At 59.8% G+C, this 57,671-nt stretch carries 52 protein-coding genes, 2 tRNA genes and 1 pseudogene (2 of these 55 cut by a window edge); 26 read left to right on the forward strand and 29 right to left on the reverse strand.

All coding sequences use genetic code 11. From position 1 onward, the window contains the following. The 3 genes in view from glnA to TR36_RS15470 are tightly spaced (at most 36 nt apart) and all read right to left on the reverse strand, a layout consistent with a single transcriptional unit that may run on beyond the window. Positions 1-346, reverse strand: the 5' portion of a protein-coding gene (glnA, locus tag TR36_RS06100) for a type I glutamate--ammonia ligase (protein ID WP_045389132.1). The gene continues 1,061 nt to the left of window position 1, outside the view; the window shows 346 of its 1,407 coding nt (coding positions 1-346); its start codon is at positions 344-346; its stop codon lies beyond the left edge, outside the window. A 36-nt stretch (positions 347-382) separates the two neighbouring features. Beyond that, entirely contained in the window at positions 383-721 is a 339-nt protein-coding gene (locus TR36_RS06105) for a P-II family nitrogen regulator (protein WP_045389129.1), read from the reverse strand. 31 nt (positions 722-752) lie between these two features. Beyond that, on the reverse strand, positions 753-998 hold the full coding sequence (locus TR36_RS15470) for a hypothetical protein (RefSeq protein WP_153010505.1): 246 nt from the start codon (positions 996-998) through the stop codon (positions 753-755). Positions 999-1,290: 292 nt separating this feature from the next. Here TR36_RS15470 and TR36_RS06110 point away from each other — a divergent pair, with 292 nt between their 5' ends. After that, the gene (locus TR36_RS06110) at positions 1,291-2,226 is read left to right on the forward strand and encodes a hypothetical protein (protein WP_153010506.1); all 936 of its coding nucleotides are present in this window, start codon (positions 1,291-1,293) and stop codon (positions 2,224-2,226) included. 100 nt (positions 2,227-2,326) lie between these two features. Here TR36_RS06110 and TR36_RS06115 read toward each other — a convergent pair. Then, positions 2,327-2,410 (reverse strand) — tRNA-Leu (locus TR36_RS06115). 258 nt (positions 2,411-2,668) lie between these two features. On the opposite strand from TR36_RS06115, the gene tig reads away from it, so the two are divergent. Next, positions 2,669-4,003: a trigger factor gene (gene tig / locus TR36_RS06120; RefSeq protein ID WP_045389123.1), complete on the forward strand. Its 1,335-nt coding sequence runs from the start codon at positions 2,669-2,671 to the stop codon at positions 4,001-4,003. Between the two features lie 59 nt (positions 4,004-4,062). Here the strand turns inward: tig and TR36_RS06125 are convergent, their stop codons facing one another. The 6 genes from TR36_RS06125 to cyoE form a co-directional block, all read right to left on the reverse strand. Further along, positions 4,063-5,478: an FAD-binding oxidoreductase gene (locus TR36_RS06125; RefSeq protein WP_045389120.1), complete on the reverse strand. Its 1,416-nt coding sequence runs from the start codon at positions 5,476-5,478 to the stop codon at positions 4,063-4,065. Then, positions 5,475-6,059: a GNAT family N-acetyltransferase gene (locus TR36_RS06130; RefSeq protein WP_045389117.1), complete on the reverse strand. Its 585-nt coding sequence runs from the start codon at positions 6,057-6,059 to the stop codon at positions 5,475-5,477. The genes TR36_RS06125 and TR36_RS06130 overlap by 4 nt, the downstream gene beginning before the upstream one ends. Further along, entirely contained in the window at positions 6,059-7,318 is a 1,260-nt protein-coding gene (locus TR36_RS06135; protein ID WP_062762679.1) for a pitrilysin family protein, read from the reverse strand. The genes TR36_RS06130 and TR36_RS06135 overlap by 1 nt, the downstream gene beginning before the upstream one ends. Next, positions 7,315-8,700, reverse strand: a complete 1,386-nt coding sequence (gene thrC, locus TR36_RS06140; RefSeq protein ID WP_062762683.1) for a threonine synthase — start codon at positions 8,698-8,700, stop codon at positions 7,315-7,317. Before thrC ends, TR36_RS06135 begins: the two co-directional genes overlap by 4 nt. After that, a complete protein-coding gene (locus TR36_RS06145; protein ID WP_062762686.1) occupies positions 8,697-9,311 on the reverse strand; it encodes an SURF1 family cytochrome oxidase biogenesis protein in 615 nt (204 codons plus the stop codon). Before TR36_RS06145 ends, thrC begins: the two co-directional genes overlap by 4 nt. Positions 9,312-9,420: 109 nt before the next feature. Further along, positions 9,421-10,353, reverse strand: coding sequence for a heme o synthase (cyoE, locus tag TR36_RS06150; protein WP_062762689.1), 933 nt, complete (start codon positions 10,351-10,353; stop codon positions 9,421-9,423). 165 nt (positions 10,354-10,518) lie between these two features. Between cyoE and tldD the strand changes: the two genes are divergently transcribed. Continuing rightward, on the forward strand, positions 10,519-11,940 hold the full coding sequence (gene tldD, locus TR36_RS06155; RefSeq protein ID WP_045389958.1) for a metalloprotease TldD: 1,422 nt from the start codon (positions 10,519-10,521) through the stop codon (positions 11,938-11,940). 33 nt (positions 11,941-11,973) lie between these two features. Here tldD and TR36_RS06160 read toward each other — a convergent pair whose 3' ends face one another. Together TR36_RS06160 and TR36_RS06165 are read right to left on the reverse strand one after the other, a co-directional pair. After that, a complete protein-coding gene (locus TR36_RS06160; RefSeq protein WP_062762692.1) occupies positions 11,974-13,758 on the reverse strand; it encodes an AMP-binding protein in 1,785 nt (594 codons plus the stop codon). Positions 13,759-13,788: 30 nt separating this feature from the next. After that, a complete protein-coding gene (locus TR36_RS06165; protein ID WP_192841323.1) occupies positions 13,789-15,564 on the reverse strand; it encodes an ABC transporter transmembrane domain-containing protein in 1,776 nt (591 codons plus the stop codon). Between the two features lie 121 nt (positions 15,565-15,685). Here TR36_RS06165 and TR36_RS06170 point away from each other — a divergent pair, with 121 nt between their 5' ends. From TR36_RS06170 to TR36_RS06185, 5 genes are all read left to right on the forward strand, one after another. Then, positions 15,686-16,645, forward strand: a complete 960-nt coding sequence (locus TR36_RS06170; protein WP_045389099.1) for a threonine/serine dehydratase — start codon at positions 15,686-15,688, stop codon at positions 16,643-16,645. Beyond that, positions 16,642-17,409 (forward strand): alpha/beta fold hydrolase, encoded by a 768-nt coding sequence (locus tag TR36_RS06175; RefSeq protein WP_045389096.1) that lies wholly within the window; start codon positions 16,642-16,644, stop codon positions 17,407-17,409. The genes TR36_RS06170 and TR36_RS06175 overlap by 4 nt, the downstream gene beginning before the upstream one ends. Positions 17,410-17,439: 30 nt before the next feature. After that, positions 17,440-17,601 carry a YqaE/Pmp3 family membrane protein gene (locus TR36_RS14745; protein WP_045389093.1) on the forward strand — a complete coding sequence of 54 codons (162 nt, stop codon included), beginning with the start codon at positions 17,440-17,442 and terminating at the stop codon, positions 17,599-17,601. Between the two features lie 38 nt (positions 17,602-17,639). Then, positions 17,640-18,101 (forward strand): GNAT family N-acetyltransferase, encoded by a 462-nt coding sequence (locus TR36_RS06180; protein WP_052362536.1) that lies wholly within the window; start codon positions 17,640-17,642, stop codon positions 18,099-18,101. A gap of 43 nt (positions 18,102-18,144) precedes the next feature. After that, positions 18,145-18,221, forward strand: a tRNA-Arg gene (locus TR36_RS06185). Between the two features lie 246 nt (positions 18,222-18,467). Here the strand turns inward: TR36_RS06185 and TR36_RS06190 are convergent. Beyond that, positions 18,468-19,535 (reverse strand): CatB-related O-acetyltransferase, encoded by a 1,068-nt coding sequence (locus TR36_RS06190; RefSeq protein ID WP_062762699.1) that lies wholly within the window; start codon positions 19,533-19,535, stop codon positions 18,468-18,470. 842 nt (positions 19,536-20,377) lie between these two features. Between TR36_RS06190 and TR36_RS06195 the strand changes: the two genes are divergently transcribed. Continuing rightward, entirely contained in the window at positions 20,378-21,517 is a 1,140-nt protein-coding gene (locus TR36_RS06195) for a hypothetical protein (RefSeq protein ID WP_153010507.1), read from the forward strand. Positions 21,518-21,773: 256 nt separating this feature from the next. Here TR36_RS06195 and TR36_RS06200 read toward each other — a convergent pair whose 3' ends face one another. Next, positions 21,774-22,187, reverse strand: a complete 414-nt coding sequence (locus TR36_RS06200) for a DoxX family protein (RefSeq protein ID WP_192841324.1) — start codon at positions 22,185-22,187, stop codon at positions 21,774-21,776. Positions 22,188-23,027: 840 nt separating this feature from the next. Between TR36_RS06200 and TR36_RS06205 the strand changes: the two genes are divergently transcribed. Next, a complete protein-coding gene (locus tag TR36_RS06205; RefSeq protein ID WP_237763524.1) occupies positions 23,028-24,077 on the forward strand; it encodes a Hint domain-containing protein in 1,050 nt (349 codons plus the stop codon). Between the two features lie 50 nt (positions 24,078-24,127). Here the strand turns inward: TR36_RS06205 and TR36_RS06210 are convergent, their stop codons facing one another. After that, a complete protein-coding gene (locus TR36_RS06210; protein ID WP_062762706.1) occupies positions 24,128-24,727 on the reverse strand; it encodes a hypothetical protein in 600 nt (199 codons plus the stop codon). Between the two features lie 124 nt (positions 24,728-24,851). Between TR36_RS06210 and rsgA the strand changes: the two genes are divergently transcribed. Next, entirely contained in the window at positions 24,852-25,883 is a 1,032-nt protein-coding gene (gene rsgA / locus TR36_RS06215) for a ribosome small subunit-dependent GTPase A (protein ID WP_062762709.1), read from the forward strand. 49 nt (positions 25,884-25,932) lie between these two features. Here the strand turns inward: rsgA and TR36_RS06220 are convergent, their stop codons facing one another. The 3 genes from TR36_RS06220 to TR36_RS06230 are packed head-to-tail and all read right to left on the reverse strand — an operon-like array spanning position 25,933 to position 30,111. Beyond that, positions 25,933-27,099, reverse strand: a complete 1,167-nt coding sequence (locus tag TR36_RS06220) for a M20 aminoacylase family protein (protein WP_045389076.1) — start codon at positions 27,097-27,099, stop codon at positions 25,933-25,935. 9 nt (positions 27,100-27,108) lie between these two features. Next, entirely contained in the window at positions 27,109-28,272 is a 1,164-nt protein-coding gene (gene argE, locus TR36_RS06225) for an acetylornithine deacetylase (RefSeq protein ID WP_045389074.1), read from the reverse strand. A 3-nt stretch (positions 28,273-28,275) separates the two neighbouring features. After that, positions 28,276-30,111, reverse strand: coding sequence for an ABC transporter ATP-binding protein (locus TR36_RS06230; protein WP_045389071.1), 1,836 nt, complete (start codon positions 30,109-30,111; stop codon positions 28,276-28,278). A 270-nt stretch (positions 30,112-30,381) separates the two neighbouring features. Here TR36_RS06230 and TR36_RS06235 point away from each other — a divergent pair, with 270 nt between their 5' ends. The 3 genes from TR36_RS06235 to TR36_RS06245 are packed head-to-tail and all read left to right on the forward strand — an operon-like array spanning position 30,382 to position 34,048. Further along, positions 30,382-32,082, forward strand: coding sequence for a peptide ABC transporter substrate-binding protein (locus tag TR36_RS06235; RefSeq protein ID WP_045389069.1), 1,701 nt, complete (start codon positions 30,382-30,384; stop codon positions 32,080-32,082). Between the two features lie 57 nt (positions 32,083-32,139). Next, entirely contained in the window at positions 32,140-33,147 is a 1,008-nt protein-coding gene (locus tag TR36_RS06240; RefSeq protein WP_045389066.1) for an ABC transporter permease, read from the forward strand. Next, on the forward strand, positions 33,140-34,048 hold the full coding sequence (locus TR36_RS06245; protein ID WP_082714869.1) for an ABC transporter permease: 909 nt from the start codon (positions 33,140-33,142) through the stop codon (positions 34,046-34,048). The genes TR36_RS06240 and TR36_RS06245 overlap by 8 nt, the downstream gene beginning before the upstream one ends. A gap of 10 nt (positions 34,049-34,058) precedes the next feature. Here TR36_RS06245 and TR36_RS06250 read toward each other — a convergent pair whose 3' ends face one another. From TR36_RS06250 to TR36_RS06275, 6 genes are all read right to left on the reverse strand, one after another. Beyond that, a complete protein-coding gene (locus TR36_RS06250) occupies positions 34,059-34,775 on the reverse strand; it encodes a sulfate/molybdate ABC transporter ATP-binding protein (RefSeq protein WP_045389952.1) in 717 nt (238 codons plus the stop codon). A gap of 14 nt (positions 34,776-34,789) precedes the next feature. Then, positions 34,790-35,647, reverse strand: coding sequence for a sulfate ABC transporter permease subunit CysW (gene cysW / locus TR36_RS06255; RefSeq protein WP_062762712.1), 858 nt, complete (start codon positions 35,645-35,647; stop codon positions 34,790-34,792). Continuing rightward, positions 35,640-36,476, reverse strand: a complete 837-nt coding sequence (cysT, locus tag TR36_RS06260; protein WP_045389060.1) for a sulfate ABC transporter permease subunit CysT — start codon at positions 36,474-36,476, stop codon at positions 35,640-35,642. The genes cysW and cysT overlap by 8 nt, the downstream gene beginning before the upstream one ends. 4 nt (positions 36,477-36,480) lie before the next feature. Further along, complete coding sequence (locus tag TR36_RS06265; protein WP_045389951.1) at positions 36,481-37,449, reverse strand: sulfate ABC transporter substrate-binding protein; 969 nt, start codon at positions 37,447-37,449, stop codon at positions 36,481-36,483. A gap of 183 nt (positions 37,450-37,632) precedes the next feature. Continuing rightward, a complete protein-coding gene (locus TR36_RS06270) occupies positions 37,633-38,337 on the reverse strand; it encodes a GntR family transcriptional regulator (protein ID WP_045389057.1) in 705 nt (234 codons plus the stop codon). A gap of 58 nt (positions 38,338-38,395) precedes the next feature. After that, a complete protein-coding gene (locus TR36_RS06275; RefSeq protein ID WP_045389054.1) occupies positions 38,396-39,424 on the reverse strand; it encodes a proline racemase family protein in 1,029 nt (342 codons plus the stop codon). A gap of 176 nt (positions 39,425-39,600) precedes the next feature. Between TR36_RS06275 and TR36_RS06280 the strand changes: the two genes are divergently transcribed. Beyond that, positions 39,601-40,560: a dihydrodipicolinate synthase family protein gene (locus TR36_RS06280; RefSeq protein ID WP_045389949.1), complete on the forward strand. Its 960-nt coding sequence runs from the start codon at positions 39,601-39,603 to the stop codon at positions 40,558-40,560. Positions 40,561-40,616: 56 nt separating this feature from the next. On the opposite strand, the gene TR36_RS06285 is transcribed toward TR36_RS06280, so the two are convergent. Then, the gene (locus TR36_RS06285; RefSeq protein WP_045389051.1) at positions 40,617-41,645 is read right to left on the reverse strand and encodes an Ldh family oxidoreductase; all 1,029 of its coding nucleotides are present in this window, start codon (positions 41,643-41,645) and stop codon (positions 40,617-40,619) included. Positions 41,646-41,897: 252 nt separating this feature from the next. On the opposite strand from TR36_RS06285, the gene TR36_RS06290 reads away from it, so the two are divergent. The 7 genes from TR36_RS06290 (at position 41,898) to TR36_RS06320 (ending at position 48,781) form a co-directional block, all read left to right on the forward strand. Continuing rightward, positions 41,898-42,707: a transporter substrate-binding domain-containing protein gene (locus TR36_RS06290; protein ID WP_062762715.1), complete on the forward strand. Its 810-nt coding sequence runs from the start codon at positions 41,898-41,900 to the stop codon at positions 42,705-42,707. Between the two features lie 73 nt (positions 42,708-42,780). After that, positions 42,781-43,446, forward strand: coding sequence for an amino acid ABC transporter permease (locus TR36_RS06295; protein ID WP_045389045.1), 666 nt, complete (start codon positions 42,781-42,783; stop codon positions 43,444-43,446). 14 nt (positions 43,447-43,460) lie between these two features. Further along, positions 43,461-44,114, forward strand: coding sequence for an amino acid ABC transporter permease (locus tag TR36_RS06300; RefSeq protein ID WP_045389042.1), 654 nt, complete (start codon positions 43,461-43,463; stop codon positions 44,112-44,114). Beyond that, positions 44,107-44,829: an amino acid ABC transporter ATP-binding protein gene (locus TR36_RS06305; RefSeq protein ID WP_045389039.1), complete on the forward strand. Its 723-nt coding sequence runs from the start codon at positions 44,107-44,109 to the stop codon at positions 44,827-44,829. Before TR36_RS06300 ends, TR36_RS06305 begins: the two co-directional genes overlap by 8 nt. A 7-nt stretch (positions 44,830-44,836) precedes the next feature. Next, complete coding sequence (locus TR36_RS06310) at positions 44,837-46,078, forward strand: FAD-binding oxidoreductase (protein WP_045389036.1); 1,242 nt, start codon at positions 44,837-44,839, stop codon at positions 46,076-46,078. A 28-nt stretch (positions 46,079-46,106) separates the two neighbouring features. After that, entirely contained in the window at positions 46,107-47,108 is a 1,002-nt protein-coding gene (locus TR36_RS06315) for a 4-hydroxyproline epimerase (protein ID WP_045389033.1), read from the forward strand. Beyond that, positions 47,105-48,781 carry an aconitase X gene (locus TR36_RS06320; protein WP_045389030.1) on the forward strand — a complete coding sequence of 559 codons (1,677 nt, stop codon included), beginning with the start codon at positions 47,105-47,107 and terminating at the stop codon, positions 48,779-48,781. The genes TR36_RS06315 and TR36_RS06320 overlap by 4 nt, the downstream gene beginning before the upstream one ends. A 31-nt stretch (positions 48,782-48,812) precedes the next feature. Here the strand turns inward: TR36_RS06320 and TR36_RS06325 are convergent, their stop codons facing one another. From TR36_RS06325 to TR36_RS06340, 4 genes and pseudogenes are all read right to left on the reverse strand, one after another. After that, entirely contained in the window at positions 48,813-50,069 is a 1,257-nt protein-coding gene (locus tag TR36_RS06325) for an MFS transporter (RefSeq protein ID WP_062762719.1), read from the reverse strand. A gap of 152 nt (positions 50,070-50,221) precedes the next feature. Next, positions 50,222-51,316 (reverse strand): TRAP transporter substrate-binding protein, encoded by a 1,095-nt coding sequence (locus TR36_RS06330; RefSeq protein WP_202814378.1) that lies wholly within the window; start codon positions 51,314-51,316, stop codon positions 50,222-50,224. 37 nt (positions 51,317-51,353) lie between these two features. After that, positions 51,354-52,889: pseudogene (locus tag TR36_RS06335) on the reverse strand (TRAP transporter large permease subunit); the annotation flags it as partial. Between the two features lie 8 nt (positions 52,890-52,897). Further along, positions 52,898-53,446, reverse strand: a complete 549-nt coding sequence (locus TR36_RS06340) for a TRAP transporter small permease subunit (RefSeq protein ID WP_045389024.1) — start codon at positions 53,444-53,446, stop codon at positions 52,898-52,900. 208 nt (positions 53,447-53,654) lie between these two features. Here TR36_RS06340 and TR36_RS06345 point away from each other — a divergent pair, with 208 nt between their 5' ends. The 4 genes from TR36_RS06345 to TR36_RS06360 all read left to right on the forward strand — a co-directional run. Continuing rightward, a complete protein-coding gene (locus TR36_RS06345) occupies positions 53,655-54,497 on the forward strand; it encodes a neutral zinc metallopeptidase (protein WP_062762728.1) in 843 nt (280 codons plus the stop codon). Positions 54,498-54,659: 162 nt separating this feature from the next. Further along, entirely contained in the window at positions 54,660-55,895 is a 1,236-nt protein-coding gene (locus tag TR36_RS06350) for a sodium:proton antiporter (RefSeq protein ID WP_045389018.1), read from the forward strand. Positions 55,896-56,033: 138 nt separating this feature from the next. Beyond that, a complete protein-coding gene (locus TR36_RS06355) occupies positions 56,034-56,954 on the forward strand; it encodes a siderophore ABC transporter substrate-binding protein (RefSeq protein ID WP_045389015.1) in 921 nt (306 codons plus the stop codon). 18 nt (positions 56,955-56,972) lie between these two features. Next, a protein-coding gene (locus TR36_RS06360) for an ABC transporter permease (protein WP_237763530.1) crosses the window boundary here: on the forward strand, positions 56,973-57,671 show its 5' portion. Its footprint extends 258 nt past the window's final position; 699 of the gene's 957 nt are visible here — the first part of the coding sequence; the start codon lies at positions 56,973-56,975; its stop codon lies off the right edge, out of view.

The raw sequence follows: 57,671 nt of genomic DNA on the forward strand, positions 1-57,671 counted from the left end.
GATAGGCTTCTGCCTTCTCTGCCGTACCGCGCGGATCGCGATCGTAGGGCTCGTTCGTGTCGGGCTCGACAACGTTGCAGTGAATGCACAGTGTCTTCTCGGCGTAGAACGGATCGATATAGGCAGACGACGGATCCAGGATCAGTTTCATGTCCGACTGATCGATGGATTTCCAGCCCGCAATCGACGAGCCGTCAAACATGAAGCCTTCTTCGAAGAAATCCTCATCGACCAGATCGACAACCAGCGTCACGTGCTGGAGCTTGCCTTTCGGATCGGTAAAGCGGATGTCGACATATTCGACCTCCTCGTCCTTCATCAGGCTCAGAACTTCTTTGACGTTCATATCTCGTTTTATCCTTCCGTAAGGTTGGGATGCGGATCAGACCGCGTCGTCGCCGGTTTCGCCGGTACGAATGCGGATTGCTTGTTCAACAGGGCTGACAAAGATCTTGCCATCCCCGATTTTTTCGGTGCGGGCAGCCTGCACGATGGCGTCAATTGCGGCATCCACCAGCTCATCGGCCAGAACAACCTCGATCTTAACCTTCGGTAGAAAATCGACGACATATTCAGCGCCGCGATACAGTTCCGTATGGCCCTTCTGGCGGCCGAATCCCTTGACCTCTGTAACAGACAGCCCCTGAACTCCAGCAGCCTGAAGCGCTTCCTTAACTTCATCCAGCTTGAAGGGCTTGATGATCGCCTCAATCTTCTTCATGGGCCGACTCTCCCGCTAACCGTTCCTCTGGTTACTGACCATTTTCGGAAACAGGGAACAATCTGTCTGCATCTTTTGCACGAAATAGCGCCGCAAATAAAATTAATAACGCACAATAAGTAATCAATAAGCGCGTTATAAGTGCAGAATATAAATCTTGGGCCTGCATACGGTCCCACCACCCCATCATTCCGCCTAAATCTGAGGCAAACACGTCGCCTGTGGTGGCAGGTGAATAACCATTCCAGAAACACGTAAATCGATGATCAGTGCCCATACCCAGCTGCCCTGCAGCAAGGCCAGAAAAGGCCCATGGCGCAAAAGCACGGCAGCGGATGACTAATGCGCAGTTTTGCGCTAAATCGCCCCGAACAACGGATCATCGACGCAAACGCGCTAGAATACCCTATACCGACCATCAAGCAGGCCGTATCAGGTCCCTTCTGCAAAATTGCCAAAGTTGCCCCATACACCTACAGAAGCCCTCGCGCTTCCGATCAGCCTGAGTACCGGAGTCATTAGTGAAAAAACTGTTCCTCCACATTGGACACGGAAAAACCGGTTCCAGCATGCTCCAGACAAGCTTCCGCCTGAGCCGCGAGAATCTCCAGAATTCCGGAATCAGATACCCGGCTGCAGCTGACCTGAACCCCGCAGACGAGGCAGCCATAACCTCGGGCAATGCTGGCGTGCTCATGAAAAACCCGGAGAGTTTTGCGGCCGGCCTCAGGGAATACTGCACGGGACCTGAATCTCACCTCTTTTCCAATGAACTGATGTTCAATGACTGGGTAAAATGGGCCGAGCCCGGTGTGGTCGCCGATCTTGCCAAGGCCGCCGATTTTGCCCGCGTCGAAGTCCTTTTGTTCATCCGCAATCCGATCAGCCATGCGGCATCCGTATGGCAACAGGGAATCAAGCGAAGCGGGCGTACCGCCTCCATCGAGGATGTCTTTGCGAACTACAGGGTTCCCAGCCTCGTCGCGCGCCTGATCCGGCGGCTGGAGGGCATTGAAAACCTGACCCTGACGATCAAGAACTATAATGCCTGCCGCGCCACCCTGCTGCCCGAGGTGAGCCAGTGGCTGCAAATACCGGAAACCGCCCTGATCAAACCCAAAACGGCAACCATTAACCGGTCGCTGACGCGGGGTGAGCTGGAACTGCAGCTCGCGTTCAACCGCGTGTTTGGGAAATCGGGTGACATGCTCAGCGATCCGCTGTGCGAACAGTTGCCCGAAATCAAAGCGGATAAGGTTCTTCCATCCCTCGACGTGCAAAAAGCCCTATGGGACAACATGCGCAAGGACCGGCGCGTGGTGAACACCTTCGCGGGCCCCACGCACGGCTATGCTTTCGACAGCGGTGAGCCCTGCACGCTGGATGACAATATCTCCCTGTCCCGAGAGCAGATACGCGTCATGGTCGAATCCGTTGCCCTGCGCCTCAAAAGGAACGCGGGCAAAGCCTCGGCGAACAAAGGGTCTGCCACTTCGGACGAATGAAGATTGATAATCCTCATATCACATATCCCCCGGAAGGGGTCATATGTGATATGAGGATGACCTGTTACTCATAACGCCGACACAATCGCAATTGTTCGACTGGTACGGGCGAAGGGACTCGAACCCCCACACCTTGCGGCGGCAGGACCTAAACCTGCTGCGTCTACCATTCCGCCACGCCCGCACTGCGCCCCATCTACCTGCCCTGAATGATCAGGTCAATCCGTCCTGATGCCTTTGGATGAACGAAGGCCGGATACCTTGGATTACGCACCTGCGGCAGGAACAAACGGCCGCAGACAACCCCCCTTCACACCCCATAGTTTATTGGATAGAACGTCCGGCGAAGCGGGCGGACACCGGTTTTAGTTTCCGGTGACGTAGGGTGCGTCGGCCAGAATGCCTTCCCCCGTACCATTTAAGGTTTGAGAAGGACGATCATATGCAGGTCACCGAGACCCTGAACGAAGGCTTGAAACGCGGCTATAAGATCACCGTTCCGGCGGCAGACCTTGATGCCAAGGTGCAGGAAAAACTGCTCGAGGCGCAGCCCGAGGTCGAGATCAAGGGTTTCCGCAAAGGCAAGGTGCCTTTGGCGATGCTGAAAAAGCAATTCGGCCCGCGCGTCCTTGGTGATGCGATGCAGGAAGCCGTTGACGGCGCGATGAAAGACCACTTCGAAAAAACCGGCGACCGCCCTGCGATGCAGCCCGACGTGAAGATGGTCGGCGGCGACGAATGGAAAGAAGGTCAGGACGTTGTGGTCGAAATGACCTATGAAGCCCTGCCGGAAATTCCGGACATCGATGCATCCGGCGTCACGCTGGAGCGTCTGGTCGTCAAAGCTGACGACGCATCGGTTGAAGAAGCGCTGAAAAACCTGGCGTCGACCTCGTCGACCTTCACCGAGCGCAAGAAAAACGCCAAATCGCAAAAAGGCGATCAGGTTACGATCGACTTCAAGGGTTCGGTTGACGGAGAAGTGTTCGAAGGCGGTACCGCCGAGGATTATCCCCTCGTGCTTGGTTCCGGTTCGTTCATTCCGGGCTTCGAAGACCAGCTGATCGGCTACAAGGTTGATCAGGACGTCGAAGTCAAAGTGACCTTCCCCGAAGAATACGGCGCAGCGCATCTGGCAGGCAAAGAAGCCCTGTTCGAATGCAAGGTGAAGTCGGTCAAGTACCCGAAAGAAGCGGAACTTGATGACGAGCTGGCAAAGAAATTCGGCGCCGAGGATCTGGAAGGTCTGAAAACCCAGATCGCCGGTCGTCTGGAAGGCGAATATCAGGGCGCCGCACGCGCCGTGATGAAGCGTTCGCTGCTGGACCAACTGGACAAGATGGTCAGCTTCGAGCTGCCTCCGAGCCTGGTAGAAGCCGAAGCGGGTCAGATCGCGCACCAGTTGTGGCACGAGGAAAACCCCGACCACCAAGGTCACGACCACGATTCGATCGAAACCACCGACGAGCACAAGAAGCTGGCCGAACGTCGCGTTCGCCTTGGCCTGCTGCTGGCCGAAGTTGGCCGCAAAGCCGACGTTCAGGTGACCGATCAGGAAATGACCCAAGCCGTCCTGAACCAGGCACGCCAGTACCCGGGACAAGAGCGTCAGTTTTTCGAATTCGTTCAGAAGAACCCGCAAATGCAACAGCAACTGCGCGCACCGATCTTCGAAGACAAAGTCGTCGATCACATCGTTGCAGGTGCAAACGTATCGGAAAAAGAGATTTCGAAGGAAGAACTTCAGAAATCCATCGACGCGCTGGACGAGATCTGATCCACGCGTTTCGGCCCGGAATGAAAGGAGCCGCCCTTCGGGGCGGCTCCTTTTTCGTTTCAGCGCCTGAGAACAGCGCCCGGGTTCATGATCCCCCTCGGGTCCAGCGCATCCTTGATGCGCCGCATCGCCCCTATCCGCCCCGGATCGCCGTATCGCTCCAATTCACCAACCTTCAGACGCCCAAGCCCGTGTTCCGCGCTGAACGATCCGTCAAGTTCGTGTACCAGATCGTGGACGATCCGCGTCATGTCCGATGCAACACTGGTATAATCCTGCTTTACCCGCCCGATTGCCGGAAACAGGTTATAATGCAGGTTGCCGTCCCCCATATGCCCGAAGCAATTGATACGGATGCCATAACCCTCCAGCGCCTGCCCGGATTTGCGCACAAAATCCGGAATGGCGGACAGAGGCAACGAAATGTCATGGCTCGCAATGGCCCCGACCTTCACATTCGCGATCGGGATGGATTCACGCAACGTCCAGAAGGCGGCGCGTTGCCCTTCGGATGCCGCGATCACCCCGTCCTGAACCAGCCCTTCTTCCAGCGCGGCGGCGAACAAGGCCTCCATCTCGGCACCGGCATCCATAGAGGCGGGCAAGCCGATTTCAATCAGGACCGACCATTCGGGTGGTTCGGCAAAAGGCTGTCGCACATCGGGCAGATGCTCGTTCAGAAATTCGAAGCTGCGCCGGGCGATCAATTCAAAAGCGTCAATCATCCCCGGCAGCCGCGTTTGTGTCAGCGCCAGAAGCCGCAACGCCGCCGCGGGGTCTGTTACAGCCAGATAGGCCGTCGCCACATTGGCGGGTCGCGCAAACAACCGCAAACTCGCAGCGGTGATGATCCCCAGCGTTCCCTCGGCCCCGATCAACAGGTTCCGCAGGTCATAGCCCGTGTTGTCTTTACGCAGGCGGCGCAGGCCGTGCAGGATCGACCCATCAGGGAGAACAGCCTCAAGCCCCAGACATAGATCCCGCGCCATTCCATAGCGCAATACATTCAATCCGCCTGCATTGGTGGACAGCAGTCCGCCAATCCGCGCCGTGCCCTCGGACCCGAGCGACAGTGGAAACAACCGTCCCGCATCCTGAGCACCCGCCTGCACATCCGCCAGTATCGCACCGGCTTCGACCACCATGGCATTTTCCGCCGGATAGATCGCCCGTATCCGGTTCATCCGCTCGGTAGAGATCAGAAGAGGTAACGCACCCTCCACAATCACCTGCCCGCCGACCAACCCCGTACTACCCCCCAGCGGCACGATCGCAACACCCTCTGCATGGCAGGCGCTCACGATCACCGATGTTTCCGCGGCAGTCCTTGGCATGGCCACTGCAGTGGGCTGTCCGATAAACCGGCCGCGTGGTTCCGTCAGATGTCTGGGTTCGGCCGCACGTATCGTATCGGGCGGCAGCTGCTCCTCCAGCTTCTGCAGAAACGCCGCATCTGCCGAACGTAGATCGGTCATCGTGCCCCCGTTCGCCCGCGCCTGTCATTGCGAAGGTTGGAATACAGAACATGGTTGCGCCAGCGGCCCGCAATCTGCAGGTAACTCTGGGCCACCCCTTCGTATTTGAAACCGCATTTCTCCAGCACCCCCCTGGAGGGAGCATTTTCCGGCAGGCAGGCAGCCTCCAACCGGCTGAGGTCCATGACCGTGAAGGCATGATGCGTCAGGCCCAGAATCGCCTCACGCATGAACCCCTGCCGGGCAAAGGGCTGCCCCACCCAATAGCCCAGCGTTCCCGCTTGGGCAGGGCCGCGCCGCACGTTGTCCAGCGTGATCGCCCCGACCAGCGTCTGATCTTCGCGGCGGATCAGCATGAGCGGCAGCGCCGACCCGTCCGAAGCCGAGCGCGCCGACCACGCCACACGATTGGTAAATGCCCGCCGCGTCAGATGGTCAGGCGACCAGATCGGATCCCATGGATGAAGAAAGTCGGCGCTGCTTTCACGCAGCCCCGACCATGCAGGATAATCGCTGTTTTGCGGCAGACGCAGCGTCAGCCGTTCGGTCTCGATCCGGTGGCCACGTCTAATCCCCAACATCAGGCAGCAAGCCTCCGTCGGATAACCTCCAGATCAGGCGCATTCGCAATCTGGCCGTACAGCGCAAGCGCGGATGGCGCGGTCAGCAGGCGTTCGGCACAGCCCCGCACATCCTCCACCGTGACGGCATCCACACGCACCACCGATTCCTCCACCTCGGGCACACGGCCCCAGATCGCCAGCAGGCGGGCAATGCGCTCGGCACGGGCCGATGGGCTTTCCAGCCCCATCAGCATACCGGCCTTCATCTGCGCCCGCGCACGGGCAACTTCGGCCTCGGTCATATCCTCGGCAGCACGCTTCATCTCGTCGATCGTCAGACCGGCCAGATCGGCAACCTCCTCACCCGAGGTGCCCGAATACACAGTAATCTGCCCCGTATCCTCATAGGCCCCCGACTGGGCAAAGATGGTATAGCACAGACCACGCTCCTCACGGATCTTCTGGAACAGGCGCGATGACATCCCGCCCCCCATGACCATGCCGTAAACCTGCGCCGCATAGACATCATCGTGGCGATAGCTGGGCGCATCGAACGACAGCGCGAAATGCGCCTGTTCCAGCGTCTTTACCTCGCGACGCTCTCCGCCGACAAATTTGGCAGGCTGGACCGGCTTCGTACCAACCGGCTTCAGATCACCGAAGATTTCGGTGGCCTGGGCCACGATGGCATCGTGATCGACCGCCCCCGCCGCCGACAGGATCATTTGGTCCGGGCCGTAATGCTCGTCCACAAACCGGCGCAGATCCTCACGTGTAAAGGATTCCACCCGCGCCTCGGGTCCCAGAATGGTGCGCCCGAACGCCTGATCGGGATAGGATGCCTCGTGCAGCCAGTCAAAGATGATGTCATCGGGGGTATCGATCGCCTGCCCGATTTCCTGCAGGATCACGCCCCGCTCCACCTCGATCTCCCGCTGGTCGAAAACCGGGTTCAGCACGATGTCCGAAATCACATCCAGCGCCAGCGGCACGTCGGCCTGCAGAACCCGCGCATAATAGGCGGTCATCTCGCGGCTGGTATAGGCGTTGATGTAGCCGCCGACATCCTCGATCTCTTCGGCGATCTGCAGCGACGTCCGGCGCTTGGTCCCCTTGAAGGCCATATGCTCCAGAAAATGGGCAATGCCGTTCTGCTCGGCCCGCTCGTGCCGCCCGCCCGCCTGCACCCAGATGCCGATGGAAGAGGACAAAAGCCCCGGCATCTGTTCGGTGACAATGCGGAATCCGTTGGGAAGTGTGGTCAGGCGGGTCGTCAAAGAGCGATCCTTTCGCGAACGAGGGTCTGAAGCGCGCCTAGGTCATTCGGAACCTCGGTCATCCGTTCGGCGCGGGTGAACAAATCTGCCATATGCGGCGGCAATTCACACCGGACGCCCCCTGCTGCCTCAACGGCATCGGGGAACTTGGCCGGATGTGCGGTTGCCAGCGTGATCATGGGCACAGGGCCAAGATGGTGTTGCGCCACCGCAACGCCAATAGCCGAATGCGGACAAAGCAGCTCTCCGGTGGCAGAAAGCGTCTGGCGAATGGTTTCTGCCGTTTCCTCCTCGGAAACACGGCCCGATGCAAAGGTGTCCTGCAAGGCGGCAAGCGCGCCTTGGCTGATGGCAAAGCCGCCAGTCTTCATCTCGTCCATCAGTTGCGACACGGCGCTGCCCTCGCCGTCATAGGCGTAGAACAGGGCCCGTTCGAAGTTGGACGAAACCTGAATGTCCATCGACGGGCTCATCGACGGGACAACTCCTGTGGGCCGGTATTCACCGGTGGACAGGGCGCGGTGCAGAATGTCGTTCTGGTTGGTCGCAACCACCAGCTTCTCGATCGGAAGCCCCATGCGGCGCGCGATGTATCCGGCAAAGATGTCACCGAAGTTTCCAGTCGGCACGGTAAAGCTGACAGGACGGTGTGGCGCACCAAGCGCGGTTGCCGCGGTAAAGTAATAGACGACCTGCGCCAGAACGCGCGCCCAGTTGATCGAATTCACCCCCGCCAGACGGACATCGTCCCGGAATGCGAAATCGTTGAACATATCCTTCACGCGGGCCTGACAATCGTCGAAATCCCCTTCCAGCGCAAAGGCGTGAACGTTGGGTTCGGCCGGTGTCGTCATCTGGCGGCGCTGCACTTCGGACACGCGGCCCTTCGGGAACAGGATCACCACATCCACATTCGGCAGGCCCTTGAACGCCTCGATCGCGGCCGATCCGGTATCCCCCGAGGTGGCCCCCACGATCGTGATCCGCTCTCCCGACTTTGCCAGCGCGGCCTGCATCAGCTGACCGATCAGCTGCATGGCGAAATCCTTGAACGCCAGCGTCGGCCCGTGGAACAGCTCCAGCAGGAAATGGTTCTGCGCCAGTTGCACCAATGGCGCGCGCGCCTCATGCGCGAAACCGGCGTAGGCCGCAGCGATCAACGGCACCAGTTCGTCGTCCGAGAATGTTTCGGCCACGAACGGGCGGATCACACGCAGCACCACCTCCTCATAGGGCAGACCTGCCAGACCGGCAATTTCCTCTGCCGTGAAGGTCGGAATGGTTTCGGGCAAATACAGGCCGCCATCACGGGCAAGGCCGGTCATCATCGCCTCACCGAACGTCAGAGCGGGGGCTTTACCACGGGTCGATACATATTTCATTGCGTCAAACTTCCTTCGCCACGCCGCTTGATACGCCACAGAACAACCAGAGTCACGCCCGCCCATAGGCCCGCCAACACGAACCACCACAAAGGCCGTGCATGGCGCGGAACAAACGCCGCAGGATCGACCGGCACCGGCATGATGCCATCCCCCGTCGGCGTGGCAGCTATGACCATCACGGGGCCTGCATCCAGCTTTTCGCTCAATGCCGTCAGCCCGGCGGGCCAGACCAGCGTGCCGTTCATCTCGACGTTCGTGGCGGTCAGTGCATCATCCCGCCACGCCTCATAGATGAACCCGCGATCAAGGATGATCCGGCGATCGCCCATGTCCAGAGTTTGGCGCACCCTGTACCCCGCCCCCATGACAGGGTCTGTCACGGATAACAGATCCACATGATCCAGCAGCACGCCCTGCACCCGTACGGCCCGGAAGGCATCCTGCTGCGGATCTGGGGTATCGGGAATCGTCTCGGGCAGTCCTTGCAGCGCCACCTCGGCCAGTGCGATCTGCGCCCGCGCCCGTTCTTCGTCGCGGACATCCAGCATGACCAATGTCAGGCCAAGAAGCAGCCCCACCACGCCAAGCACCACCAGAAGCCGCTTCACCGCGCCTCCACAGGCACAGGGGCGGGTTCGATCATCTTGGCAATGGCGATGGTGAACACCAGTGCCGCGAATGCTGCCAGAACCAGGGCCAGCCCGCGATTACGCCGCATTACCAGCCTCCAAAGCCCCAGGGTTTCAGCGCGGCTTCGGCCAAAAACGCCCCGAAATGCAGGAAAAGATACATCAGCGAAAACCCGAAGACCTTTTTCTCGATCTTGTAGCTATCGGCCTCGGCTGCCGTTTCGTCACGCCGCCAGATGCACCAGCCGCCCCAGATGAACAAGGCGTTCAGCACCACCGCCACTGTCAGATAGATCGGCCCACCGATGGAGGTGAAGGCAGCCCCGACAGCCAGCGGCGCCAGTAGCAGCGTATACACCAGCACATGCGCCCGCGTCACACGCCGCCCATGCGTCACCGTCAGCATGGGCACCTTGGCCTTTGAATAATCGCTTTTCATGAACAGCGCGAGCGCCCAGAAATGCGGTGGCGTCCACATGAACACGATCGCGAACATCAGAATGCTCTCGATCGAGACTCCACCCGTAGCGACCGCCCAGCCGATCATGGGCGGAAAGGCCCCGGCGGCCCCACCGATCACGATGTTCTGCGGCGTGGAGCGTTTCAGCCACATCGAATAGATCACGACGTAGAAAAAGATCGTAAAGGCCAGGAATGCGCCCGCGAACCAGTTCGCGGTCACGCCCAGCATCACCACCGACAGGACCGACAGCGTAAGGCCGAACCACATCGCCTCACCCGGGGTGACCCTGCCTGCGGGAATCGGCCGGCTTTGCGTCCGGGTCATCACCGCATCGATATCGGCGTCCCACCACATGTTCAGCGCACCCGAGGCCCCGCCTCCCAGTGCGATAAAGAAGATGGAGGCAAGCCCGACCACCGGATTGACCGATTGGGGTGCAACCAGCAGCCCGACAAAAGCGGTAAACACCACCAATGACATCACCCGCGGCTTCAGCAACGCGAAGTAATCGCGGATGCCGGCCTCGGGTGCGCCGTCGAAACTGCGGATATCACTCATACTGGCGGTCCTTGAAGATCGGCGCCTCGGTCAGGCTGGGCAGCACTTCTGACCCGGCCCCGCCTGTTGTGCAATGGGACATATCGCCCAAGCAAGGCAAACTTAGCCGTTGTGACCACCGCCGCAACACACATATTGGTTCGGAAACCATTCTGCGAGGATATGATGACTGACAGCCCCTTCCGCCCCTTCGAAACTCTTCTGGACGAAGGGCAGGCGCTGTCGATCCTGCGTGACGCCGTTGCGGGCGCCGATGATGGCGAGATTTTTCTGGAACGGCGCCGATCGGAGGCCCTGGTGCTGGATGATGGCCGGATCAAGACCGCCAGCTATGACGCCGCCGAGGGGTTCGGACTGCGCGCCGTGCGGGGCGAGGTTGCAGGATATGCCCATTCCACGGAAGTGTCGGAACAATCGCTGCGTCGCGCTGCCGAAACCGCACGGCTTGCCGTGGGCGCAGGGGGCGGCACCCTCGCCCCGCCCCCTGTCGGCACCAATCGCCATCTGTATGCCGCAATCGATCCGATCGCCGATGCCGCCTTTGCTGTAAAGATCGATACGCTGCGCGAAATCGACGCCTATGCCCGGCAGCTTGATCCCAGCGTGATCCAGGTCTCGGCCACGCTTTCGGCCAGCGTTCAGGAAGTGGAAATCCTGCGCCCCGAAGGGCTGCGCCTGACCGACATGCGTCCGATGGCACGGATGAATGTATCCGTCATCGTGGAGCGCAACGGCCGCCGCGAATCCGGCGGCATGGGTGGCGGCGGGCGTCATGGCCTTCTGTCCCTGATGGACCCCACCCATTGGAAGCCGCTCGTGCAGGAGGCTGTCCGCATCGCCACCCTGAATCTCGATGCCGTTCCCGCCCCCGCCGGCGTTCTGGATGTGGTACTGGGGGCAGGCTGGCCCGGCATTCTGCTGCATGAGGCGGTAGGCCACGGGCTGGAGGGGGACTTCAACCGCAAGAAGACCTCGGCCTTTGCCGGGCTGATGGGCCAGCGTGTCGCCGCACCGGGCGTCACCGTGCTGGATGACGGAACTTTGCCGGACCGGCGCGGATCGCTGACTGTGGATGACGAAGGCACGCCCAGTGCGCGCAACGTGCTCATCGATGACGGGGTGCTCGTCGGGTACATGCAGGATCGCCAGAATGCCCGCCTGATGGGCGTGGAGCCAACCGGCAACGGGCGCCGCGAAAGCTATGCCCATATTCCCATGCCACGGATGACCAACACCTATATGACGGGCGGAACCGAGGATCCGAAGGCGATCCTCTCCGGCTTGAAGGATGGCATCTATGCCGTCGGGTTCGGTGGCGGTCAGGTCGATATCACCAACGGCAAGTTCGTGTTTTCCTGCACCGAGGCCTACCGCGTCCGCAACGGCGTCGTGCAGGAACCTGTAAAGGGGGCCACGCTGATCGGTGACGGCGCAACCGCGCTTCGCCATATCCGGGCCATCGGCAATGACATGGCACTTGATCCGGGCATCGGCAATTGCGGCAAATCGGGGCAATGGGTGCCCGTGGGTGTAGGGCAACCTACCCTGATGATCGGCGGGCTGACGATTGGCGGCTCTGCCACCTGACCTGTCTGACCCTGCCCCGCCGTGCCCCGGATATCAGCGGGGCGCGGCGTCCCACGTCCAATCCAGGGCGAAACGGTCCAGCACCTTCTGCGCGGCATCCCGGTCCGCCCCGCCGACCCGCGCCACCAGCCCGCGATCCGGCGTTTCATCTACACGCAGAACCTGCGCCCCGGTTCCCTCCAGTGCCGCACCCAGAACGCGCACGATCGCACGGCGTCGCAGGTCGGGTTTGAAGACCTTGCCCACCGCCGTCTTGGGCATTTCGGGCAGGATCTCGACCACCCGCGGACGTGCCACACGCTCTCCGATGCGACTATGGGCGAAATCGCGAAGCTCGGCCTCCGTCGCCTGCCCGCCCGAAACCAGTTCCACATAGGCGCACGGCACCTCGCCCGCATGGTCATCGGGCTGGCCGATGGCCCCGACCATCGCCACATCGGGGTGGGCCATCAACGCCTCCTCGATTTCGGCAGGATCGATGTTGTGGCCGCCCCTGATGATCAGATCCTTGGCCCGCCCGGTGATGAAGATATACCCGTCATCATCCATCCGCCCCAGATCCCCGGTCGCCAGCCACTCCCCCCGTGTTCCGGGGTTGGCCACATGGATTTCACCCGCCTCGAACCGCACATCGGTATAGGGCATGGCCAGACCGACGGAACCGACCTTCTTTTCCCCGTCGGGCGGGTTGGCCGCCACCAGGCATGTCGCTTCCGTCAGGCCATACCCCTCGATTACCTCTACCCCCGCAACCTTGCGAAAGCGGTTGAACAGTTCCATGGGCAACGGGGCCGACCCCGAAAACACCACGCGCAGCGAGGAAAGATCCGCATCCACCTTGCGCTGCATCAGCACCGACAGGGCTGTCGGGACGGCAAACAGATAGGTGGCGCGATAACGTTCGATCAGCTGCCACAAGGCATCGAAAACCCCCTCGCCGCGATATCCCGCAGGCGTCGGCAGCACCACATGCGCCCCGGTCGACAACGCACACATCATTACGGGATAGGAGGCAAATACGTGAAAAAGCGGCAAGGGGCAGAGGATCGTATCCTGCGCCGTGAACAGCAGCCTTCGTCCGACCCAACCGTTATAGATCATTCCCGACATCCAGTGCCGCACCAGCTTCGGTGTGCCTGTGGTGCCGCCCGTATGGAAAATGGCGGCAATACGGTCCCCCCGGTCATCAGGAAATGCGGGCATTACAGGCTGTTGGGCGATGGCGGTGCTGAAGGCCATAATCCTTGCCCGGTGGCGCACCCTGTGGCGGGGCCGGATCAACGGCACGATCCATGACCGGGGCGGCGCCAGATAGGGTCGCAGATCCACCTCCAGCACCGTGCGCACCTGTGGCGCATGTTCCAGGGCCTTTGCCACACGTGCCGCGATATCGGATTTGGGAAACGCCTTCAGCGTCACCACGACCTTGGCCCCCGTGTCCCGCAGGATCGCCGCGATCTGCGCCGAGGATTGCAGCGGATTGATCGGAACAACCACCCCCGCCATGACCGCGCCCAGATGGGCAACAACCGTTTCGACCGCGTTGGGCATCACCAGTGCCACGCTGTCCTCCGGCCCCACGCCCAGCGCCCGGAACAGGTTTGCCGCCTGCCCCGCCCGTTGCCGCAGATCGGTCCACGTCAGCGTCACACAGCGGGAGGCAGGATCCGCCAGCAGCTGGAAGCTTAGCGCAGGGCGGTCGCCATGTGCCGCCACGACCTCATCCAGCGCCGCACGGATGGTGGCGGGGCGCGGCTGCTCGTCCCACGTCCCCTCCGCCTCTATCCGGATACGGTCGTCACGTGTTGCAAAGGCCATGGGCGCATCCTCCGCGCTGTGGGAACCCGATCAACTGTCGGTGTTGAACTGCAATCGTGCAAGCCGTGCGTAAAGCGCGCCTTCGGCGATCAGGCTTTCATGCGTGCCTTGGGCAACAATCCGCCCCTGTTCCATCACGACGATCCGATCCGCCTTCTTCACCGTGGCAAGACGGTGGGCGATCACGATCACGGTGCGCCCTGCGGCCAGCCGCTCCATCGCCTGCTGCACGGCCGCCTCGGATTCCGCATCCAGTGCAGATGTCGCCTCATCCAGCAGCAGGATCTTCGCATCGCGCAGGATGGCGCGGGCAATGGCGATACGCTGTTTCTGCCCCCCGGACAGCATCACCCCGCGCTCTCCGACCCATGTGTCATATTCATCAGGCAATGCCGTCAGGAAATCATGGGCAGCCGCAGCGCGGGCAGCGTCCTCCACCTCGGCATCGGTCGCTTCGGGGCGTCCGAACCGGATGTTGTCACGGGCCGAAGCGGCAAAGATCACCGGATCCTGAGGAACCAGCGCCACATCTCGGCGGAAATCGGCACGGGCCATATCGGTCAGCGCCACGCCATCGATGCAGATGCGACCGCCCTGCGGATCATAGAACCGCATCAACAGCTGCAGCACCGTCGTCTTACCGGCCCCCGAAGGGCCGACCAGCGCGACGGTCTCTCCGGGATTGACGGTCAGCACCATATCCTCCAGCGCCGCCTGTGTCGGACGCTGAGGATATCTGAAGTCCACATGCTCGAACGAGATTTGTCCGCGGACCGGCCGCGACATGGCAACCGGATCGGCAGGATCGATTACGGTATCCTCGGCCTGCAACAGCTCGCTCAGCCGCTCCGTGGCCCCGGCCGCACGCTGCAATTCACCCCAGATTTCGGACAGCGCCCCTACTGCTCCGGCAACAAGCACCGAATAGATGACGAATTGAACCAGTTCCCCCGTGGTCATCCCTTCGGCGCGCACATCGCGGGCACCGACCCACAGGACGCCCACCACGCCGGCGAAGACCAAAAAAATCACGATCATCGTCATGATGGCCCGCGTGGCGATACGTTTGCGGGCAGATGCAAAGGCCCGTTCGTTCAGATCGGAAAACCGGGCGCGAACCGCCCCTTCCTGGGTGAAGGCCTGAACGGTGGCGCTGGATTGCAGCATTTCCGCCGCATTGCCCGAGGATTTGGCAATCCACTCCTGATTGTCCCGGCCATACACCCGCAGCCTGCGCCCCATCACCACGATCGGCACCACGACCGCCGGGACCAGCAACAGCACAAGGCCCGTCAGCTTGGGCGCGGTAAAGACCATCAGGACCAGACCGCCGATCAGCATCAGCAGGTTCCGCAGCGCAATGGAAACGGAAGATCCGATGACCGACAGGATCAGCGTGGTATCGGTCGTCAGGCGGGAAATGACCTCTCCCGTCATGATATTCTCGAAGAAGGCCGGGCTCATCCCTGTCACACGGTCGAACAACGCACGACGGATGTCGGCCACCACCCTCTCTCCCAGCCGGGTTACCAGATAGTACCGCGCACCCGTCCCCACGGCCAGCAGCGCCGCAATTCCCAGAAACGCCAGAAAATAATCGTCCAGCAACTGTTCCGTGCTGGTGCCGAAGGCATCCACGACCCGCCGTGTGGCGATGGGCAGCGTCAGACTTGCCCCGGCCGTTGAAACCAGCGCAAACAGAACCCCTGCAACCATCCATCGATAGGGGCGCAAGAACGGGACCAGCGCCCGAAGCGCCCCCATTTTGCGGGAAGGTGCGCGGTCGGTATTGCTGCTTCTGGCCATGATCTGTCCTTCGTCACGCTACGGTGGGGGTGTAGGCCGGTGACTGCGGATCGGCAAGCCTCTTGCCGTCGGGGGCTTTGGCATGGCACCACCAACCCGATGATAATGAAGGAGTGCGTCCATGAATATCGAGATGATCGAAGCCGCCGCCGGACGGGGGCGCGGGTATATCCGCCGGACGCCGTTGCTGAACTCCCCCCTGCTGGACGCCGTGGCCGGACGTCGCGTCTTCGTAAAGGCGGAATGCCTGCAGGTGACCGGATCCTTCAAGTTTCGCGGGGCATGGTCGGCCATCTCCGCGCTGGCGCCGGATGTGCGCGCGCGCGGGATCATCGCATTTTCCTCAGGCAATCACGCGCAGGGCGTGGCGCGAGCGGCGCAGATGCACGAGGTGCCGGCGGTGATCATCATGCCCGCCGACGCCCCCGCTCAAAAGATCGCGAACACGCGGGCCTATGGGGCCGAAGTGGTGCTGTATGACCGCTACACACAAAGCCGCGAGGCAATCGGCGAGGCCCTGGCCGCCGAACGCGGGCTGACACTGGTGCGCCCCTATGACGAACCGCAGGTAATTGCCGGTCAGGGCACCATGGGTCTGGAAATTGCGGAACAGGCGCATGAGGCCGGCATATCGAAGGCCGATGTCATCGTCTGCTGCGGTGGCGGCGGCTTGACCTCTGGCACAGCCCTGGCGCTAGAGGGGTCTGCCCTGCGGGTCCGTCCGGCCGAACCCGCCGGTTTTGACGACACCGCCCGTTCGCTGGCTGCGGGCCGGATCCTGAGCAACGACGCCGGGCGATCCATCTGCGATGCGATTGTCACGCCCGAGCCGGGACAGCTGACATTTCCGATCCTGAAGCGGCTGGCCGGACCTGGGCTGGTTGTCACCGACGAACAAGCGCTTCGCGCAATGGCGCTTGCCTTTCTGCACCTGAAGATCGTGATCGAACCGGGCGGTGCCGTGGCGCTGGCGGCGGCCCTGTTCAACGGGGATGATATAGAGGGTGATACCGTGATCTGCGTCGCCTCGGGCGGGAACGTTGATCCGGAGATGTTTGCACGCGCCCTGGATACCCTATGAGCCTGCTGCTACTACCCGAGCTTGCCCTGTCTTATGAACAGGGCGGCGATCCGTCTGCCGCCCCTGTCGTTCTGCTGCACGGCATCGGAATGGCGGCGGATTACTGGGACCCCATTCTGCACCGGCTGTCCGCATGGCGGGTGATCCGCCCTGAAATGCGCGGCCATGGGGCGTCGGGCCTGCCAGACGGGACGTTCGGCCTCGGCGCCCTTGTCCGGGATGTGGAGGCGGTTCTGGATGCGCTTGGCGTGCGGGATGCTGTGGTGTTGGGCCATGGCCTTGGCGGGCTGGTTGCACAGGCATTGGCAGTCAAGCGGCTGGATCTGGTACGAGGGTTGATCCTGTCCCATACTGCGGCCCGTCTGCCCCTTGCAGCGGATTTGCGGCAGGTGGCCGAAGGCACAGCTCCCCTGGCCGACACCCTGCTGCCCCGCGCCTTTGCCCGCAAGGACAGAACGACACAAGCGGCGCAAAACTATGCAGCCATGCTTGCCCGGACAGATGCCACCGCCGGCAGTGCGTGTCTTGCGGCACAAGCCAGCGCAGACCTTTATACGACCACAGCCACCCTTACCCTGCCCACGCATATCATCGCGGGGATGCATGACGCCCTGGTGCCCCCCGATCTTGCCCAGGAAACCACCGATCTGATCCGGGGCGCAAGCTATACGATGTTGCGGAACAGCGGCCATGCCAGCGCATTGGACGCGCCCGACGCCTATGCGGATGAAATTATCGCATTCCTGCACAAGACCGGGCATTGACCGGCATCCGAACGCCACTACCTGATGGGTATGACAGATTTCATCCGTATCATAATCGCCATCTTGCTTCCGCCGCTCGGTGTGTTTCTGCAGGTGGGTCTGCGTGGGGCCTTCTGGCTGAATATCCTGCTGACCCTTCTGGGATATATCCCCGGTATCGTGCATGCAGTCTGGATTATCGCGCGGCGATAACTCTTGCGTCGGCCCTTTGGCCGACGCATTAATTCCGCATGACAGTCAGCATCGACCCCGAATCCCCGTTGAACCCCGATGTCGCGCTTCTGCTGGAGCGTCATGCATTTGCGATGAATGCGGATACCCCACCCGAATATAATTTCATGCTGGATTCCAAAGCGCTGGCTGCCCCCGACATTTCGTTTTTCGTGCTGCGTGAGGATGGAGTGCCGTGCGCCATGGGGGCAATCAGGATATTTGACGGGGACCACGCAGAGATCAAATCGATGCACGTCCTGTCAGAGGCGCGCGGCCGTGGATATGCCCGCCAGATCCTGCTGCACCTGATGGACAAGGCCCGTGAAGCCGGTTGCAGCAACGTCAGCCTGGAAACCGGCACGCAAGACAGCTTCGTTGCCGCACGCGCCCTTTATGCCGCTGCCGGATTTGCAGATTGCCCGCCCTTTGGCAGCTATCAGGAAAGCCCCTACAGCCAATTCATGACATCAGCGCTTTGAACCGCTTGCACATGACGGGGCGCACCCGTTAAAGAAAACCCGTGGCCCCGTAGCTCAACTGGATAGAGCAAGCGCCTTCTAAGCGCTAGGTTCCGGGTTCGATTCCTGGCGGGGTCGCCATTCGGCGGGCACCTTATGGTTACCCTCGGGCCTCCATTTTGACGCGTCTCCTTCAGGCTACCTGATGATCAATCCGATGTTGGTAGGCTGTCGTTGATGGACAAGCACCACGGGTCGTGGCCATTCCGTTATAGAAGCACCCAAACAATCGGTCAGGTAAAGGACGTAGATTGGCCTTTGCCGAGTAGCCGGCGTGTGCGGTAACCGCCTGCTTCGGGGATGGGTGCCAGGGCCGGATGTCCGAAATCAGAGCGGAATGAACTTCTCCCATGCCCCCTTCTTTTCGGCCATGACCACACGTCCGCCACGCGTGATGGATACGAAGCGCCCCTCTTTACTGAAAGAGACAGTGCCATCTGCGTTGACGATTTTCTCGTAACCCGGGATATCCTGAGACGCGAGGACCATGCTTTCATCCACCAGATACTCCCTATCGGTTGACAAGGATCTCTCTTTCAACCGGAGCACATGACCATGCACGGTAAAAAGCCTTAAAGGCTTGGTTCCTATCTCATCGAGATGGATAGGGCTGAAACGGCGGAATGACGCCTTTCTCAAACGTGAGTATTCGGTCGTGAACGCCGCAAGGAACCGTTCAGGGCATTCGAAATCGATACCGGCCGCCCAGATATCGCGGATTTCGTATTTCCACCATTCCGTTTCAATCAAGCGAGCGACCACATTCTCATCGAAACGCAGGCGAATGGGGCGCGCAGGGGATCCGCCAACGATCGTATAGGGCGGTACATCCTTCACAACGACGGAACGGGATGCAATTACCGCCCCGTCACCAATCTTTACGTTGGGTGCGATAAGGCAATCCGCCCCTATCCACACATCGTTGCCGATCTGCAATGTCCGGGGCAGCTGCGGATTGCTGATCTGGGGAGGCACCACTCCATCGCCAAGACGGTCGATGTTATCAGCGATGTAAGCCTGCATGAATTCACGACGATGATTGAATATCGCCGAACTTTGCGACACCGCGAATATGGGGTGCTTGTAGCCCATCAACGAAAGCCCCGGCGCGATACTCGAATATCTGCCTACCTTTGCATATGAAGGAAGTGCGCTGGCAACGGATGCGAATGCCCCTATCGTGAACAAAGAATTTCCTTGGGCCACAGTCGAATATTCTTCAATTTCGGCGGCGCTATTGGCAGTAAGCGTGTCGCCATGGCGAAAACGGCTTTGCGCATCTTCTGACTTTCGCATGCCGGAACGACGTTGGAAGAAGCGGTATTTCTCAAAGGCATTTTTGACCGTGTCATCATAGACAATTGAAAAGTCGAATTTAGGCAATTCAGAGATCATACTCGGGTTCCGCAGGTGCACTTGGCCCAAGAACTAACGCGCTATCACGCAAACATCAAATACATGTGATTACTAAATTTGACTGACATTCTCGACGGTGAATCGCCGGCATGGGCCCATCCCTTATTATCAATGTAAATTCAATGATATAAGGCGCGATGTATTAGACTTGGCCGAATGGAATACGGTATGCGACGATGCAGATGGGAAACAATCCCCACATTTATGCTTCTGGATAGTGAGGTGCTCCAGCCCTGAAAAAAGCCAGAATGTTAGCATTGTAATAGTTAATAGGTTTATCACCGGGCTCGCGGACAGGAATATGTGGTCCAGTGAGGAAAATGTACGACGCTTAACTGGCACGACAGCCAACAGGCAACAGCACGTCGCCTTCCATGGAAATACTCGGTGCATTCCTATTCGACTACCAAATTAACGATAAACAACCATCATAAACGAAGTCGAATAAAAGTTTACATAACTTTTACAATATTTAGTAAACTTGCTTTCTTTATTAAAATCAAGAATCACAACAGGATCACGCACCTATACTTTAGTATAGAAAATGATATTTCCCGATATTTTCTCAAAATAGACCGCGACAAATTGTCCTGAATTCTCTAAGTTAACTATGAATAATAAAATATTAATATTGCCGATAGTTGCCGAACCGCAACAACTTTTCAACATATGAAAATATTAATATATTGAAAAAAAACGATAATAATAATTATTCACAGCGAAGCATCCAGATATTCATTATTTGAGGCAGCGCCGGTATAGATCGATAAAGAAACAGCAATTAGGCCTTCGTGAAATAAAGTTTTTAATTTGGGCTGTCCATGAACGAAGCAATCAAGGTTACTTCTATAAGCTATTCGCAGAGTGAAGACGGTCACCTTCTGTCTTCCGATATTAGCGGCATCGATAACATCAGATCACTCTGGTTCAGGATCAGAAGCCTGAGGCGGAGCTTCCAGCCCCCCGAGGTGCAGGATTTTGCGCTGATTGCCCTGATCTATCCGGCAATGAAAATGGGGAAGGATCTCCATATCGAGGGATTGGTCAGCGGCCCCCTCCTGTTTTCTGCCAAGGAAGACATACAACGATTGCTCATTGCATATGATCCATCGCTTTCCCGCATATCAATTTCGGCAACCCCGGTCTGGACTCTTCCTGAAACGTCTCGAAATCAGCCCAGAATTGCGACCGGATTCAGTGCGGGCGTAGATAGTTTTGCAGCCCTTGCCAGCTTCAGCAATGTCGGAATGGAGATGTCCACGGAGGTCAGTGATCTTTTCGTAATGAACGTAGGGGCTTTCGGGGCCGGTTCAGGTAACGGTATCAGAAAGGCGTTCGAGAAGAGTGTCGACCGTATGTTTACATACGCCCAAGGATCGGACCGAAATGGCTACGCTATTGATAGCAATATGCAGCAGCTATACAACCACTCCGATCTGTCCTTCCTGAAAACACATACGCTGCGGAATTTTTCGGCCGCATCGCTGTTCCATAAAGACATTGATATCTATCTGTATGCATCCGGCGTCAGCTACGACGATGTCGTGGTTACAGGCGCACCCAGCATGGCCTACATTGATCCCATCCTGATCCCGCTTCTTTCTCCGCTGCGCATGCGGCTCATGTCCGCAAATCCCGGTGTGGACCGAATAGAGAAAACGGCGCTTATCGCCTCGCATGCCGATGCCATGAAGCTACTGGATGTATGTGTCGCACCGGCAGCACGTAAGATCGGATTCGCGTCTCAAAGCATGAATTGCTCCAACTGCACCAAATGTTTTCGCACCATGCTCACGCTCGATGCCCTCAACCTGCTCGATAACTTCTCTTCAATATTCGACGTTCGATCTTATAGATCAAGAACAGAGGCTATCGCGAGAGAGGTAAAAAAACGTGGCGATAAAGGCTCGGTCGTAGATAAAAAAGCATATGACCATTTCATTGCGGTCCGCGCACAATAGCCAGCCGGATATCACAATTTTATTGTGATCTTTAACCGCCGTTTACACCGCGATCTTGGTGGAGCAGATAAACATTATTACCCAACATCGCGTTGGAATTAGTTTCGGTCACGTCGCGCCAACCGTTTTACCGGGAAGCGTCTGCTATTCTGTTGAGAGTGGTTTTATTTTACCACTCCAATATCAGATGCATATCCGCATCATCAGGCGCAACACCTCCCTCCTGCACCGAACATTGGTGCAGGAGGGAAATACTTTACCGGCCAAGCGTCCGCATCGCCCAGGCACCGGGACCCAGGATCACGAGAACAATCTGCATCAGAATCCAGAACACCGGGAACTCATATCCGCCATGAAGCGCCCACAGCCCGTTCGGAATCCAGATCTCCAGCGCCGGAATAAGGATTACCAGCAGCAACAGCGATAGCGTCCGGACATACAGCCCCAGAACCAGCCCGATCACGGCCACTACCTCAAGCGTAACATCCCCCCAGGCGAACCATGTTGGATAGCCAAGTCGAACAAACAGCTCTTCGGTTGCGGGCATGCCGGTGTGCAGGACCTTGTACCCCCAATGCACTCCCCAATAGACGGCAAGGACGATGCGCATGAAGAATATGCCGTAGGGCGTCCACCCTTCCGCATTTTCAAAAGCAGCCAGAAATTTCATTATATTCTCCAATATGACCGCCATGCTGCACATGTAGTCAAATTGCAGCAGCGGTTCCCTCATCGCTGCACGATCTATCGCAATAAGGTGCGACGTCAAGTCGCAGGTTCGCCCCCTCAACAACCTAAAAGAATTGGATTTTTCCAAATTTACTTGGTGGATCACCGTAGATGATCATCTCATTGCAGATCGCAAAGCCCGCTCCGTCGGTATGGAAATCGTTTTCTGCATGCGAGGGCTTTCGCAGTATTGCCAACACCTGACGGGCAGGCTCATCGGGGGGCCGAGTCGTGCAAAATCGTATTTTTGCGATGCAGTCTATGTAGCAAGAATTTCTTGGTATCGGCTTCGATACTACCGCTCATCCAGCGATAAAATTCTTGACAGGCATCTCGCAATGATCCCCGGCGGATTCGGCCATCATATAGATCAGGCCGTATCAATTATATAATAATTAACGAAATCTACCCGCGTAACGAAACGAAAAACGCCAAAACACACATGTCTCATTTAATAGGTATATACATATATTTCATGCATGGCCGGACGGATAAAATCCGTCATATAAATTAAATTGTAATTACATCACATATCCAGCCTGCGCCCTGAATAATTCAGAACCCGAATAAACCAACCTTATCAGATAGAAAAATGTGTTATTAATAAGGAGCCGGCTACGCAAATAGCGGCAGCATATCCTCACACAGTATAATATCGATCTTTAAGGAGTGGTTCATGCCATATACGGGTCCGATTTATCTTTCTGGTGACATGGTTGCACTTTCACCAACACAACCGACACAACCCATAGGTACAAACCCCGGCGATCCGGGATTTGGAATGGTCATAAGTTCTGCTGCTGCTCTTGGCGACAATACTTCCCTCTACCGGCTTACCTGGACAGGTAATGTCAGTAACGAAGCAACAACGGATGAGTTTTCCAACGGTCAGGGATGGACGCTGGATGTCTATACCCAATCCCTTGATTCCGACGGCAGGCCCATAACCGGCGACGAAGGCTGGACAACGGTTTTCGCGAATATGAGCCCCCGAAATGATCTGGTATCAGGCGTCGGTGCGGGCGATGATTATATCGTTTTCGATACCATGTCCGGTGGCTGGCTCGTTTATGATCTTGGCGGTGGTCTAAGCCAATCGCCAACGGATCTGACTTACCTTGAAATCGATCAGAACGGTGAACTTGCTGTTGGCGACAATGATAGCCAGCTTGATTTCACAAGCACGGCAATTGCGTACAACATCAGCACCTACTGCTTTGCAGGTGGTACACAAATTCTGACCAGCGACGGCCTTCGTCCGGTCCAGGATCTGAAGATCGGCGATATGGTCAATACGGCGGATCATGGTCCGCAACCCATCCGGTGGATCGGCTCCCGCAAGGTCAACACCACAGAATTGCTCGCATTCCCCAATTTGCAGCCGATCCGTATTCGTGCCGGCGCATTGGGGCTCAACACCCCCGCTACCGATCTGGTTGTTTCACCCCAGCACAGAATTCTGGTCCGTTCGGCAATCGCGGAAAGAATGTTCGGCACTTCGGAAGTGTTGATCGCGGCCAATAAACTGCTGGCGATCGACGGGATCGATATTGTCAATGATACCTCCCCCGTCGAATATTTCCATATCCTGTTTGATAAGCATCAGGTGGTCTTTGCGAATGGCGCCGCCGCCGAAAGCCTGTTCACGGGCCCTGAAGCAATGCGCGCGGTCTCGCCAGAGGCGCGTGCCGAAATCCTGCATCTTTTCCCGGGAATCATGGCGCCCGACTTTATCGGCAAGGCCGCTCGCTACATTCCGGAAAAGGGCAAGCTGATGAAAAAGCTGGCGCAGCGCCATCAGCAGAACGCCCGCCCCTTGTGCGACGCCTGAATGGAACCTTGAATGCCGCATCAACGCGGTGCGGCATTCACCCCGGATTATCAGGCATCGCCCATCCGGTTGCCGTCAGCATCCAGCCACCAGCACAGCACCTTGCCCTCCGGGCGCAGCTTGTCATCTTCCGACGGTTCGGGCTGGATGAAGTCCTTGTGGCAGGTCACCCCGCCAATCCGGATTTCACCGTAAGTGTTATGCCCCAAACGGGCCGACATGACCTTGTCTATCAGAAACGGGCTGAGTTCATCCGGCCTTGCACAATCCGGGTCGGCAATGATCTCGGCAATCCGCAGACGCTTGGCATCCTCTGCCTCCAGAATGCGGGCCACATCCGCACGAAACTCCATCTCGGTCGCGATATAATCATCCAGCGCAGGCAGTTTGCGCATGGCCGGTTTTTTCAGCTTGATATAACCGTCAAAATACAGCGCCTTCAGAACGCGCGCCCCGATGGGAGAGGTCAGCTGCACCGCCGCATCATGAAACGCCATTTCACGGTCCTCGGCTGACAGGCGCATGGTTGACGGTCGCCCCTCCAGCACGGCGCGCCGCAACGCGGCCAGGGCTGCCGTGCGGTGAACATTCGGAATAAGATCGATGATTGCCAAAGCAGGCTTCATGCGTGCCTGAATTTCCCAGAGCATTCGGCAATTCCTTTTCATGGAGGTTGGCGCTATGTACCCCGTCATCGTCCGCCCGTCCACCTGAGGCTGGCTCCCCCCATCGCGGGACTTGCGTCAGGGGCCTGTTCCGCGCATTCAGGTGAATATGATTATACCCCCAGACCATACCCGCGATGCCGACAGGACCCTTGGCTGGTCGGAATTCTTCGAGGTGCAGCTTGCGCCCGATGAAACGCATCTCGTGCCCATGCGCATCGCAACCGTACACCGCTCCCGTATGGGTGCGGAATCCGCGGCAGGTCCGGCACGGCTGCAAATTCCGCCGCTGACGAATACCGCCCATTATGCGGTCGGGGACTGGGTACTGGCCACCCCCGAGGACAATCTGCTTGTCCGCAGGCTGGAGCGCAGGACCCTGCTGCAACGCCGCACCGAAGGGGGGCGCCTGCCCCAGCTGATCGCTGCAAACGTGGATACGCTGTTCATCGTCACCTCCTGCAATGACGACCTGAATCCCGCGCGGCTCGAACGCTATATCGCCCTTGCGAACGAGGCGGGCACCACACCCGTGATCGTCCTGACCAAGGCCGATCAGGTCGCGGATACCGCCCCCTACCGCGATCAGGTGGTCGGCCTTCAGCGCGGGCTGGCCGTGGTTGCCCTGAACGGTCAGGTGCCCGAGGCCGCCGATGTACTGGCCCCCTGGTGCGGGCCGGGTCAGACGGTGGCACTTGTCGGATCTTCCGGCGTGGGAAAATCATCGCTGCTGAACACATTGGCGCAGAAAACGGGTGATGACGCCCAGCTTACGGGCAGCATCCGTGAGGATGACGCAAAGGGGCGCCACACCACCACATCCCGGTCCCTGCATGCCATTTCGGGTGGCGGCTGGGTCATCGATACGCCGGGTATCCGTACCCTGCATGTCAGTGATCTGTCGGTTGGGCTGGATGTGCTGTTTGCCGAAATCTCCGAACTTGCGCCTTCCTGCCGGTTTCGGGATTGCACCCATGCCCATGAACCGGGCTGTGCCGTCCGGGCTGCAGTGGACGCCGGAACCCTGGATCCGGCACGCCTGGATCGCTGGCGCAAACTGCACGAGGAAAACGCCAGCAACACGCCGGTCATCACCGGCGCGCGCGGGAACAAGCGGATCAAGAACACCAACAGGCGCTGATCCGGCAGCAGCCCGCCCCACCCCGGGGCGGGCCTATGGGTGCAAGGGGTCAGGCGACGGCGCGGGCCTCCACCATACCTGCCAGCCAGCTTGATCCGAAGGGAATGGATTCATCATCAAAGTCGAAATCCGGCGTATGGACACCGGCGGTATCGCCATTGCCCAGAAACACGAAGGCCGACGGGATCTTTTCCGCGTAATACGCAAAATCCTCTGCCCCCATCACCGGGTCGATCGTGGAATCAACGGCATTGTCGCCGCCGATGGCCTCAGCCACCGCGATCGCATGGCTTGTCGCATCCGCATCGTTGATGGTGACAGGATAGCCGCGTTCATAAAGAACCTCGGCGGTTGCGCCCTGTGCCTCGGCAATGGCGGTGGCAGTCTTGATCAGCCGTGCCTCGATCAGGTCGCGCACACCGGGGTCCATCGTGCGAACGGTACCGCCAAGGGTTACGACCTGCGGAATCACATTGGTCGCAGGGCTGTCGGTCTTGCAGGCGCAGACCGACAGAACCGCCGATTGCAGCGGGTTCACGTTACGGGCCACGATACCCTGCAAGCCGACAACGATCTGCGCCGCAGTCAGCATGGTATCGATACATTCATGCGGCCGGGCCGCATGCCCCCCGCGCCCCGTGACCGTGATCTGGAACGTATCCGCCGATGCCATCATGGGGCCGCTGCGCGTCTTGTACTTGCCGATCGGGGTGCCCGGATTGGTGTGCAGACCATACATCTCCTGCACCCCCCACCTGGAAATCAGGCCGTCATCGATCATTGCCTTGGCTCCGGCGCCCCCTTCTTCTGCAGGCTGGAAGACCAATACCGCCGTCCCGCTGAAGTTGCGCGTTTCCGCCAGATATTTCGCAGCCCCAAGCAGCATGGCGGTATGCCCGTCATGGCCGCAGGCGTGCATGACGCCCGGGTTCTTGGAGGCATGCGGATGCCCCGTCAGTTCGGTAATCGGCAGCGCATCCATATCTGCACGCAGCCCGATTACCTTGGTGCCCGGCCCCTTGCCACGGATCACCCCGACAACCCCGGTTCTGCCAATTCCCTCCTGCACCTCATCCACGCCAAAGCTGCGCAACAGTTCTGCCACGCGCGCGGCAGTCCGATGCTCCTGGTACATCAGTTCGGGGTGCTCATGGAAATCACGGCGCCATGCGGTAATTTCTGGCAGAAGCTCGGCAAAACGGTTGGGAAACGGCATATCGGGTCCTTATTGGCTTAGGCGGGTCACAAGGCGCTGCATGAAGTCCCAGCCCGCCTCGAACTGGCTGATTTCAATGAATTCATCGGGTGTATGTGCCTGGGCGATATCCCCCGGCCCACAAACCACCGTGGAATATCCGTTGGCCTGAAAATGCCCCGCCTCGGTGCCATAGCTCACGACATTCACCGAATTATCTCCCGTCAAGCCACGGGCCAGCTCTTCGGCAGCCCCGTCGGCTTCCGGCACAAGGGGCGGCACGGTAAAGCTGTGCGACAACTCGATGCGGGCCGCAGGACCGACTGCCTTCATCCGACGTTCCACCTGATCGACGACCTCGCGGTAGCGGGCCCCCCAATCATCCACATTCTCGTCTGGAACAACCCGGTACCCCAGCTTGAAGGTGCATTCACCCGCGGTGATATTATTCGCCTCCCCCCCGTGGATGACACCCACGCTGACGGTGGTGAACGGCGGATCGAACAAGGCAGCGGTTTCCGTCGGCTTGGCCGACATCAGCGCATCATTGGTTTCGTTCAGCCAGTTCAGGATGCGGCCAGCCTCATGCACCGCCGAAACCCCCAGATGCTGACGTGACGAATGCACGGGCACGCCGATGATCTTTGTATCGATCGAACGGCTGCCCTTGTGTCCCGTGACCACCCGCATACTGCTCGGCTCTCCCACGATGACGGCGGCGGCGCGGGGCAGATCGCGGGCCATCGCCTCGACCATCGATACGCAGCCCGTGCAGCCCACCTCCTCATCATAGCTCAGGGCAAGCTGCAACGGACGCTTGACCCCGGCCTTGATTGCCAGCGGCACAGCGGCGATCGCCAGCGCGTCGAACCCTTTCATGTCGGCAGTCCCGCGGCCATAGAACCGGCCATCCCGTTCCGTCAGCTCCCATGGATCATCGGTCCACGGCTGCCCATCAACCGGAACGACATCCGTATGACCGGACAGCACGACACCCCCTTCGACCTTCGGCCCGCAATGGACATAGAGATTGGCCTTCGTCCCATCGGGTGACAGGATGCGGACACATTCGGCCCCCCAGCCCTCCAGATACTCCTGCACCCAATCGATCAATGGCAGATTGGTCGTACTGCTGACGGAAGGGAACGAGACCAGTTTGGCTAGTATCTCGCGGGGGCTCAGTTCGGTCGGCATATGTCAGTCCTTGAGAACGCGGTGATCCGGTCCCACGATTTCGTAATCGGAGGCCTTGCTGTCATGGCCCACCGGAAAGATGGGCGACGGGATGGGGTTGTATCGCACCTCACGCTGCAGACCGCGTGAATTGGGATCCGCCTGCGGCACGGCGGACAGCAGCGCACGGGTATAGGCGTGACGCGGGTTGGAGAATACGGCCGCGCGCGGGCCTATCTCGACGATCCGCCCCATGTACATGACACCGACATGGTGGCTTACACGTTCCACCACGGCCATATCGTGGCTGATGAACAGGAACGACAGATCCAGATCGGCCTGAAGTTCCATCATCAGGTTCAACACCTGCGCCTGCACCGACACATCCAGCGCGGAAACGGCCTCATCGGCGATGACCAGCTTCGGGCCAAGTGCCAACGCGCGGGCAATCGCCACACGCTGGCGCTGCCCGCCCGACAATTCGTGCGGATAGCGGCGCATGAAGGCGCGGGGCAGCTGCACACGATCGAACAGGGTGGCGACCCGATCCTCCAGCTCCGCCCCGGTGGCGATGTTGTAGTTCCGCATCGGCTCGGCCACCTGGTCGAACAGGCGCATCGTGGGGTTCAGGCTGGCATAGGGATCCTGAAAGATCATCTGGATATCGCGGCGCATCTGGCGCCGTTCCATCGTGGACTGGGGCTGGATCAGGTTTTTGCCACCCAGCCACACCTGCCCGCTGGTCGGTTCGATCAGCCGCAGGATGGATCGACCGCATGTGGATTTGCCGCAGCCGGATTCCCCGACAAGGGACAGCGTTTCGCCCGTGCGGATCTGCAACGAGACATCTTCCACCGCATGCACATTCGCAATCGTCCGGCGCAGCAGCCCGCCCTTTACCGGGAACCGCGTGGTCAGATGGCGCACATCAAGCAGCACCTCTCCTTGCGGACGCGGCGGATAGACGGGGGCGGGAATGACCTGACCATCGCGGGTATATAGCTGCATCGGCTCGGGGGCGGCTTTTCCCTCCATCTCTCCCAGACGGGGAACGGCAGCCAGCAAGGCACGGGTATAGGGATGTTTCGGGGCCTCGAATATCTGCCCGACAGGCCCCTCCTCGACCTTGTTGCCCCGGAACATGACGACGACACGATCGGCAAGTTGCGCCACCACCGACATATCGTGAGTGATGAACATCACGGCCATGCCCTGCTCGCGCTTCAGCCGGTCGATCAGGGTCAGGATCTCGGCCTGGATGGTCACATCCAGCGCAGTTGTCGGCTCGTCGCAGATCAGCAGCTTCGGCTCGCAGGCCATGGCCATCGCGATGACGACACGCTGGCGCATTCCGCCTGAAAGCTCGTGCGGGTACTGTGTCAGCCGACGCTCCGGTTCGTTGATCCGAACCATCTTCAACAGTTCCAGCGCACGCTGCCGCGCGTCGGCGGCGGACATGGCGCGGTGGATGCGGATGCCCTCGGTCAACTGGCGTTCGATGGTGAACACCGGGTTCAGGCTGGTCATCGGCTCCTGAAAGATCATGCCGATTTCGTTGCCGCGGATCGTACGCATCGTGGGGCTGTCGGCCTGTGCCAGATCGATCATGCCGTCCTTGCGCTGAAACTCAAGCTGGCCGCCCGCAATCTCGCCACCGCCGAATTCCACCAGCCGCATCAGCGACAGGGAGGATACCGACTTTCCCGAACCGGATTCACCCACGACGCAAACGCATTCCCCTGCGTTTATGTCAAAGCTCAGATCCTCCACCCCCAGTACGGGACCGTCGTTCGTCTGGAATGCAACGCGCAAATTCCGGATGCGCACCAATGGCGCGGGATCAGGCAGGTGATCGAGCATGGTGATGAGCCTTGTCGAAGGGTACGGGCCACGAAATACGGCCTCACTGCCCTAACGAAGTCAGATGGGATACCAAAAGTCAAACCGCCAAAAAATCTTTTTCCGATTAAATTTTATGCATGTGTGATTATTAAAAAACCTTGCAAGATTAGTGGTTTCTGATGAACACTGCCCGAACAAGGGGCAAAAGACCCCGCCACCACGCCGGGGCATTTACCCTCCCGAAATGCCCCGGCGTGGTTATTGAACCGACCCAACATGGAGAACCGAATGACCCTAAGACATCTGCTGCTCGGGGCTGGTCTTTCTGCCCTTCTGGCACCCGCAGCCTTTGCCGAACGTGGCGCGGACGGACATGTGAACCTGATCTATTATCAGGCTCCATCGATCATGAACCCCTATCTTTCCGGCGGCACGAAAGACCTTGAGGCCTCCAGCCTCGTGATCGAGCCGCTTGTGCGTTTCAACCCCACAGGAGAGATGGTTCCCTGGCTGGTCGAAGAGATTCCCACGATCGAAAACGGCGGCGTGGCCGAGGATATGACCTCGATCACCTACAAGCTGAAACCCGGCCTGAAATGGTCCGACGGCACCGATTTCACAGCAGATGACGTGGTCTTTACCGGGCAATACTGCATGCATCCCGAAGGGGCCTGCGCCCAGCTGGCACGATTTGAGGGTGTGAAGGAGATCGAGGCGCTTGATCCGCAAACGGTCAAGATCACGTTTACCGGACCGAAACCCTATCCCTACATGCCGTTCGTCACCTACGAATCGCCGATCCTGCAAAAGGCGCAATTCCAGAATTGCACCGGCACCGCCGGCCCAAGCTGCAGCGAGGAAAACTTCAACCCCATCGGCACAGGCGCATTCAAGGTGGACGAATTCCGCCCGAATGACGTGATCTCGCTGTCGGCCAACGAAAACTACCGTGACCCGGCCCTGCCCCATTTCGCCACCATGACGCTGAAGGGCGGCGGCGATGCGGCGGCCGCAGCACGTTCGGTGCTGGAAACCGGCGAATACGATTACGCCTGGAACATTCAGCTGGCACCCGAAGTGCTGGCGCAGATGATTTCCGCCGGCAAGGGTGAGGCGATAAAAACCTTTGGCACTCAGGTCGAACGGATCGAAGTGAACCTGACCGATCCGTCCTCCTCGCTGCCCGAGGGCGAACGCTCCACCGACGCGCACCCCCATCCGTTCCTGAGCGATGTGCGTGTGCGCCGGGCCTTGTCGATGGCGATCGACCGCCAGTTGCTGTCCGATATCGGTTACGGCGAAGCGGGCAAACCCACCTGCAACCTGGTGCCGGCACCGGCTGCCTATGCCTCGCCCAATACGGAATGCCTGACACAGGATATCGAAGGGGCAAAGGCCCTGCTGGACGAAGCAGGCTGGGTTCCGGGATCAGATGGTGTGCGTGAAAAGGATGGCATGCGGCTGAGCCTACTGTTCCAGACCTCCACCAATGCCGTACGGCAGGATTTCCAGTCGATCATCAAGCAGTGGTGGCAGGAAATCGGCGTGGAAACCGAACTGAAGAATGTGGACGGCTCGGTCTTCTTCGGTTCGGATCCGGGGTCGCCCGATACGATGCACAAATTCTATGCCGACGTGGAAATGTACGCCAACACCTTCCCCGGTACGGACCCCGAGCAGTATCTGGCCCAGTACACCTGTGAAAAAGCCCCCGATCCGGGCAACGCATGGCAGGGTTCGAACACCAACCGGTATTGCGATCCCGCCTATGATGAAATGCTGGCCGAACTGGGGGCCACTGCGGATCTGGAAGAACGTGGCCGCCTGAGCATCGCCCTGAACGACATGCTGACCAAGGATTCGATGACAGTACTGCCGCTGGTCTATCGCGGCACATCCTCTGCCCGGTCCAACACGTTGGGCGGGGTCAACATCAACGCGTGGGACAGCGGCCTCTGGAATGTCGCTGACTGGTACCGCGTAAAATAATGCCCCGGCGCGCCTTCGGGCGCGCCTTTCCTTTTCTCTTCCTGACGGAAGGTGCCGATGCTCACCTTTACTATACGCCGACTACTGGTCGCGATCCCGACACTCCTCTTCATCAGCCTTATCATCTTCTTGCTGCTGGACCTGGCTCCGGGGGATCCATTGGCAAACATGCCACTGACGATTCCGCCTGATGTCCGTGAAAACATGCGCGCGGCGCTTGGCCTCGACCAGCCTGTCTGGATCCGCTACGCCCTGTGGTTGAAGCAGTTCTTCTGGGTAGAGCCACTCAACATCCTCGATTCCATTCTGGGAACCAGCCTTGCCGGTGACGGACAGCGCGTTCTGTCATGGCAGACACGTTCCCCCGTGGCCGACATCATCGCACAACGGATGCCCCAGACGCTTTGGGTTGTGGGCCTTGCCTATGTTGTGGGTGTTCTGATCGCCATCCCGATCGGCATCATCTCGGCCTACAAACAGTATTCCGTGTTCGATCAGGCCGGAACCTTCGTATCGATGATCGGCTATTCCGTTCCGCCCTTCTTTACCGGCGTGCTGGTCATCATCATCTTTTCGGTCAATCTGGGCTGGTTTCCCTCGATCTATGACACCACCCTGCAGGTGAACAGCTGGGCAACGTTCAAACAGCAGCTGATCCAGATGGTGATGCCCGTCATGGTGCTGGCATTGCAGACCACGGCACAGATCAGCCGTTTCATGCGCGCCTCCATGCTGGACAACCTCCGGCAGGATTACGTGCGCACGGCGCGGGCAAAGGGCCTGCGGGAACGCACGGTGCTGATGGCCCATGTCGCACGCAACTCCATGATCCCGGTCGTAACCGTCATCGCCCTTGGTGTCCCGTCGATCTTCGGCGGTGCGATCATCACCGAACAGGTCTTCAAGGTAAACGGCATCGGCCAGCTGATGATCACCTCCATCCAGTCAAACGACATTCCGATGGTACAAACCCTGACCTTCATTTTCGCCGTGCTGATCGTGCTGGCGAACCTGATCGCCGACATCCTTTATGGACTGCTTGACCCGAGGATCCGCTATGACTGATGCAACAGCCTCCGCCCCGCCGCGCCACAGATCGCAACGACAAGAGGTCTGGCGCCAGTTCCGCAGCCACAAGGGGGCCATGGCGGGGCTGGTGATCTTCGTCGTCATCCTGCTGGGCGTCACGATCGGTCCGTGGCTATGGGGGCTGGATGCCACCCTGGTCGACATCCGTTCGCGCAATCTGGGGCCGTCGCTGGCACATCCCTTCGGAACGGACCAGCTCGGGCGCGATCTGCTGGCCCGGATCCTGTCGGGCGGGCGCGTGTCATTGGCCGTCGGGCTGACGGCCATGTTGCTGTCGCTGGCTCTGGGCACATTCGTGGGCGTGGTCGCCGGGTTCTTCGAGCGTCTGGATGGGGCGCTGATGCGGCTCACCGATCTGTTTCTTGCCCTGCCCCTGCTGCCCCTGCTGCTGGTGATGGTCATGCTGTTCCGCGAACCGCTCTCGCGCAGCTTCGGGCCGGAAAACGGCATTTTCCTGCTGATGGTGACGGCCATCGGGCTGACAAGCTGGATGAACACCGCGCGTATCGTGCGCGGCGATGTTCTGGCGATCAAGAACCGGGAATTCATCATGGCGGCAAAATCGATCGGGACCGAACCCTCGGCCATGATCCGGCGCCATATCCTGCCCAACGTCCTCAGCCCGATCCTCGTATCGGCAACACTGGGTATTGCCACGGCCATCATCACCGAATCCTCGCTGTCCTTTCTCGGGCTGGGCTTTCCGCCCGATTTCCCGACCTGGGGGCGCCTGCTCTATGATGCCGTGGACCAGATCCAGCTGTTCCCGATCCGCGTCATCCTGCCCGGTGTTGCCATTGCCCTGACGGTGCTGTCGGTCAACTACATCGGTGATGGCCTGCGCGACGCAATGGATCTGCGGGCGCGCAAGCGCTAGGCATTTTGCCCTAGCTGACGAATTCGCGGACGAATTCGGTGGCAGGGTTGGACCGGATATCGATGGGGCGGCCGATCTGTTCGATCCGCCCCATCGACATGACAACCACCAGATCCGCCAGCTCCATCGCCTCTTCCTGATCATGGGTCACGAAGATGGATGTCAGGCCGGTCGCATCATGGATCTCGCGAAGGCCCGCGCGCAATTCACGCCGCACGCGGGCATCCAATGCACCAAAGGGTTCATCCAGCAGCAACATCCGCGGCTCGATCGCCAGCGCCCGCGCCAATGCCACGCGCTGCCGTTGGCCCCCCGATAATTGCGATGGATAGCGCCCCCCGATTTCCGGCAGCTGGATCAGCTCCAGTAGGTTCGTCACACGGCGCGTGATCTCCCCTGCCGGCGGACGGCTAAGGCGGGACCGCGCGCGCAACCCATAGGCAATATTCTCGAACACCGTCATATGGCGGAACAGCGCGTAGGACTGGAACACGAAGCCGGCGCGCCGCTCCTGTACCGTCAGGCCGGCGGCGTCGGCGCCTTCCAGCAGCACCCTGCCCGAACTGGGAAACTCCAACCCGCCCAGAATACGCAGCAATGTAGTCTTCCCCGATCCCGACGGCCCCAGCAACGCCACAAGTGCCCCCGAAGGGATCGCAAGGCTGACCGGATGAAGCGCCGCGGTGGTGCCATAAGCTTTGGCAATTTCTTCGATCTGGATATGCATCTTAAAGCTCCTTCTCAATGGCGACGGGTGGCGGCCAGCGCGTCGGCATGGTACCATTCCAAGATGGATTTCAGGGCGAGGGTCATCAGCGCCAACAGCGCCAGCACGGCCGCAAGCGTAAAGGCGGCAACCGAAAGATATTCGTTGTACATCATTTCGATGGTGATCGGCATCGTAGCCGTCTCACCGCGGATACGGCCCGAAACCACCGCCACGGCGCCGAATTCACCCATTGCGCGGGCGTTGCACAGCAGTACGCCGTACAGCAGCGCCCAACGGATGTTCGGCAGGGTAACGGTACGGAACACGCGCCAGCCGGAAGCCCCCAGCGTCAGCGCGGCCTCTTCCTCGGCCCGGCCCTGTTCGATCATCACCGGAATCAATTCCCGCGCGACAAAGGGAAAGGAGACGAAGACCGTCGCCAGAACCACGCCGGGCAGCGCAAAGATGATCGGCACCCCTGCCCCCACCAGCATCCCGCCCAAAGTGGAATTGGCGCCCAACAGCAGCACAAGGCACAAGCCCGCCACCACCGGTGACACCGAAAACGGCAGGTCGATCAGGGTGATCAGAAAGGCCTTGCCGCGAAAATCGAACTTGGTAATCGCCCAGGCCGCCGCAAGGCCAAATACCGCATTCATCGGAACCGAAATTGCCGCCACCGTCAGCGTCAGGCGAATGGCCTGCCACGCATCCCGCTGGCCAAGGGATTCTACCGCCGTCATCCACCCACGCGACAGCGCCTCGGAGAACACGACGAACAATGGCGCGAACAGCAGCAAGGACAGGATGGAGACGACCGTGCCGATCAGCAAGCGGCGCGCCCAGGGCGATTCCTCGGTCGGGTTCCGAAAGGCAATCAAGTCAGACATATCCGATCCTCCGTCTGCTCCAGATCTGGATGAGGTTGATGGCAAACAGCATGAGAAAGGAGATCAGCAGCATCGCGATCCCGATGGCTGCGGCGGCGTTGTAATTGAACTCCTCCAACCGGATCACGATCAGCAAGGGGGCGATCTCGGTCCGGTTCGGAATATTGCCCGCAATGAAGATGACCGAGCCGTATTCACCGACCGAGCGTGCCAGGGCCAAGGCGAACCCCGTCAGGGCCGCAGGCATCAGCATCGGCAGGATCACCCGGCGCAGCGTCGTCAGCCGTGAGGCCCCCAGACTGGCCGAGGCTTCTTCCACCTCATGCTCTATTTCCGCGATCACAGGCTGTACCGTCCGGGTGACGAACGGCAGCCCGACAAAGACCAGCGCCACGAAAATACCCGCCTGCGTATAGGCGATGCGCAGGCCCATATCCGCCGCAATCCCGCCGAACAATCCGTTCGGCGCATAAAGCGTGGTCAATGCGATACCCGCCACTGCCGTCGGCAGCGCAAAGGGCAGATCGACTGCGGCATCGATCAGCCTTTTACCCGGAAAGCGGTAGCGTACCAATATCCAGGCCAGCATCACACCGAACACCAGATTGAACAGGGCCGCCAAGACCGACAGGCGGAACGAAAGGAACAGCGCGCCGCGTACCCTTTCGCTGCTGACTGTGGCCCAGATTTCGGCTGGCCCCCATACCAGCCCCCGCATCAGCAGGGCCATGATCGGCAGGATAACGATGACCGACAGCATCGTGACCGTGATTCCCATGGCCAGATTGAATCCCGGCATGGCGGACCGGCGTATGAGCATGCTCGGCATTCCGTCACCTCGCCGTATAGATCTGGTCGAAGGTGCCCCCATCGCCGAAATGCTCGGGCTGTGCCTTGGCCCAACCCCCGAAGTCGGCAATCGTCACCAGATCCAGCGCGGGAAGCCGGGCCACATCCTCGGGGTCGGCGGCCGACGCATCCCAGGCGCGATAGTAGTTCTTCATCGCAAGCGCCTGCGCCTCGGGGCTGTAAAGATACTGAAGGTATTCGGCAGCCAGCGCGTGCTGCGCCTCGTCATCGGCATTGCCCTCGACCAAGGCCACTGACGGTTCGGCCAAAATGGACATGGACGGGACAACAATGTCGAACTGGTCATCGCCAAGTTCGTCCAGTGCCAACCACGCCTCGTTTTCCCATGCCAGAAGCACATCGCCGATACCGCGCTGCGTGAAGGTCGTCGTGGAACCGCGTGCCCCGCTGTCCAGAACCGGCACATGTTTGTACAGGTTGCCGACAAAGCCAGCCGGATCCTGCCCGTTCCGTTCGGCCCACGCCCATGCGGCCAGATAGCTCCAACGGGCGGCGCCCGAGGTTTTCGGGTTCGGGGTGATCACCTCCACCCCGTCCTGCACCAGATCGCCCCAATCCCTGATCCCCTTGGGGTTCCCCTCGCGTACAAGGAACACGATGGTGGAAGTATAGGGCGCGGACCCATGCGGCAGCCTCGATTGCCAATCCGCGGGAATCTTGTCCGTGGCGTTTGCAATCGCGTCGATGTCGCCAGCCAGTGCCAGTGTCACCACCTGCGCATCCAGACCGTCGATCACTGCCCGCGCCTGCGACCCGGACCCCCCGTGAGAGCTTTCAAGCCGGACAGGCCCATGCCCCTCGGCCTTCCAGTGCGCTTCGAAGGCTGCATTGTACTCGCGGTAGAATTCGCGGGTCGGATCATAGGATACGTTCAGCAGGCTTTGCGCCGATGCAAGGCTTGGCACTGCTGCCATGGCCAGTGGAAGTGCCATGTAAAGAATGTTCTTTGCCAGTTTCATCGCCATCTCCGTTATCCACACCGGCCACAGGGGCCGCGCTGCGTTAATAACGACAGGATTTGTCGTGTTTTGCAAAAGCACGTTTATGGCGAATGCACAGGGCGCCGCAGAAAATTATTCTACGGCGCCCTCGGGGTATGAACTGGCAGAGGTATTCTACAGCTTGATGCTTTGCCGGCGGTCACCCGCAATCATCTGCTGGATCTGGCGCACGATCTGATCGGCATGCTGGCTGGCAAGCGTATCGGCGGCGGCAATATCCCCCGCTTCGATAGCTGCGATCATATCTTCATGCTCCGTCACATATTGCGCGGGCAGCTTGTCATCGAACGAGGAATAATAGAGCCGTAGAATCCGCCGCCCCTCATCCAGCAACCGGCAGAACAGGCTGGTATAGTAGGGGTTCCGCCCCGCCTCGGCGATGGCCGCATGGAAATTGCGGTTCGTGGCGATCATGCCCAGCGCATCGCGGCCCTTTACGGCCGCAGCAAAATCAGCCTGATGCTGGCGGATCACCTCCATATCCCCATCCGTGCGGTTTTCGGCGGCCAGCCGCGTTGTCACGCGGTACATCAGGCTCATCGCATCGAAGAAGGTATGCAGGTTCAGGAAATCAATGTTCGATACCACGGTGGAGCGATTGGGCAACGTCGTCACCAATCCCTCGGCCGCCAGCCGGACCAAGGCCTCGCGGATGGGGGTGCGCGACATGGCCAAACGCTCGGCCAGCTGGATCTCATCGATCGGGCTGCCGGGCGGCAGAACCAGATTCAGGATATCGTCCCGCATGATCTCATAGACGAATTTGACGCCTTCGCCGCGTTTACGTTCGGGCTGTGGCACTGCGAGACCTTTGTTCATATCATTCACCCTTCACTTGATACACGCATATGGGAACGGTACCGCCGCTTCAACGCGCTTAGCGTGCGCCCCAGCTGTCGGATACGCGATATCCTGCCGGCCAGGGGTCCGATGGGTCCAGCATGTGCTGGTGGATTCCGGTAATCCAGCCACGCCCCGAAATTTCCGGCAGGATGGCAGCTATCCCGCCGACATCTGTGGTGCCAAGGATGCGCCCCGTGAATGTGGAGCCGATCAGCGACACCGCCGTCAGGCTCTGATCCCGGGTCATCTGCCCCCGCGCATGCAAGACAGCCATACGCGCCGACAGGGCCGTCCCGGTCGGAGAGCGGTCAACCTTGCCCGGCTGGATCGCCACCGCCGCCCCCGCTTGCAGATCGCCGCCCACCTGCTGCAACGCCCCTGCAAACAGGCAAAAGGAGAAATGCCGCCAATCGGGCATTTCAGGATGGTGAAACCACATCTGTTCATTTGCGGCATTGGTGATCCGCACGCCCAGGCGGGCAATGTCATGCGCCTCGGTCGCCTCCATCGCAAATCCCATGCTGGCGGCATCGACAATGACAAAACTGTCACCGCCAAAGGCCGTATCTACCGTCAGGGTTCCGATCCCCTCCACCTCGATGGTCTGATCCAGTGGCCCCGCGAAACTGGGCAGGTTCTGTACGAATATCCGCTCTGCCTTGCCGTTCCTGCATTCCGCGCGCACCCGCACCAATCCGCCCGGCGCCTCCAGTACCAGATCGGTAACAGGTTCCTGCATCGGGATCAGCCCGCCATCCAGCAGTACCGTCGCCACGCAGATAGAATTGGAGCCTGACATGGGCGGCGTGTCTTCCGGCTCCATGATGATGAAGGCGGCATCCGCCTCGGGATGCTTTGGCGGCACTAGAAGGTTCACATGGCGAAAAACACCACCGCGCGGTTCATTCAGCACAAAGTTCCGCAAGGTCTGGTCCTGCGCGATCCAGCGACTCTGCTCCCAGATCGTTTGTCCGGGCGGGGGTAGAACGCCACCGACGATTACGTCGCCCACCTCGCCTTCGGCATGGGCGGAAATGACATGTACCGTTCTGGAACTGCGCATTGCTTTTACCTCTCGTTCCTTTCGCGCCGAGCGGATCGGGGCCATCCTTGCTCGTCATGAAACAGCAGAAACACATCGCCACAAATATGTCGACAATTAAAATACAAACTGTATTGTAACACGGGAAGAACAGACTCGTTGCCGGTACCACCGGTGGCCATGTGGAGATGACCCAGATGAATTCCGAAATTTTTACCGGCACGATTCCGGCCCTGATGACGCCCTGCAAGGCAGATCGCACCCCAGACTTTGACGCATTGGTCCGCAAGGGCAAAGAACTGATTGCGCTTGGCATGTCGGCAGTCGTGTATTGCGGCTCCATGGGGGACTGGCCCCTGCTGACCGACGCCCAGCGGATGGAAGGCGTGGAGCGTCTGGCTGCTGCCGGCGTGCCCGTCATCGTGGGAACAGGCGCCGTCAATTCGGCAACTGCCGTGGACCATGCGGTTCATGCACAGAAGGTCGGCGCCAAGGGTCTGATGCTGATCCCGCGGGTTCTGTCGCGCGGTAGCGTGATTGCAGCGCAGAAAGAGCATTTCAAGGCAATCCTTGCCGCCGCACCGGAACTTCCTGCAGTCATCTACAACAGCCCCTACTACGGCTTTGCCACCCGCGCCGATCTGTTCTTCGCGCTGCGGGCCGAACATCCGAACCTGATCGGGTTCAAGGAATTCGGCGGCAACAAGGATCTTTCCTATGCAGCCGAACACATCACCTCCAAGGACGAGGGGGTGACCCTGATGATCGGCGTGGATACCGCCGTATTCCACGGTTTCGTCAACTGCGGTGCAAAAGGCGCCATCACCGGCATCGGTTGCGTTCTGCCCAAGGAGGTTCTGCACCTGACCGCGCTCTGCATGGCTGCGGCAAAGGGCAATTCCACCGCCCGCCGTCTGGCCAAAGAACTGGACGAAGCGCTGCTGACACTTGCCACCGTGGATGCGGGCCCCGATCTGGTGCTGTTCTTCAAGCACATGATGGTTCTGAAAGGGAACGCCGAATACGCGCTCAACTTCATCGAGACCGACCAGCTTTCGGCCAGCCAGCAAGGCTTCATCGAGGCGCAACTGGCGCTGTTCGATACGTGGTATGCGAACTGGACCAAGGAAACCGGCGCCCTCGATATCGTAGTCTGAACCGGTACGCGTGAACAGCGAAAGGCCCTCCGTATTCGGGGGGCCTTCTGCATGTGTCAGACGGCATCCAACCCTTGGGTGCGGAGTTTCTCCAGCAATGCCATCTCCTCGGCGGTCAGGGTGATCCCCACGGCTTCGGACTTGATACGGGCGGCATAGCGACGCTGGGATGGCAGGCGTGCGCCCTGCCCTGCAATTGCCTCGAACAGAACCTCTGCGCGGGCAAAGGGATCGCTGCGCCCTGCGGCAAACCGCTTGGGGCAGAAGGCGATGACCAGCTCGCCATGATGCGGCAACAGCGACATCGAACCCAGATACTCCAGCGCCTCGGGGCTGGTCAGATCGCCAATCATCACCCCGGCCAGCAGTTCGACCATGGTGGAAATGGCAGACCCCTTATGCCCGCCGAAGGGCAGCATGGCCCCGTCAAGGGCAGCTGCCGGATCGGTCGTGGGCCGCCCTTCTGCATCGATTGCCCACCCCTCCGGCAGGGGTGTTCCGGCACGGCGATGCAACTCGATCTCTCCGCGCGCGGCAACACTCGTGGCGAAGTCGAATACATAGGGTGTGTTGTCCTTGCGCGGCCACCCGAATGCGACCGGATTGGTGCCCAGCAGGGCCTCGGTTCCGCCGGTCGGGGCCACACTGGAATAGCTGGGGCACATTGCCAGAACCGCGCACCCCTGATCTGTCAGGGCCTCGACCTCGGGCCATAACGCCGAGAAATGCAGGCAGGAATTGATGGCAAGTGCCGCTACACCCAGTTCCTTGGCCCTGGCCGCCAGAACCGGCGCCCCAAGCTCGAAAGCGGCGGGGGAAAACGCGCCCTTGGCGTCCACGCGGATGACACCGCTTCCGTCATCCAGCAACTCGGGCACAGCCTGCGGCATCACCTTGCCTGCCTTCAGCGTCCGGAAACACCCTTCGATGCGGTAAACGCCATGCGATTTGCATGCATCCCTTTCTCCGGCTACGATGGTGCGGGCGACCGCGGTTGCCTGGGCATCGGAGACGCCGGCGTTGCGAAAAATCTGTGTTGTCATCTCGGTCAATTCCGCGATGCTCAGAACCGTCGGGCTGTTCATGACCGTGGCCCCCTTCGTTGGTTTTGCTGCTGAATATTTTGTATATATACTGTATACATTCCGGCAGGTCATCCGATTTCGTTATCGCCCGGCGGCGGTAATCGACAGAGAAACAAGGGCGATGACCATTACGCGAAGCCTTCGCATACGAACTGTATATTAATTGTATTTTGCAATTGCAGCCAGCCGCGATAAGCTGGTTCCATAACAATGATCCGAATCGACTTCGGACGTATCCAACTGGAGAGATCTATGAAACTTCCCATGACTCTTGGCGGACTGATGGTTGCCGCAGGCCTGTTCGCAACCAGCGCGCATGCCGACAAACTGGATGACATCATCTCCTCCGGGACCCTGCGTTGTGCCGTCGTGCTGGATTTCCCGCCCATGGGATCGCGCGATGAAAGCAACAACCCGGTCGGTTTCGACGTTGATTATTGCAACGATCTGGCCGCCGCCTTGGGTGTTGATGCCGAAATCGTCGAAACCCCCTTCCCCGAGCGTATTCCTGCGCTGATGTCCGGCCGTGTCGATGTCGGCGTCGCCTCCACCTCGGACACGCTGGAACGTGCGAAGACCGTGGGCTTCTCGGTACCCTACTTCGCGTTCGAGAACGTGGTCACCTCCAACGAAGAGTCCGGCATCAACAGCTTTGACGATATGAAGGGCAAGACCGTCGGTGCAACGGCAGGCACCTTCGAGGCCATTGCCCTTCAGGCGCAGGTCGAGGAATGGGGTGAGGGCGAATTCCGTCCGTACCAGAGCCAGGCCGACGTATTCCTTGCGCTGAGCCAGGGCCAGATCGATGCGACCGTTTCCACGTCCACCGTGGCGCAGGCCAATGTGAAGTCGGGCAATTTCCCCGGCATCTCCGTCGTGGGCAAGGCCCCCTTCGATATTGACTATGTTGCCCTGTTCACCAATCGTGAAGAATACGGCTTCATCAACTATCTGAACCTGTTCGTAAGCCAGCAGGTCCGCACCGGCCGCTACGAAGAGCTTTATGCAAAATGGGTCGGTGGCGAACTTCCCGACCTGAGCGCTGCCGGCGTTACTCGCTGATTTGATCCGTCCAAATGGTGCCGCAGGCCTGTAGGCAGGCGGCACCCCACCTCGATCATTGAGGCATACGGCGATGTTCAATTACACGTTCCAATGGAATCAGGCCTTGGCGCGCCTTCCCCAGATGCTGGATGGCGCGCTGGTCACGATGCAGATCGCGATCCTGTCGATGGCAATCGGCGTTCTGCTGGCAATCCTGCTGACGGGTTGCCGTCTTTCGGGTATCCGCGTGCTGCAGGGCTTCGCGGTCACATGGGTGGAAATCGCCCGCAATACGCCCGCCCTGTTCCAGATCTACATGGCACATTTCGGTGTCGCCAGTTTCGGGATCCACTTCAGCCCGTTCACATCGCTGCTGATCGGGATCACCTTCAATAACGCCGGTTATCTGGCCGAGAATTTCCGTGGTGCGCTCAAGGCCATTTCCGATACGCAATCGCGTGCGGGCCGGTCGCTGGGCATGACACCCGTGCAGGCGTTCCGCTATATCGTTCTGCCGCAAATGCTGCGCATCGCCTATCTCCCGATGACGAACCAGATGGTCTGGGCCATTCTCATGACGTCACTGGGTGTGACCGTCGGCATGAACTCGGATCTTTACGGTGTCACGCAGGATCTGAATGCGCTGACCTTCCGCACGTTTGAGCTTTTCGCGATCGCTGCCGTGATCTTCTACGTCATCACCAAAGTCATCGGACTGGGGGCGCGGCTGCTCGCGACCCGCCTGTTCCGGTATTAAGAGGGAGACGAGACATGTTCGATACCGCCCTCTCTGCACACGATCTGCTCTTTCTGGCCAAAGGCGCGGGTGTCACCCTGCTGGTGACTGCAATCTCCGTCGCCTTTGGCACAATTCTGGGGATCCTCTGCGGCGTATTCCGGTTTCAGGTCGGTCCTTATTGGGCCAGTCCGGTTACCTTCATCCTAGATATCTTCCGCTCCATCCCGTTGCTGATCCAGCTGGTTCTGGCCAATGCGTTTCTGGGCATGGTCCTGAAACTGCGGATGTCCGGCTTCACGATCGCCTGCGGTGTGCTGACCCTTTATACCGCCGCCTATTGCGCGGAAATCGTGCGCGGCAGCATCGGGTCCGTTCCCGGCACGACGCGCCGGGCCGGACGCTCGCTTGGTATGACATGGTTTCAGGACATGCGGTATATCGTGCTGCCGCTGGCAACGCGCGTTGCCCTGCCGTCCTGGATCGGCCTTGCGCTTGGCGTCATGAAGGATTCCGCACTGGTCTATGTTGTTCAGGTGACCGAGCTTCTGAAATCCACACAGATCCTTATCACGCGCCTGCAAGAACCCCTGTTCCTGCTGATGATCTGCGGCGCCTTCTACTTCCTCATCAGCTTCCCTATCGCACGCTTTGGTGGTTACCTCGAAAAACGGTGGTCCAATGATTAAGATCGAAAATGTCCGCAAATCCTTTGGCCAGCTGGAGGTGCTGAAAGGTATCGACCTGACCGTAGAAAAGGGCGAAGTGCTGACGATCATCGGCGGATCGGGATCGGGAAAATCCACACTGCTGACCTGCATCAACGGGTTGGAGCCTATCGATGCGGGCCGCATCACCGTTGATGGCACTGTCGTTCACGACAAATCCACCGACCTGAACAAGCTGCGCCGCAAACTGGGCATCGTTTTCCAGCAGTTCAATGCCTTCCCGCATCTGACCGTGCTGGAAAACGTGATGCTGGCCCCGCGCAAGGTCCTGAAGCAATCCAGGGCCGAAGCAGAGGCGATGGCCATCAAGCAACTGGGCCATGTGGGACTGGGGGATAAGGTCGATGTCTATCCCTCGCGCCTGTCCGGTGGGCAGCAGCAGCGGATGGCAATTGCCCGCGCGCTGGCGATGTCTCCGGGGTACATGCTGTTCGACGAGGTGACGTCGGCTCTGGACCCGCAGCTTGTCGGAGAGGTTCTGGACACGCTCCGCCTTCTGGCATCCGAAGGCATGACGATGATCTGCGTCACCCACGAGATGAAGTTCGCCCGCGAAGTGTCTGATCGCGTTGCATTCTTCCACAAGGGCGTCATGGCAGAGATCGCCCCGCCGGAAAAACTGTTCGGTGCCCCCGAGGACCCCGAACTGCAGAAATTCCTCGCTGCGACACATTGAGCCGGTAATGAACAAGAAGCCAGATGTGATTGTGATCGGCGCAGGCGTCGTCGGTCTTTCTGCTGCGCTGGCGCTTCTGGCACGCGGGCTTTCGGTTACCGTGCTGGACCGTACCGGCCCCGCAGCCGGGGCCTCTGCCGGGAATGCGGGGGCCTTTGCCTTCACCGATATCCTGCCGCTTGCATCGCCGGGCATCCTGAAGAAGGCACCGAAATGGCTGCTTGACCCGCTGGGTCCGCTGTCCATTCCCCCCGCCTATTCCCTGAAGATCGCACCCTGGATGTTCCGCTTCTGGCGGGCCTGCTCGGCCGCTCATGTGGCCCATTCCACCAAAGCGCAAACCGCGATGATGGATCTTTCGAAGGCCGAGCTGGAGCCGTTTCTTGCCGCGACAGGCACCGCCCATATGCTGCGCAAGGGCGGAAATCTTCAGGTCTATGAAACATCCGCGGAATTTGAGGCCTCGCAGCCCGGATGGGCCGCACGCGCCGAACATGGCATAGAGTTTACCCACATGGATGCCGCCGGAATGGCGGCGCTCCAGCCCGGACTGTCACCGCAATTCACCCGTGGCACCTTCACCCCCGGCTGGTATTCGATTGCCGACCCCAAGCTATACACCATCGCCCTGGGCGACCGGTTCTGCACGACCGGCGGCCGGATCATGGTGGCTGATGTCAAATCCATCCGTCATCACGATACCGGCGTCGAGGTGAAGACGGAGGCGGGCATCCTGCACACAGGCAAGGTCGTGGTTGCCGCAGGCGCGTTCTCCCACGGTCTTGTCCGCACGCTGGGGGACAGGATCCCGCTGGAAACGGAACGGGGCTACAATACCACCCTACCAGTCGGCGCCCTGGATCTGCGCACGCAAATCACGTTCGGCGGGCACGGGTTTGTCGTGTCACCGCTGTCCACCGGCGTCCGGGTCGGCGGTGCCGTGGAACTTGGCGGACTGGATCTGCCGCCAAACTTCAAACGGGCCGATGCGATGCTGAAAAAGGCCAAATCATTCCTGCCCGCCCTGAACACCGAAGGTGGAACGCAGTGGATGGGCTTTCGCCCCTCGCTACCCGATACCCTGCCCGTCATCGGCCGGTCCAGCGCCGGTGACAGGATCATCTATGCCTTCGGTCATGGCCACCTTGGCCTGACGCAATCCCCGGGCACGGCACGGCTTGTGGCCGATCTGGTCCTGCAGCGCCCTTCTGCAATCGATCTCAACCCTTTCTCTCCCCAGCGGTTCTAGGCAGCCTACTGTCTACGGAGTTCATTCTATGTCGAGTTATACCTTCTCCTGCATCGACGGGCATACATGCGGGAATCCTGTCCGTCTTGTGTCCGGCGGCGGGCCGCTTCTGGTCGGGGCGGACATGCTGGAAAAGCGCGCCCATTTTCTGAAAGAGTTCGACTGGATCAGGACGGGCCTGATGTTCGAGCCACGCGGCCATGACATGATGTCCGGTTCCATCCTGTATCCGCCAACGCGGGCGGATTGCGATGTGGCCGTTCTGTTCATCGAAACCTCGGGGTGCCTGCCCATGTGCGGGCATGGCACCATTGGCACCATCACGATGGGCATCGAGAACGGACTGATCCAGCCGCGCACGCCGGGCAAACTGTCGATCGAGACGCCGGCAGGCAAGGTCGATATCGCCTACCGTCAGGAAGGCCGCTTTGTTGAAGAGGTGCGCCTGACCAATGTGCCCGGCTTTCTGCATTCCGAAGGGCTGACCGCCGAAATCGACGGCTTGGGCGAGGTTGTCGTGGATGTTGCCTATGGGGGCAATTTCTATGCCATCGTCGAACCGCAGACGAATTTCCGCGACATGGCGGATTTCACCGCGGCAGAGCTGATTGGCCTCTCGCCAAGGCTGCGCGCCGCGTTGAACGCCAAATACGAATTCATCCACCCCGAACATCCGGCCATCAACGGCCTGAGCCATATTCTGTGGACCGGGCAACCAACAGTTGAGGGTGCCCATGCCCGCAATGCGGTGTTCTACGGTGACAAGGCGATCGACCGTTCACCCTGCGGCACCGGCACCTCGGCGCGCATGGCACAACTGGCCGCCCGCGGCAAACTGAAGGTCGGTGATGATTTCTGGCATGAATCCATCATCGGCTCCATCTTCAAGGGTCGGGTAGAGGCGGCCACCACGGTGGCGGACAAGCCTGCGATCATTCCGTCGATCGGCGGGTGGGCGCGGCAGACCGGCATCAACACCATCTTCATCGACACGCGCGACCCCTATGCTCATGGATTTGTAGTAAAATGACCAATACGGCACAAAGCATCCTCGGAGGGCAGGCAAACGGGCCGGTCCTTGCCACACGGGAACCCCTCAGCTTCTGGGGTGGGGTTGATCCGGCAACGGGATGCGTGATCGACGTCCACCACCCGCTGAACGGAAAATGCATCACCGGCGCAATCCTGATGATGCCGACAACCCGTGGATCCTGCACCGGCTCGGGTGTCATCCTTGATCTGGCGCTGACAGGACGCGGCCCTGCGGCGCTGGTCTTCTGTGAGGCAGAGGATGTCGTGACACTCGGCGCGCTGATCGCGGTTGAGATGTTTGACAAACAGCTGCCCGTCCTGCGTCTTTCGCCCGATGCTTTTGCCGCACTTTCCACGGCCGCGACCGCCAGCATCACGCCCACATCGATCACGGCAGAGGGGATGGATATTCCCGTCACGCCGCCGATCAGCAGTGCCGTCACCCTGAGCGCCGCCGACCAGGCCATGCTGGACGGAAACGAGGGCATTGCCGCCCAACAGGCAATGCGGATCATCCGCGCCATGGCCGGAAATCAGGGGGCGGATACCCTGATCGATGTGACACAGGCCCATATCGACGGCTGCATCTATGCAAGCCCCGCCAATCTGACCTTTGCGGAAAAGATGGCCGACATGGGCGCACAAGTCCGGGTCCGCACCACGATGAACGCGATCTCCGTGGATCATTCCAACTGGCAGGCGCAGGGTGTGCCCCCCAATTTCGGTCGTCCCGCCCAACGTCTGGCGGATGCCTATGTCCGTATGGGGTGCCAGCCGACATTCACATGCTCTCCCTATCTGCTCGATACCGCACCGACCGAGGGGGAAACGATTGCATGGGCTGAATCCAATGCCGTGATCTATGCCAATTCGGTGCTGGGGGCGCGCACGACCAAACACCCCGACTTTCTTGATCTGTGCATCGCCCTGACCGGACGGGCACCGCATTCGGGCGTTTACCTGACCAGAAACCGTCATGCGACGCGGATCATCGAGGTGGATATGCCACCCGCCGTGGATGATGCCTTCTGGCCGCTGATCGGCTATCTGGCAGGGAAAGCCGCGCCGGATTGCATTCCTGTGCTGCGCGGGCTTGCAGGCGGGCACCCCTCACCCGAAAATCTCAAGGCCGTTTGCGCGGCATTCGGGACCACATCGGCCTCTCCGATGCTGCATGTGGACGGCGTCACCCCCGAGGCGCACCTTGTCGCCCCCGAGGCCGATACCGTACAGATCACCCGCGCGGATATGGCCGCAGGCTGGCGGCTTCTGAATGCCGGCCCCGAGACTGTGGAACTGGTGGCGGTGGGCAGCCCCCACGCCTCGCTGGAAGAATGCCAGACCCTTGCCGATGTTCTGGCGGACCGGAAGGTATCGGTGCCGACCATCGTGACAACCGGCCGTCAGGTCATGCAGAATGCCCGCACCGACGGCACGATCGCGCGGCTGGAGGCGGCGGGGGTACAGGTGCTGTCGGATATCTGCTGGTGCTCCATTTCCGAGCCAGTGTTTCCCCCGGCAACTCGGGCCCTGATGACCAATTCAGGGAAATATGCCCATTACGGGCCGGGCCTGTCGGGCCGGGCCGTGCGCTTCGGCAGCCTTGCCGATTGTGCCGCGGCGGCAACCACGGGGCATGCCCCCCGTACCCTGCCCCGCTGGCTTGATTGAACGATACAGGCGGGCATCCGGCCCGCCGCCCTTACTCCGCCGGTTGCGCTGCGGGCCTTGATTGCAGGTTATCGATCACCATGATGCAGGCAGTTACGGCCAGCAGCCCAAGAACAGCCATATTGATCACCTCCCACCCAAGCGTGCCGATGATCGCGCCGGATGACAGGGACGCCAGCGCGACACTGCCGAAAATGGTGAAATCGGCCCCGCCCTGCAGAACCGTGCTTTTGGGGCCGACCGCAGCCCGCGCAATCATCACCGAGGCACCGGTAAATCCGAAATTCCAGCCGATCCCCAGAAGTGCAAGCATGATCCAGAAATTGCCGATCTGCTGCCCAGACAGCGCCACAACAGAGCTGATCGCAATCAGAGCCATACCTGCCAGGGTGATGCGGAACTGGCCGAACTTCTCGATCAGTCGCCCGGTAATGAAGCTGGGGGCGAACATTCCGATGATGTGCCACTGGATGCCAAGGGCCGCACTTTCAACGCCAAAACCGCAGGCGATGATGGCTAGGGGCGCAGCTGTCATCGTCAGGCTCATTGCGGCATAGGTGACGGCACCGGACAGGACCGATACGACATAGCTGCGGCGGGATGGGGCGGCTTCCGGTTTTACGGCAGTCCGTACGGGCGGCGCCCCTTTTGCAGGAAAACGCGCGAACAGCAGAAACGGTATTGTCACGAGCGCTAGCACCGCCTGCGCAAGAAAGCTGACAGAATAGGGCGCGCCAATGGACATGTTCCCCGTCCAGACCACGATCTGCGGCCCCACCACCGCAGAGATCAGCCCCCCGGCCAGCACAAAGGAAATGGCCCTGCCCCGATGTTCCGGGGCAACGATCAGCGTGGCCGCGAACCGGTAGCTCTGAACACAGGCGATGTTCAGTCCGAACAGAAACGCCCCGACGCAGAACAGCAAAAACGACCCTGACAGGATACCATAGGTGCAGATCAACGCACCGCACATCGCCACCAGTGCCCCCAGCACATAGACGGGCACACGGCCCAACCGATGTATCAGCATCGCCACAGGAATGGTCGCCACGCAGGTACCCACCATGAAGGTACTCACCGGCAGCGTCACCAAGGCCTCGCTCGGGCTGATCATCTTGCCGACCATGCCGCCTAGCGAAATCATGATGGGGGGAATTGATCCGGCCAGCCCCTGTGAGATCAACAGCAGCCATAGGGTTGGCTGGCGGGCCAGCAGAAAGCGGTCGGAATTGGCTTGGGGAACAATCATATCGGTATCTGCCTTCTTAGCCGGACAGAAATCTGCCATCGGGCCAATCCGCAGACGGTAATTCCCAGATCAATATCCAGCAAGAACAAAAGACTGCTTTGTCCAACTTCATTGTCGGCAGAAGCTTGGCCCCCAATGTAAAAAGCAGCCCGGAATGAACCGGACCGCCCATGGCCATTCAGCCGAACAAATTACTGCCCCGCAGCCTGTGCCGCGTAGACATAGCTGTCGTAGGAATATTCAGCCACGCGGAACCATTCGAAGCCCTGATCGCGGAAGGTTTTCCAGCCCGGATAGATTGCCGCCCATTCAGGGAACCGCTCCGAATATTCGGAATAGAGTTCGAAGGTAGTCTTGTAGGCTGCCTGCATCACATCCTGCGGCATCGGGCGCAGCTGTGCCCCCTTGCCGACCAGCGAACGGATCGCATCCTTGTTCTTCACATCGTACATGGCCTGCATGTTGATGTTGGCAGCCTTGCAGGCTGTATCCAGCGCGGCCTTGAACTCGTCCGACAGCGCGTCGTACTGCGCCTTGTTGATGAAGAAGTGCATGGTCAGTGCACCTTCCCAGAACGCGGGATAGTAGTAGTAGGGCGCGATCTGGTAGAAGCCCAGACGTTCGTCATCATAGGGCCCGACCCATTCGGCCGCGTCGATCGTCCCGCGTTCCAGCGCAGGATAGATATCGCCCCCCGGAAGCTGCTGCGGCACCACGCCTAGGCGGGACATCACCTCACCCGCGACGCCGGCAATCCGCATCTTCAGGCCGCGCAGATCTGCAAGGCTGTTGATTTCCTTGCGATACCAGCCGCCCATCTGCGTGCCGCTGGCACCGCCCGGTTTTGCAACGATGCCGTAGGGGGCAAGGAAGTTGTCATAAGCCTCATTCCCGCCGCCATGATAAAGCCAGGCGTTCTGCAGACGGGAGTTCAGACCGAAGGGAATGGCCGAGCCGATGGCGAACGTGGGGTTCTTGCCCGTGAAGTAATATCCGCAGGTATGCGCGATTTCCACGGTATTCGCCTGTACGGCATCAAGGGCCTGCGCGCCGGGAACAAGTTCCCCCGCCTGGAAGACCTGGATCTGGAACCGGCCACCTGTCATGGCAGACAGCATCTCGGACATGACGACGGCACCGCCGTAGATCGTATCGAGGTTGTTCGGGAAACCCGAAGTCAGGCGCCAGCGCACGGTTTCCTGGCTTTGCGCCACGGCGGGGGCGGCCAGTGTGACCGAGGCTGCGCCGGCAAGCGCGCCCCGGGTCAGAAAGTTACGGCGGTCGATGGTCATGGTCGTCTCCTCCACAAAACGATTGGACTTATGGTGCGCCAAAGCTGGGCGCGGCGGGGATTGTCGGGCCACCGAAGCTGGGTGCTGCGGATGGTTGGCCGAAGGTCGGGGCGGCGGGCGCACCGAAGGGCGATGCCCCTCCTGCACCCGGCATCGGCACATTCAACTGGATGGTCGACGGATCCACCGTGACAGCGCCGGATTTATAGTGGGTTACCACCCCCGGGAATGCGATCACGATGGCGACCATGGCCAGCTGGATGAACAGGAACGGAATTGCCCCCATGTAGATCTGCCCCGAGGTGACCGGCTGGATCGTTTCATTCGTCAGCCTGTCGCGATAGGGCCGCGTCGGTGCGACAGACCGCAGGAAGAACAGCGAGAAGCCGAAGGGCGGATGCATGAAGCTGGTCTGCATGTTGATCGCCAGCATCACGCCGAACCAGATCAGATCGATCCCGAGGGCGTCGGCCACAGGGGCCAGCAGCGGAATGATGATGAACGCCAGCTCGAAGTAATCCAGAAAGAACGCAAGGAAGAACACCAGCAGGTTCGCGATGATCAGAAACCCGATCACGCCCCCCGGTACCGACGTCAGCAGATGTTCGACCCACAGATGGCCGTTCACCCCGTAGAATGTCAGCGAGAAGACCCGCGCACCAAGCAGGATGAACATGACGAAGGCAGACAGGCGTACCGTGGAATACAACGATTCACGGATCAGCTCGTAATCCAGCTTGCGGTTGACGGCAGCCAGGATAAGCGCGCCCACGGCACCCATTGCCCCGCCCTCGGTCGGTGTGGCGATACCGAAAAAGATCGTGCCCAACACCAGAAAGATCAGGACCAGCGGCGGGACCAGCGACGTGATGACCCGCAGGACCAGCTTCCAGCCGCGCAGCGTGCGCGCCTCCAGCGGCAGGGCTGGCACTTTCTGCGGCCAGATGATGGAGACGACCATGATGAACAGCGTATAGGCGGCCACCAGCATCAGGGCCGGCACCATCGCCCCACGGTACATGTCCCCCACCGAGCGGCCCAGCTGGTCCGCAAGGATGATGAGCACGAGGCTGGGCGGCAGGATCTGTGCCAGCGTGCCGGAGGCCGCAATTGCCCCCGACGCGATCCGGCGATCATACCCGTAGCGCAGCATGATCGGCAGCGAGATCAGCCCCATCGAGATAACGGAAGCCGCAACGACACCCGTGGTGGCCGCAAGGATCGCCCCCACAAAGATCACGGCATAGGCGATGCCGCCCCGTATGGGTCCGAACAGTTGCCCGATCGTGTCCAGCAGCGCCTCGGCCATGCCGCTTCGCTGCAGGATCAGCCCCATGAACGTAAAGAAGGGAATAGCCAGCAGCGTCTCGTTGGACATCTGCCCGAAAAACCGGTCGGGGATGGCCTGGAACAGGTTGATGGGCAGCATTCCCAGCTCGATCCCGACCAGACCGAAGATGAAGCCCACGAAGGCCAGTGCGAATGCAACCGGATAGCCCAGCAGAAGCACCCCGATAAGCGAGGCGAACATGATGGGCGCAAGATTTTCAGCGATAAAAGCGGTCATATGCGCCCTCAGATCTTCGCGGCTTCGGCATCAGCCTCAAGCACGGGGTCGGGAATATCGCCGCGCAGGATGGCGATACGCTTGATGAGTTCGGAAATGCCCTGAAGCGCCAGAAGCGCGAACCCCAGCGGGATCATCGCCCAGACCGGCCACTGGATCAGACCACCGGTATTGTTCGACACCTCTCCTGACGCGAATTTTGCCATGACGACCGGCCATGAAAGCCAGATGGTGATCAAGCAGAAGGGCATCAGGAAAAAGATCGTGCCGAAAATGTCGATGATCAGCTGTTTACGCCGGGACAGCGCCCCGTACATCAGATCCACGCGGACATGCTCGCTTCGCTGCAACGTATAGGCCGCAGCCAGCAGGAATGCAGCCGAAAACAGGTACCACTGCGATTCAAGCCACGCATTCGAACTGATGGAGAATACTTTCCGCATAACCGCATTGATCGCACTGATGAAAATGGCCACCAGCAGCAGCCATGATGCCGCCTTGCCGATCACCGTATTCAGCCTGTCGATCACGCGTGATAGCGCTAACCACAAGGACATACGTTTCCCCTCCCCCTCAGGCGCGAATGCGCCAAACCTCAGAAACTAATTTATAAAATCGCCATATTTTGCGCAATATCCTATAAATCGGCCTTTGGAACTATTTTGGCCCCTCGCCCATGGGCGTTATTAGCCTAATTAATCCGTGATCGGGCAACAAAATTTGGCAAACCCGATAAAGTTTACAGCACAGGCGGGATGAGACAGGATGCAGTGGCGCGGAAGACGGACCAGTCGGAACATCGAGGATCGGCGCTCCAGTGGGGGTCGCGGGATTGCGGTCGGCGGGGGAAGTGTCGGCATTCTGGCAATCGTCGTGGTCGGATATTTCCTTGGCGTCGATCTGACGCCCCTGCTGGACGGCCAGCAAAGCCAACAGGGCGGCGGTGAGGTGACAGCCGCCGATCAGGAAGCGGCCGAATTCGTATCCGTCACCCTTGCCGATACCGAAGATGTCTGGACGACCGTATTTCAGGAACAACTGGGCGCGACCTACGCCCCCGCCACGCTGGTGCTTTACAAGGGTGTCACGCAATCCCCCTGCGGTGGCGCAAGCGGGGCGACAGGCCCCTTCTACTGCCCCGGTGACCAGAAGGTCTATCTCGACACGGCCTTTTTCGTGACGATGGAGCAGGAACTGGGCGCGAGGGGCGATTTCGCCTCGGCCTATGTCGTGGCGCATGAGATCGGCCATCACGTTCAGGATGAACTCGGCATCCTGTCCCGTGCGAACGAGGTGCGCGGCCAAAGCAGCACCGCGGATTCCAATGCGATTTCGGTACGGATCGAACTGCAGGCCGATTGCCTGTCGGGGATCTGGGCCAGACATGCCGAGGCGCAGTTCGGCTCTATCGAACCCGGCGATCTGGAAGAGGCCGTGAATGCCGCACGCCAGATCGGTGATGATACGTTGCAGCGCAATGCAGGGCGCGTCCCCTCCCCCCATACCTTTACCCACGGCACATCCGAGCAACGCTCTCGCTGGTTCCAGACGGGATATGACAGCGGGCAGATCAATTCGTGCGACACCTTCGGGACTGACCGGCTCTGAGCTGTGCGCACTGGCAGATCGGGCCTGATCTGCCAGTGCGCGATGGACATTTGCACTACTCAGCGCCGTTATCATGCTGAATTGATGGGAATACCCTGCCCAAGCGTCAAAAAAGCCCCATATCAGCCCCTGAAGATACCACGAACATAAAGGCCCACGGATATGTCTCTTTTCGATCTGATGGCCATCCTGCTTGCGTTGACGGCGGTCTTTTCCTGGATCAACCACCGGCTGGGCTGGCTTCCGCATACCATCGGGTTGCTGGTCATGACGCTTGGGGCGTCATTTCTGCTGATCGGGGTGGAGGTGGCCTTTCCAGAGGTGCTGAACTTCGACGATATCTCGGATGTCGTGCGCCAGTTGCACTTTCAGGATACGGTCCTGAACGGAATGCTGGCGTTCCTTCTGTTTGCCGGCGCGCTTCATGTGGACCCCAGCGGCCTGCGGGGGCATGCATGGTCCATCGGAACAATGGCCACCGTCGGGGTCATTCTTTCAACGCTGATTGTAGGGGTCGGTTTCTGGGGCGCCACCAGGCTGGTGGGCATGGACGTCTCGCTGGCATGGGCCCTTGTGTTCGGGGCGCTGATCAGCCCGACCGATCCGGTGGCCGTTCTGGCCACATTGAAAGAGGTGAAGATCCCGCGCGATCTGGAAAGCATCATGACAGGTGAAACCCTGTTCAACGATGGCGTCGGGGTGGTTCTGTTCAGCGTATTGCTGACAGCGGCCGTCGGAGGCGGGATCGAACCCCTCGAGGTGGCCGAGATGTTTGTGGTCGAGGCGATCGGCGGCGCGATTCTGGGCGGCATAACAGGGTATATCGCCTATCGTGCGATGCGGGCGATCGATGATTATCCGATCGAAGTGATGATTTCGCTGGCACTGGTGACAGGCACCTATGCCGTAGCCAGCCATCTGGGATTGAGCGGGCCGATCGCCGTGGTGATTGCGGGGATCCTGATCGGCACGCGCGGCCCGCATGACGCATTGAGCGACCAGACACAGCAATATCTGTTCGGTTTCTGGACACTAGTGGACCAGATCCTCAATTCGCTGCTGTTCCTCATGATCGGGCTGGAGGTGCTTATCCTGCGCTATGCGCCGGAATATGCGCTGCTGGGGGCGATGGCCATTCCGCTGGCCCTGCTGGCGCGTGTCTGCGCCATCGGGCTGCCGGTGGCGATCATCCAGCGGTTCCAGTCTTTTGCCCGGGGGACGGTTCCGGTCCTGACATGGGCCGGACTGCGTGGCGGCATTTCCGTGGCGCTGGCAATGTCGATCCCCGAAGTGTCCGAGAAATCGCCCATCCTTGCCGCGACCTATGCCGTGGTGCTGTTCACGCTGATCGTACAGGGGCTGACATTGCGGCGGCTGATCCTGTGGATTTTGCGCTGATGCCGCAGCCTGCGACCATACGTCTCGGGGCGGCGATATCCCCGCCCCATATGTTTACAATAATACTCGGATATGCTGTTTCACCTTCATACAGCCATGCACACAAGGGCGTGGCACATGTCACACCAAGGGGTTGAAATGCGCAATGTCGTCAAAAATCTGCTGACCGGGGTTTGCTTTGCTTCGGTCATGGCCGTCTCGGCCGTTGCCCAGGATATCCGTATCCCCCACCGTCAGGGAGAGGTTACGCTGACCGCCACGCCGCAGAAGGTGCTGGTCATGGATTGGGCGGCCGTTGACACGCTGGATGCGATGGGCGTTCAGGTCAGCGGTGTTCCCGGCAGCAACGCACCGACCTACCTGAAGAAATACGAGGGCGACGATTACCTGAAGATCGGCTCGTTGGTCGAACCCGATGTTGAAATGATCGCTGCGGCGGATGCAGACCTGATGATCGTGGGTGCGCGGTCCCGCAAGGTGCAGCCCCAGCTTAACGAGATCCTGCCGACGGTCGATCTTTCCATCGACAACGGTGATTTCATCGAGAGCGTGAAGGCCAACATCACCGAGCTGGGGGCCGTATTCGGCAAGGAAGATCGCGCCGCCGAAATGGTTGCCGAGCTCGATGGCAAGGTTGCCCGCCTGCGCGAGGCTGCCGAGGGCCAGGGCCGCGCGCTGACACTGGTTGCCAGCGGCGGAAAACTGGGTGTTTACGGCCCGGATTCGCGCACAGGCTGGCTGCACAACGAAATCGGCTTCCCCGCCGTCATGGATGATGTGGATGACCGTTCGGACCGTGGCGATGCCGCCAGCTACGAACTCATCCTCGAGGCGAACCCCGACTGGATGTTCGTCGTGGACCGTGATGCCGCAATCGGCAGCGAAGGGGCATCCCCTGCCGAAACGCTGCTGGACAACGAGCTGGTTCATCAGACCACTGCATGGAAGAACGGCAACATCGTCTATCTGAACCCGCAAGAAGCCTATATCGTCATGAACGGCTATCAGGCCATCAGCGACCTGCTGGATCAGGTATATGACGCGGTTTCCAAAGGTTAAGGAACGCATGTGATACGGCTGGCGATCGGACTTGGGATAACAGCCGTTCTGGTATTGGTCAGCCTGTTCGTCGGGGTGACCGACATATCGCCACTGGATATGCTGCGCGGGGATTTCAGCGCGCAGCAGCTTCAGGTGATCATGGCCAGCCGTATTCCACGCACCTCAGCACTGGTTCTTGCAGGGTCGGCCACGGCAGTGGCCGGCCTTGTGATGCAGATGATCGTGCGGAACCGCTTCGTCGAACCTTCTACCGCCGGCACAATGGAATCCGCAGCTCTCGGGCTGCTGACGGTCACGTTGCTGGCGCCGGGTTGGCCCGTAATGGCCAAGATGCTGGTGGCCGCCCTTTTTGCCCTCGCTGGGACAGCTCTGTTCCTGCGCATTCTGCGGATGGTGCCCCTGCGCGATGTGCTGCTGGTGCCTCTGGTCGGGATCATGCTGGGCGGCGTGATCGGGGCGGTCAGCACCTTCATCGCCTATCGCTACGGACTGATGGCATCGCTTGGCGCATGGTCCATGGGGGATTTTTCCGGTGTGCTGCGCGGCAGATACGAACTGCTGTGGATTGCGGGCATTCTGGCCATCGCGGCCTATCTTGCGGCGGACCGGCTGACGCTGGCCGCGATGGGGCGGGATTTTACCACGAACCTGGGGCTGAACTACCGCACGACAGTCTGGTTGGGGCTGGTCATCGTCTCGCTTGTCAGTGCCGTC

This window comes from Falsirhodobacter sp. alg1, from assembly GCF_000739715.2.
Classification (GTDB): Bacteria; Pseudomonadota; Alphaproteobacteria; order Rhodobacterales; family Rhodobacteraceae; genus Falsirhodobacter.

Coding starts and splice junctions, on each gene's coding strand:
- TR36_RS06275 (WP_045389054.1), bottom strand. CDS start 39,424: ATGCGCAGTTCCAGAACGGTACATGTCATTTCCGCCCATGCCGAAGGC.
- TR36_RS06240 (WP_045389066.1), top strand. CDS start 32,140: ATGCTCACCTTTACTATACGCCGACTACTGGTCGCGATCCCGACACTC.
- TR36_RS06305 (WP_045389039.1), top strand. CDS start 44,107: ATGATTAAGATCGAAAATGTCCGCAAATCCTTTGGCCAGCTGGAGGTG.
- TR36_RS06320 (WP_045389030.1), top strand. CDS start 47,105: ATGACCAATACGGCACAAAGCATCCTCGGAGGGCAGGCAAACGGGCCG.
- TR36_RS06175 (WP_045389096.1), top strand. CDS start 16,642: ATGAGCCTGCTGCTACTACCCGAGCTTGCCCTGTCTTATGAACAGGGC.
- TR36_RS06165 (WP_192841323.1), bottom strand. CDS start 15,564: ATGGCCAGAAGCAGCAATACCGACCGCGCACCTTCCCGCAAAATGGGG.
- rsgA (WP_062762709.1), top strand. CDS start 24,852: ATGATTATACCCCCAGACCATACCCGCGATGCCGACAGGACCCTTGGC.
- TR36_RS06180 (WP_052362536.1), top strand. CDS start 17,640: ATGACAGTCAGCATCGACCCCGAATCCCCGTTGAACCCCGATGTCGCG.
- tig (WP_045389123.1), top strand. CDS start 2,669: ATGCAGGTCACCGAGACCCTGAACGAAGGCTTGAAACGCGGCTATAAG.
- TR36_RS06265 (WP_045389951.1), bottom strand. CDS start 37,449: ATGGCACTTCCACTGGCCATGGCAGCAGTGCCAAGCCTTGCATCGGCG.
- TR36_RS06160 (WP_062762692.1), bottom strand. CDS start 13,758: ATGGCCTTTGCAACACGTGACGACCGTATCCGGATAGAGGCGGAGGGG.
- TR36_RS06170 (WP_045389099.1), top strand. CDS start 15,686: ATGAATATCGAGATGATCGAAGCCGCCGCCGGACGGGGGCGCGGGTAT.
- TR36_RS06350 (WP_045389018.1), top strand. CDS start 54,660: ATGTCTCTTTTCGATCTGATGGCCATCCTGCTTGCGTTGACGGCGGTC.
- TR36_RS06340 (WP_045389024.1), bottom strand. CDS start 53,446: ATGTCCTTGTGGTTAGCGCTATCACGCGTGATCGACAGGCTGAATACG.
- TR36_RS06315 (WP_045389033.1), top strand. CDS start 46,107: ATGTCGAGTTATACCTTCTCCTGCATCGACGGGCATACATGCGGGAAT.
- TR36_RS06125 (WP_045389120.1), bottom strand. CDS start 5,478: ATGACCGATCTACGTTCGGCAGATGCGGCGTTTCTGCAGAAGCTGGAG.
- argE (WP_045389074.1), bottom strand. CDS start 28,272: ATGCCGACCGAACTGAGCCCCCGCGAGATACTAGCCAAACTGGTCTCG.
- TR36_RS06190 (WP_062762699.1), bottom strand. CDS start 19,535: ATGATCTCTGAATTGCCTAAATTCGACTTTTCAATTGTCTATGATGAC.
- TR36_RS15470 (WP_153010505.1), bottom strand. CDS start 998: ATGGGCACTGATCATCGATTTACGTGTTTCTGGAATGGTTATTCACCT.
- TR36_RS06220 (WP_045389076.1), bottom strand. CDS start 27,099: ATGCCGTTTCCCAACCGTTTTGCCGAGCTTCTGCCAGAAATTACCGCA.
- TR36_RS06270 (WP_045389057.1), bottom strand. CDS start 38,337: ATGAACAAAGGTCTCGCAGTGCCACAGCCCGAACGTAAACGCGGCGAA.
- TR36_RS06325 (WP_062762719.1), bottom strand. CDS start 50,069: ATGGCAGATTTCTGTCCGGCTAAGAAGGCAGATACCGATATGATTGTT.
- TR36_RS06200 (WP_192841324.1), bottom strand. CDS start 22,187: ATGAAATTTCTGGCTGCTTTTGAAAATGCGGAAGGGTGGACGCCCTAC.
- TR36_RS06295 (WP_045389045.1), top strand. CDS start 42,781: ATGTTCAATTACACGTTCCAATGGAATCAGGCCTTGGCGCGCCTTCCC.
- TR36_RS06210 (WP_062762706.1), bottom strand. CDS start 24,727: ATGCTCTGGGAAATTCAGGCACGCATGAAGCCTGCTTTGGCAATCATC.
- TR36_RS06345 (WP_062762728.1), top strand. CDS start 53,655: ATGCAGTGGCGCGGAAGACGGACCAGTCGGAACATCGAGGATCGGCGC.
- TR36_RS06250 (WP_045389952.1), bottom strand. CDS start 34,775: ATGCATATCCAGATCGAAGAAATTGCCAAAGCTTATGGCACCACCGCG.
- TR36_RS06110 (WP_153010506.1), top strand. CDS start 1,291: ATGCTCCAGACAAGCTTCCGCCTGAGCCGCGAGAATCTCCAGAATTCC.
- TR36_RS14745 (WP_045389093.1), top strand. CDS start 17,440: ATGACAGATTTCATCCGTATCATAATCGCCATCTTGCTTCCGCCGCTC.
- thrC (WP_062762683.1), bottom strand. CDS start 8,700: ATGAAATATGTATCGACCCGTGGTAAAGCCCCCGCTCTGACGTTCGGT.
- TR36_RS06205 (WP_237763524.1), top strand. CDS start 23,028: ATGGTCATAAGTTCTGCTGCTGCTCTTGGCGACAATACTTCCCTCTAC.
- TR36_RS06130 (WP_045389117.1), bottom strand. CDS start 6,059: ATGTTGGGGATTAGACGTGGCCACCGGATCGAGACCGAACGGCTGACG.
- TR36_RS06290 (WP_062762715.1), top strand. CDS start 41,898: ATGAAACTTCCCATGACTCTTGGCGGACTGATGGTTGCCGCAGGCCTG.
- TR36_RS06310 (WP_045389036.1), top strand. CDS start 44,837: ATGAACAAGAAGCCAGATGTGATTGTGATCGGCGCAGGCGTCGTCGGT.
- TR36_RS06235 (WP_045389069.1), top strand. CDS start 30,382: ATGACCCTAAGACATCTGCTGCTCGGGGCTGGTCTTTCTGCCCTTCTG.
- tldD (WP_045389958.1), top strand. CDS start 10,519: ATGACTGACAGCCCCTTCCGCCCCTTCGAAACTCTTCTGGACGAAGGG.
- TR36_RS06280 (WP_045389949.1), top strand. CDS start 39,601: ATGAATTCCGAAATTTTTACCGGCACGATTCCGGCCCTGATGACGCCC.
- cysT (WP_045389060.1), bottom strand. CDS start 36,476: ATGCCGAGCATGCTCATACGCCGGTCCGCCATGCCGGGATTCAATCTG.
- TR36_RS06285 (WP_045389051.1), bottom strand. CDS start 41,645: ATGAACAGCCCGACGGTTCTGAGCATCGCGGAATTGACCGAGATGACA.
- TR36_RS06245 (WP_082714869.1), top strand. CDS start 33,140: ATGACTGATGCAACAGCCTCCGCCCCGCCGCGCCACAGATCGCAACGA.
- TR36_RS06230 (WP_045389071.1), bottom strand. CDS start 30,111: ATGCTCGATCACCTGCCTGATCCCGCGCCATTGGTGCGCATCCGGAAT.
- cyoE (WP_062762689.1), bottom strand. CDS start 10,353: ATGAGTGATATCCGCAGTTTCGACGGCGCACCCGAGGCCGGCATCCGC.
- TR36_RS06355 (WP_045389015.1), top strand. CDS start 56,034: ATGCGCAATGTCGTCAAAAATCTGCTGACCGGGGTTTGCTTTGCTTCG.
- TR36_RS06195 (WP_153010507.1), top strand. CDS start 20,378: ATGAACGAAGCAATCAAGGTTACTTCTATAAGCTATTCGCAGAGTGAA.
- TR36_RS06105 (WP_045389129.1), bottom strand. CDS start 721: ATGAAGAAGATTGAGGCGATCATCAAGCCCTTCAAGCTGGATGAAGTT.
- TR36_RS06300 (WP_045389042.1), top strand. CDS start 43,461: ATGTTCGATACCGCCCTCTCTGCACACGATCTGCTCTTTCTGGCCAAA.
- cysW (WP_062762712.1), bottom strand. CDS start 35,647: ATGTCTGACTTGATTGCCTTTCGGAACCCGACCGAGGAATCGCCCTGG.